59 protein-coding genes, 2 tRNA genes and 1 pseudogene (1 of these 62 running past the window's edge) are annotated in these 55733 nt (G+C 55.1%); 35 read left to right on the forward strand and 27 right to left on the reverse strand.

The genetic code is table 11. The features are described from left to right. The 6 genes and pseudogenes from M0R30_RS11710 to M0R30_RS11735 all read right to left on the reverse strand — a co-directional run. Positions 1 to 475, reverse strand: a pseudogene (locus tag M0R30_RS11710) (hypothetical protein); the annotation flags it as partial. A 23-nt stretch (positions 476 to 498) separates the two neighbouring features. Continuing rightward, positions 499 to 960, reverse strand: a complete 462-nt coding sequence (locus M0R30_RS11715; RefSeq protein ID WP_292547092.1) for a hypothetical protein — start codon at positions 958 to 960, stop codon at positions 499 to 501. Next, positions 938 to 1318 carry a hypothetical protein gene (locus M0R30_RS11720; protein ID WP_292547093.1) on the reverse strand — a complete coding sequence of 127 codons (381 nt, stop codon included), beginning with the start codon at positions 1316 to 1318 and terminating at the stop codon, positions 938 to 940. Before M0R30_RS11720 ends, M0R30_RS11715 begins: the two co-directional genes overlap by 23 nt. Continuing rightward, complete coding sequence (locus M0R30_RS11725) at positions 1306 to 1815, reverse strand: hypothetical protein (RefSeq protein WP_292547095.1); 510 nt, start codon at positions 1813 to 1815, stop codon at positions 1306 to 1308. Before M0R30_RS11725 ends, M0R30_RS11720 begins: the two co-directional genes overlap by 13 nt. Then, the gene (locus M0R30_RS11730) at positions 1809 to 2906 is read right to left on the reverse strand and encodes a hypothetical protein (RefSeq protein WP_292547097.1); all 1098 of its coding nucleotides are present in this window, start codon (positions 2904 to 2906) and stop codon (positions 1809 to 1811) included. The genes M0R30_RS11725 and M0R30_RS11730 overlap by 7 nt, the downstream gene beginning before the upstream one ends. Continuing rightward, entirely contained in the window at positions 2899 to 3633 is a 735-nt protein-coding gene (locus M0R30_RS11735) for a hypothetical protein (RefSeq protein WP_292547099.1), read from the reverse strand. Before M0R30_RS11735 ends, M0R30_RS11730 begins: the two co-directional genes overlap by 8 nt. A gap of 283 nt (positions 3634 to 3916) precedes the next feature. Between M0R30_RS11735 and M0R30_RS11740 the strand changes: the two genes are divergently transcribed. Continuing rightward, a complete protein-coding gene (locus tag M0R30_RS11740) occupies positions 3917 to 7102 on the forward strand; it encodes an invasin domain 3-containing protein (protein ID WP_292547101.1) in 3186 nt (1061 codons plus the stop codon). A gap of 180 nt (positions 7103 to 7282) precedes the next feature. Here M0R30_RS11740 and hisG read toward each other — a convergent pair whose 3' ends face one another. Together hisG and M0R30_RS11750 are read right to left on the reverse strand one after the other, a co-directional pair. Continuing rightward, positions 7283 to 8155, reverse strand: coding sequence for an ATP phosphoribosyltransferase (gene hisG, locus M0R30_RS11745; RefSeq protein WP_292547103.1), 873 nt, complete (start codon positions 8153 to 8155; stop codon positions 7283 to 7285). A gap of 58 nt (positions 8156 to 8213) precedes the next feature. After that, the gene (locus M0R30_RS11750) at positions 8214 to 9479 is read right to left on the reverse strand and encodes a DUF1015 family protein (RefSeq protein ID WP_292547105.1); all 1266 of its coding nucleotides are present in this window, start codon (positions 9477 to 9479) and stop codon (positions 8214 to 8216) included. A 171-nt stretch (positions 9480 to 9650) separates the two neighbouring features. On the opposite strand from M0R30_RS11750, the gene rimI reads away from it, so the two are divergent. After that, complete coding sequence (rimI, locus tag M0R30_RS11755) at positions 9651 to 10136, forward strand: ribosomal protein S18-alanine N-acetyltransferase (RefSeq protein ID WP_292547107.1); 486 nt, start codon at positions 9651 to 9653, stop codon at positions 10134 to 10136. Positions 10137 to 10309: 173 nt separating this feature from the next. On the opposite strand, the gene hmgA is transcribed toward rimI, so the two are convergent. Continuing rightward, positions 10310 to 11593: a hydroxymethylglutaryl-CoA reductase (NADPH) gene (gene hmgA / locus M0R30_RS11760; RefSeq protein ID WP_292547109.1), complete on the reverse strand. Its 1284-nt coding sequence runs from the start codon at positions 11591 to 11593 to the stop codon at positions 10310 to 10312. Positions 11594 to 11619: 26 nt separating this feature from the next. Here hmgA and M0R30_RS11765 point away from each other — a divergent pair, with 26 nt between their 5' ends. Then, positions 11620 to 12549, forward strand: a complete 930-nt coding sequence (locus M0R30_RS11765; protein ID WP_292547111.1) for a class I SAM-dependent methyltransferase family protein — start codon at positions 11620 to 11622, stop codon at positions 12547 to 12549. A gap of 17 nt (positions 12550 to 12566) precedes the next feature. Here M0R30_RS11765 and M0R30_RS11770 read toward each other — a convergent pair whose 3' ends face one another. After that, positions 12567 to 13265, reverse strand: a complete 699-nt coding sequence (locus tag M0R30_RS11770) for a KaiC domain-containing protein (RefSeq protein WP_292547113.1) — start codon at positions 13263 to 13265, stop codon at positions 12567 to 12569. After that, positions 13262 to 14089, reverse strand: coding sequence for an ATPase domain-containing protein (locus tag M0R30_RS11775; RefSeq protein ID WP_292547116.1), 828 nt, complete (start codon positions 14087 to 14089; stop codon positions 13262 to 13264). The genes M0R30_RS11770 and M0R30_RS11775 overlap by 4 nt, the downstream gene beginning before the upstream one ends. Positions 14090 to 14322: 233 nt before the next feature. Between M0R30_RS11775 and M0R30_RS11780 the strand changes: the two genes are divergently transcribed. The 14 genes from M0R30_RS11780 (at position 14323) to M0R30_RS11845 (ending at position 28438) form a co-directional block, all read left to right on the forward strand. Further along, positions 14323 to 16068 carry a type II/IV secretion system ATPase subunit gene (locus tag M0R30_RS11780; RefSeq protein WP_292547118.1) on the forward strand — a complete coding sequence of 582 codons (1746 nt, stop codon included), beginning with the start codon at positions 14323 to 14325 and terminating at the stop codon, positions 16066 to 16068. 2 nt (positions 16069 to 16070) lie between these two features. Continuing rightward, a complete protein-coding gene (locus tag M0R30_RS11785; protein ID WP_292547121.1) occupies positions 16071 to 17999 on the forward strand; it encodes a type II secretion system F family protein in 1929 nt (642 codons plus the stop codon). Between the two features lie 92 nt (positions 18000 to 18091). Continuing rightward, positions 18092 to 18250 carry a hypothetical protein gene (locus tag M0R30_RS11790; protein WP_292547123.1) on the forward strand — a complete coding sequence of 53 codons (159 nt, stop codon included), beginning with the start codon at positions 18092 to 18094 and terminating at the stop codon, positions 18248 to 18250. 4 nt (positions 18251 to 18254) lie between these two features. Next, complete coding sequence (locus M0R30_RS11795; RefSeq protein ID WP_292547125.1) at positions 18255 to 18728, forward strand: alpha/beta hydrolase; 474 nt, start codon at positions 18255 to 18257, stop codon at positions 18726 to 18728. A gap of 126 nt (positions 18729 to 18854) precedes the next feature. Further along, positions 18855 to 19184: an ATPase gene (locus tag M0R30_RS11800; protein ID WP_292547127.1), complete on the forward strand. Its 330-nt coding sequence runs from the start codon at positions 18855 to 18857 to the stop codon at positions 19182 to 19184. Beyond that, positions 19171 to 21198 (forward strand): V-type ATP synthase subunit I, encoded by a 2028-nt coding sequence (locus M0R30_RS11805; protein WP_292547129.1) that lies wholly within the window; start codon positions 19171 to 19173, stop codon positions 21196 to 21198. The genes M0R30_RS11800 and M0R30_RS11805 overlap by 14 nt, the downstream gene beginning before the upstream one ends. 3 nt (positions 21199 to 21201) lie before the next feature. Further along, a complete protein-coding gene (locus tag M0R30_RS11810) occupies positions 21202 to 21465 on the forward strand; it encodes an ATPase (RefSeq protein ID WP_292547131.1) in 264 nt (87 codons plus the stop codon). A gap of 11 nt (positions 21466 to 21476) precedes the next feature. Next, the gene (locus tag M0R30_RS11815) at positions 21477 to 22055 is read left to right on the forward strand and encodes a V-type ATP synthase subunit E family protein (protein ID WP_292547133.1); all 579 of its coding nucleotides are present in this window, start codon (positions 21477 to 21479) and stop codon (positions 22053 to 22055) included. A 12-nt stretch (positions 22056 to 22067) separates the two neighbouring features. Then, positions 22068 to 23120, forward strand: coding sequence for a V-type ATP synthase subunit C (locus M0R30_RS11820; RefSeq protein WP_292547135.1), 1053 nt, complete (start codon positions 22068 to 22070; stop codon positions 23118 to 23120). Next, positions 23121 to 23426, forward strand: a complete 306-nt coding sequence (locus M0R30_RS11825) for a V-type ATP synthase subunit F (RefSeq protein ID WP_292547138.1) — start codon at positions 23121 to 23123, stop codon at positions 23424 to 23426. Next, positions 23417 to 25183, forward strand: a complete 1767-nt coding sequence (locus M0R30_RS11830) for a V-type ATP synthase subunit A (protein ID WP_292547140.1) — start codon at positions 23417 to 23419, stop codon at positions 25181 to 25183. The genes M0R30_RS11825 and M0R30_RS11830 overlap by 10 nt, the downstream gene beginning before the upstream one ends. Continuing rightward, complete coding sequence (locus M0R30_RS11835) at positions 25180 to 26568, forward strand: V-type ATP synthase subunit B (protein WP_292547142.1); 1389 nt, start codon at positions 25180 to 25182, stop codon at positions 26566 to 26568. The genes M0R30_RS11830 and M0R30_RS11835 overlap by 4 nt, the downstream gene beginning before the upstream one ends. A 4-nt stretch (positions 26569 to 26572) precedes the next feature. Beyond that, positions 26573 to 27202, forward strand: a complete 630-nt coding sequence (locus M0R30_RS11840; protein WP_292547144.1) for a V-type ATP synthase subunit D — start codon at positions 26573 to 26575, stop codon at positions 27200 to 27202. Between the two features lie 21 nt (positions 27203 to 27223). Continuing rightward, entirely contained in the window at positions 27224 to 28438 is a 1215-nt protein-coding gene (locus M0R30_RS11845; RefSeq protein WP_292547146.1) for a phosphoglycerate kinase, read from the forward strand. Positions 28439 to 28443: 5 nt separating this feature from the next. On the opposite strand, the gene M0R30_RS11850 is transcribed toward M0R30_RS11845, so the two are convergent. After that, a complete protein-coding gene (locus M0R30_RS11850) occupies positions 28444 to 28938 on the reverse strand; it encodes a hypothetical protein (protein WP_292547148.1) in 495 nt (164 codons plus the stop codon). 148 nt (positions 28939 to 29086) lie between these two features. Here M0R30_RS11850 and M0R30_RS11855 point away from each other — a divergent pair, with 148 nt between their 5' ends. The 5 genes from M0R30_RS11855 (at position 29087) to M0R30_RS11875 (ending at position 30935) form a co-directional block, all read left to right on the forward strand. After that, entirely contained in the window at positions 29087 to 29401 is a 315-nt protein-coding gene (locus M0R30_RS11855) for a hypothetical protein (RefSeq protein WP_292547150.1), read from the forward strand. A gap of 78 nt (positions 29402 to 29479) precedes the next feature. After that, entirely contained in the window at positions 29480 to 29959 is a 480-nt protein-coding gene (gene rlmH, locus M0R30_RS11860) for a 23S rRNA (pseudouridine(1915)-N(3))-methyltransferase RlmH (protein WP_292547152.1), read from the forward strand. Between the two features lie 77 nt (positions 29960 to 30036). Further along, positions 30037 to 30375, forward strand: a complete 339-nt coding sequence (locus M0R30_RS11865) for a hypothetical protein (RefSeq protein ID WP_292547154.1) — start codon at positions 30037 to 30039, stop codon at positions 30373 to 30375. Then, entirely contained in the window at positions 30376 to 30708 is a 333-nt protein-coding gene (locus tag M0R30_RS11870; protein ID WP_292547156.1) for a hypothetical protein, read from the forward strand. Further along, complete coding sequence (locus tag M0R30_RS11875) at positions 30705 to 30935, forward strand: hypothetical protein (protein ID WP_292547158.1); 231 nt, start codon at positions 30705 to 30707, stop codon at positions 30933 to 30935. The genes M0R30_RS11870 and M0R30_RS11875 overlap by 4 nt, the downstream gene beginning before the upstream one ends. A gap of 31 nt (positions 30936 to 30966) precedes the next feature. On the opposite strand, the gene M0R30_RS11880 is transcribed toward M0R30_RS11875, so the two are convergent. Then, on the reverse strand, positions 30967 to 32868 hold the full coding sequence (locus tag M0R30_RS11880; protein WP_292547160.1) for a PAS domain S-box protein: 1902 nt from the start codon (positions 32866 to 32868) through the stop codon (positions 30967 to 30969). Positions 32869 to 33023: 155 nt separating this feature from the next. On the opposite strand from M0R30_RS11880, the gene M0R30_RS11885 reads away from it, so the two are divergent. After that, positions 33024 to 33734, forward strand: coding sequence for a VIT1/CCC1 transporter family protein (locus M0R30_RS11885; protein ID WP_292547162.1), 711 nt, complete (start codon positions 33024 to 33026; stop codon positions 33732 to 33734). 298 nt (positions 33735 to 34032) lie between these two features. Then, positions 34033 to 34476, forward strand: coding sequence for a HEAT repeat domain-containing protein (locus M0R30_RS11890; protein ID WP_292547165.1), 444 nt, complete (start codon positions 34033 to 34035; stop codon positions 34474 to 34476). 21 nt (positions 34477 to 34497) lie between these two features. Here M0R30_RS11890 and M0R30_RS11895 read toward each other — a convergent pair whose 3' ends face one another. Further along, positions 34498 to 35082 carry a class I SAM-dependent methyltransferase gene (locus tag M0R30_RS11895; RefSeq protein WP_292547167.1) on the reverse strand — a complete coding sequence of 195 codons (585 nt, stop codon included), beginning with the start codon at positions 35080 to 35082 and terminating at the stop codon, positions 34498 to 34500. Positions 35083 to 35270: 188 nt separating this feature from the next. Here M0R30_RS11895 and M0R30_RS11900 point away from each other — a divergent pair, with 188 nt between their 5' ends. Further along, a complete protein-coding gene (locus tag M0R30_RS11900; protein WP_292547169.1) occupies positions 35271 to 36767 on the forward strand; it encodes a transglutaminase-like domain-containing protein in 1497 nt (498 codons plus the stop codon). Positions 36768 to 36783: 16 nt separating this feature from the next. Here M0R30_RS11900 and lysS read toward each other — a convergent pair whose 3' ends face one another. The 3 genes from lysS to M0R30_RS11915 form a co-directional block, all read right to left on the reverse strand. Then, on the reverse strand, positions 36784 to 38325 hold the full coding sequence (lysS, locus tag M0R30_RS11905; protein WP_292547171.1) for a lysine--tRNA ligase: 1542 nt from the start codon (positions 38323 to 38325) through the stop codon (positions 36784 to 36786). Positions 38326 to 38433: 108 nt separating this feature from the next. After that, positions 38434 to 39765 carry an NAD(P)/FAD-dependent oxidoreductase gene (locus M0R30_RS11910; protein WP_292547173.1) on the reverse strand — a complete coding sequence of 444 codons (1332 nt, stop codon included), beginning with the start codon at positions 39763 to 39765 and terminating at the stop codon, positions 38434 to 38436. A gap of 89 nt (positions 39766 to 39854) precedes the next feature. Further along, a complete protein-coding gene (locus M0R30_RS11915; RefSeq protein ID WP_292547175.1) occupies positions 39855 to 40808 on the reverse strand; it encodes a hypothetical protein in 954 nt (317 codons plus the stop codon). 60 nt (positions 40809 to 40868) lie between these two features. On the opposite strand from M0R30_RS11915, the gene M0R30_RS11920 reads away from it, so the two are divergent. Together M0R30_RS11920 and M0R30_RS11925 are read left to right on the forward strand one after the other, a co-directional pair. After that, entirely contained in the window at positions 40869 to 41615 is a 747-nt protein-coding gene (locus tag M0R30_RS11920) for a DUF128 domain-containing protein (protein ID WP_292547177.1), read from the forward strand. A gap of 187 nt (positions 41616 to 41802) precedes the next feature. Further along, positions 41803 to 42510 carry a glucose-6-phosphate isomerase family protein gene (locus M0R30_RS11925; protein WP_292547179.1) on the forward strand — a complete coding sequence of 236 codons (708 nt, stop codon included), beginning with the start codon at positions 41803 to 41805 and terminating at the stop codon, positions 42508 to 42510. Here M0R30_RS11925 and M0R30_RS11930 read toward each other — a convergent pair. Then, positions 42482 to 43240 (reverse strand): NAD+ synthase, encoded by a 759-nt coding sequence (locus M0R30_RS11930; protein WP_292547181.1) that lies wholly within the window; start codon positions 43238 to 43240, stop codon positions 42482 to 42484. The two genes, M0R30_RS11925 and M0R30_RS11930, sit on opposite strands and share 29 nt — an antisense overlap. Positions 43241 to 43326: 86 nt before the next feature. Beyond that, complete coding sequence (locus tag M0R30_RS11935) at positions 43327 to 43974, reverse strand: hypothetical protein (RefSeq protein ID WP_292547182.1); 648 nt, start codon at positions 43972 to 43974, stop codon at positions 43327 to 43329. 692 nt (positions 43975 to 44666) lie between these two features. Here M0R30_RS11935 and M0R30_RS11940 point away from each other — a divergent pair. From M0R30_RS11940 to M0R30_RS11955, 4 genes are all read left to right on the forward strand, one after another. After that, a complete protein-coding gene (locus M0R30_RS11940) occupies positions 44667 to 45521 on the forward strand; it encodes an RIO1 family regulatory kinase/ATPase (protein WP_292547184.1) in 855 nt (284 codons plus the stop codon). Beyond that, positions 45506 to 47470, forward strand: a complete 1965-nt coding sequence (locus tag M0R30_RS11945) for a DUF460 domain-containing protein (RefSeq protein ID WP_292547186.1) — start codon at positions 45506 to 45508, stop codon at positions 47468 to 47470. The genes M0R30_RS11940 and M0R30_RS11945 overlap by 16 nt, the downstream gene beginning before the upstream one ends. Continuing rightward, positions 47463 to 48326, forward strand: a complete 864-nt coding sequence (gene thiL, locus M0R30_RS11950) for a thiamine-phosphate kinase (RefSeq protein ID WP_292547188.1) — start codon at positions 47463 to 47465, stop codon at positions 48324 to 48326. Before M0R30_RS11945 ends, thiL begins: the two co-directional genes overlap by 8 nt. Before the next feature lie 86 nt (positions 48327 to 48412). After that, positions 48413 to 48856: a hypothetical protein gene (locus M0R30_RS11955; RefSeq protein WP_292547190.1), complete on the forward strand. Its 444-nt coding sequence runs from the start codon at positions 48413 to 48415 to the stop codon at positions 48854 to 48856. A 22-nt stretch (positions 48857 to 48878) separates the two neighbouring features. Here M0R30_RS11955 and M0R30_RS11960 read toward each other — a convergent pair whose 3' ends face one another. The 3 genes from M0R30_RS11960 to M0R30_RS11970 all read right to left on the reverse strand — a co-directional run bounded on the left by M0R30_RS11960 (position 48879) and on the right by M0R30_RS11970 (position 51402). Next, positions 48879 to 49976 carry a toll/interleukin-1 receptor domain-containing protein gene (locus M0R30_RS11960; RefSeq protein ID WP_292547192.1) on the reverse strand — a complete coding sequence of 366 codons (1098 nt, stop codon included), beginning with the start codon at positions 49974 to 49976 and terminating at the stop codon, positions 48879 to 48881. Between the two features lie 80 nt (positions 49977 to 50056). Continuing rightward, positions 50057 to 51148 (reverse strand): RyR domain-containing protein, encoded by a 1092-nt coding sequence (locus M0R30_RS11965; protein ID WP_292547194.1) that lies wholly within the window; start codon positions 51146 to 51148, stop codon positions 50057 to 50059. Between the two features lie 182 nt (positions 51149 to 51330). Further along, a tRNA-Ala gene (locus M0R30_RS11970) sits at positions 51331 to 51402 on the reverse strand. A gap of 192 nt (positions 51403 to 51594) precedes the next feature. Between M0R30_RS11970 and M0R30_RS11975 the strand changes: the two genes are divergently transcribed. Further along, positions 51595 to 51780: a hypothetical protein gene (locus M0R30_RS11975; RefSeq protein WP_292547196.1), complete on the forward strand. Its 186-nt coding sequence runs from the start codon at positions 51595 to 51597 to the stop codon at positions 51778 to 51780. A gap of 98 nt (positions 51781 to 51878) precedes the next feature. Here the strand turns inward: M0R30_RS11975 and M0R30_RS11980 are convergent. The 5 genes from M0R30_RS11980 to M0R30_RS12000 form a co-directional block, all read right to left on the reverse strand. After that, a tRNA-Ala gene (locus tag M0R30_RS11980) sits at positions 51879 to 51950 on the reverse strand. Between the two features lie 76 nt (positions 51951 to 52026). Next, complete coding sequence (locus M0R30_RS11985) at positions 52027 to 53031, reverse strand: transcription initiation factor IIB (protein WP_292547198.1); 1005 nt, start codon at positions 53029 to 53031, stop codon at positions 52027 to 52029. A gap of 66 nt (positions 53032 to 53097) precedes the next feature. Continuing rightward, entirely contained in the window at positions 53098 to 53322 is a 225-nt protein-coding gene (locus M0R30_RS11990; RefSeq protein WP_292547200.1) for a Gar1/Naf1 family protein, read from the reverse strand. Between the two features lie 100 nt (positions 53323 to 53422). Next, positions 53423 to 54076: a histidinol phosphate phosphatase domain-containing protein gene (locus M0R30_RS11995; RefSeq protein WP_292547202.1), complete on the reverse strand. Its 654-nt coding sequence runs from the start codon at positions 54074 to 54076 to the stop codon at positions 53423 to 53425. Further along, positions 54073 to 54348: a signal recognition particle subunit SRP19/SEC65 family protein gene (locus tag M0R30_RS12000; RefSeq protein ID WP_292547204.1), complete on the reverse strand. Its 276-nt coding sequence runs from the start codon at positions 54346 to 54348 to the stop codon at positions 54073 to 54075. Before M0R30_RS12000 ends, M0R30_RS11995 begins: the two co-directional genes overlap by 4 nt. A 54-nt stretch (positions 54349 to 54402) precedes the next feature. On the opposite strand from M0R30_RS12000, the gene hypB reads away from it, so the two are divergent. From hypB to M0R30_RS12015, 3 genes are all read left to right on the forward strand, one after another. Next, positions 54403 to 55062, forward strand: coding sequence for a hydrogenase nickel incorporation protein HypB (gene hypB, locus M0R30_RS12005; RefSeq protein ID WP_292547206.1), 660 nt, complete (start codon positions 54403 to 54405; stop codon positions 55060 to 55062). 100 nt (positions 55063 to 55162) lie between these two features. Beyond that, on the forward strand, positions 55163 to 55540 hold the full coding sequence (locus tag M0R30_RS12010) for a 30S ribosomal protein S8e (RefSeq protein ID WP_292547209.1): 378 nt from the start codon (positions 55163 to 55165) through the stop codon (positions 55538 to 55540). 106 nt (positions 55541 to 55646) lie between these two features. Then, on the forward strand, positions 55647 to 55733 hold the beginning of the coding sequence (locus M0R30_RS12015; protein ID WP_292547211.1) for a hypothetical protein. Its footprint extends 336 nt past the window's final position; the window shows 87 of its 423 coding nt (coding positions 1-87); it begins with the start codon at positions 55647 to 55649; its stop codon lies beyond the right edge, outside the window.

Genomic DNA, 55733 nt, shown 5'->3' on the forward strand with positions numbered 1-55733 from the left:
TCACCAGATTAATGACCATGGTTTTCGTCTGCCCGTCATAGAACCACCGGGGCTCCGCGAGCATCACGGAGCCCATATCCTGACGTTTCACAACAGCGCCGTTTTGGAGTGACAGCTCAGTATCGGTAGATGCGGAATGGTACGTCAGGTCCCCGGATTTAAAGTCCTCGACAATAGCGCTTAGTCCGTCGCGGATAGTAATCGTTGAAGACGGCGGAGTATGGAGTGAATTATAGACTGTCAGAGCTCCTCCCCCGATCTTCAGCGAGGTCTCCTTGTAGGGGACGGTCTTGTAGGCTAGGCTTTTGACGTCATTCTGGAGCACGATCATGTTCTTTTCCATGATCTGCTCGTCCGCGCTCGTCTGCTGCAGCATCAGCATCGGGTACCCGTACAGGGTAACAAGCCCGATACCCGCGATCATCAGGGTAAAGATGAGGAGAAATCCGATTGATTCGGACACCCCCTCATTCATAGATGCCCGGAATTTTTTCCTCGTCATATAAATCCTCCCGAATTGTAGCTGATTCTGTTCATACCGCTGCCTGTGGTGTTCCCACCGGCCCTTTGGGATGAACCAATACCAGCGATTGCCACGTTGGACACGACAGAACCTCCTTTGACGCTCACCGTCTGGGCCGAGAGATCGTTATTAATTTCAACAATGTAACTTCTCCCTGCGATTTCATCGGGAATATCGAACCGTGAGGTAATATTCCCGGTAACGGGTGCAATGGCATAGGTGTCAACAATGCGGGTGGAGATACCATTGCTGATATCGGTAAATGCTGAATTCAAGATAATGTTTGCCGGTCGGTCTATGAAATTTGTATTCGTAAGAAGGAGTACTACGACGAATAGGCTGATGAGAACACCGGTTATTATGATATACTCGATTATGGTTGCCACGCCGGCATCGTTTTCCCTTCGGGAAGATTTATTCTGATCGCCAGGTTTCATTGTATGCCACCACCCCGTTGTTGTAATGAATTTCAACATAGGTATAGGGATCATTTCCCGTCGGGGATAGTGATGAGAAGTCTACAACCGCATCATGCCTGATCAGGGAAAGATTGCGTATATCATTCTGCACCCAGGTCTGATTCCTGAAAGAGCCCTCATCCACGAGGTATGCGGATTGGATGATCACGCCCCTTACCCCGCGAATATCGTCTTTAGGGAATTCAGATACCGCCTCTGCGGTGGTTTGTCCCACTACCGTTGACTGGTTGAGCAGTATCGCGATAAAGAACAGGCTGAAGCTCACGACAAATCCCATAAGCACAATCCACTGTGCCTCATCATTTAATCCCGCCATAGTAAAGCCTCCACGAGCACGGCATGTTTTCCCAAACAGTACGTATCCGAACAACCGGGAAGTTTTTCAACAATGACCCATTCAGAAACACGTACGGCATGTTCCCCACCCACACGCGGATGGGAGGATTCGCCCAGAACGATATTGCCGACAGAACCATCCGCCTGTTGGTAGATCACATTTGCCTGGAACTGAATGCGATCCGGATCCACGCCGGTCTTGGCATTCACGAGGTTGTTGAACGTGGTCTGGAACGCTGCAGCATCATCCGTTTCGATCATGGTCTGGAGGGGGGTCTTGTCAACTGAACTGTTGGGGGCCGTGTTCATCATGTTCAGGGCGTCGCTCCCTGTCACTTCGAGCTGCATATCGCTGATATGGGTGTCCCCCATAGTATATACTGACGTCGAGTTGACTACGATGAAGGCGGAGAGGAGGAGGATCAGCGCCGCAGCGATCCCCTCGATGGTATACAGTTGCCCGTCCGCATTTACCATACCGCCACCTCCAATACCGCATCCGCAAGTTCGGGCTGGGTGACATTTGCCGGATGGTAATTATACTCGAATGGTTGGGTATGGGTGTTATTCAGGAATTGCTGTTCCGGGATCACTTCAAATGTCAGGTTGATAAAGATCGTATCGTCCGTATCTGATGTTATGAAAAATCCCGGCTCGAACACCATCGAGAAATCGTTCGTGAAGCCTGCCGGGAAGGAGGTAACCGGCGTGGCACCCCCATCTACATATAGGAAATTATCGTAGGATTCTGCAGTAATGTATAGGCTTTCAAGATTGGTCTCTCCATAGGATCTCTTGTAGAACTTGACATCGGACACAGACTTGGTGGGAATTTCGGTGTGCTTGATAGAATCCCGCGTCTCCTCGAAGTCGGTGATATTGATGATGATCTTATCCCTGAGCGGGTTGATGCGGTACGCTGCATCCCCGGTAGGTCTCCGTATCGTTCCTACATCATCGAATAAAAGAGAGGAGGTATTGATCATGATGGAGAACCGGTGATTCCCCACGTCTTCGGTATTGTTATAGTGGTATGTCTTGATTATTGTCTCACCGATTGTCGTATTGCTCCCACTCCTGATTTTTACATCCCTGCGTATATAACCATACGAGTAATAGTCAGGAATGCTGTCACCAATTGACCGGAAGGTGTCTTTTCCTACCTCTTTTAAAGAAATATTGAACCGGTAGGGAAAATCCCCGAATATCGCCCGTGTCTGGTAGTCTGCGGGATATTTGAAATCCGTGGTGCTAAAAAACCGGGTTATCTTGGTCTCATCGAGAATTCCTGGGGTGTCTTTTGAGATGGCAAGTCCGAACCGGGCAATATTGAGCTGGTTCTTTTGCAGCTCCCAAGGAATGCTTGTATCTGCCAATGGATTGACATCCCCGGGGTCCTCGACAAGGATAACACCTGTCCGGTAAGCAACGGCATCGAAATCGATCGTATGGGACTGAATCCCGATGAACAGCCCCGGGATCATGGTCGCCACCCAGATGAATGCAAGGATGAAAATGGTAAAACCAACCAGAAAGTCTACGGACATTGCACCGGTATTGTCAGTCATTGGCGGAAATCAGTGCTCCTGTTGTTGCATCGAATCTGAGTTCCCGTTGAATTTCTGGGCCGGTGATGGTAAGGTAGTAGGTATTTCCCGCAAGAGTCAGGTCCCGCGACTCGTTTGTGATCGAATCCGGTTTCAGGAAGATCCGCTCCCGGTTTTTCAGGAACAGATCCCGCGGCGTGATTATCGGGGCAAGGTGAATCTCTTGCTCCGGGCATCCGCCTGACCAGTTGTATATCCGTTCTCCAGAACGGCTGTAGGTGATAAGAGATGAATGCTCCTGCTGGCACACAATAATGTCCCAGCTGCTGGCATTTCCTGATGTATCAAGATTGTACCCTTGGATCATCCTTATGCTGGTTGTTGCGGTAGTGTTTTCCTCCCTGTTGGAGAGGCTGAACGGTATGCGGGATGCTGCATCTGGAAAACTTATTCCCGTGAATTGATCGGACTGGTTTAGAATGATAAAACCGGTATTGGCTTTTGTTTCTTTTGTATCAGGGGAAAAACTCAATGAATGGAGGGAAATGATACCTGATATCCCGAGTATAACTCCCGCTATTACGATAAAAAAAAGGAGATATGCCAGTTTTTTCATGGGATTACTCAATGGTTTATAGGACGGAACTGAAATATAAATTTTCGTTAATTGTGATACGTTTGTATTTCCTTTAGTTATCCCGATTACGAATAATTGGGTGGTTTTGTGTTCACGATTCTGTCCACCCATCGAGCCTGAGGAAACGCGAGGGGCACTTTTATCCCTGCATCCCGGTTCCCTATCAGAGGATTGAGCGGGAAAAATTCCCGTCTTATAAATTTAACCAGTCCCGCAGGAGAGTTTGGCCGGCAATCTGATTCCGGTAGCGAAAAATGGAAGGAATTGTTGGGTGTGGGAGGAATAAACATCAAAAAAATTGTTTTTTCACGAATCCGACAATAATTTGAGCAAAATTTAAAATACAAAATTATATATACTTTTGAGAGAGAAAAACCTCTCTCAGGAAGGAGGTATGATAGTGAAACGAACGATTCTGGGATTGATTGGACTTCTCCTCCTTGTCAGTTCGGCAGCAGCACTGGATCTTTCTTCATCGACGATTAGTACTCCGGGATGGATCATTGCAAACGGTGCAGACAATTCCGTCATCACCGTTACCGTAATGGATACAGGAACCGGCCCTATCGCGGATGCGGATATTACCTTCTCCCTTGATGCTGCCTCGCAGACACTGGGGACGATCTCTCCTGCAATCCCTGCCAAAACCGATGCGAATGGAAAAGCAACAGCGGTTATTACTGCTAAAACGATCAGCGGCAATGCTACCATCTATGCAACTATTTCCGTCAACGATGGCGTGACACTCCCCGTTACGCTCACAACATTCCAGCAGATCGATCACAACACCCCGGAAAAAGCGAGTTTTGACACCTATCCTACCGATTTGATGGTTGGTTCTGAGACGCGGGTGAATCTTACCGTATACGATTACTGGAACAACCGCGTTGACAACAGGAATATTCCGGAAGCGGTTCGGATCACCGTAACCGGTGATAACGGGGTCGGATTAAAGGATGGCGCAGAGTACGTAACTGAAAAAACGTATTATACCGATGCCGAGGGCAATGTATCCATCGATCTCCGTCTCTCCACGGTAGCGGGGGAGAACACACTCTGGATGGACCCGATTGGTAACATGGTAAAGATCCCATCCAAAACGGTTGTCGGGATTGCTGAGGAAATCCCCTGGTATATCGAGCAGACCAGTGCCATTAACACAGAAGGTACGAAATCACCCCTCCCGGCAGACGGGCTCCCGGTAAATGACGTGACCATTACGTACATGCTCACTGACAAATTCGGCAACCCGATTGAGAATGCACCTGTGCTCTGCACATCATCCGACGGGCAGAGTGCAACACGGTACACCAATCTCAATGGGAAGGTCACGGTCATCTTCCCGGCACAGGATGAGGCAAAGGTATTCACGCTCAATGCGTCCACTTCCGCAAATCCGTCCGCAACCTGCAGGGACCCGAACAATGTAGGGTATTGCAGCCAGCAGATTGAATACTATAATACCGATCCGGTGGACCTGCTGTTCACTGTTAATCCGCAGTCCATGGCAAGCCTTGATGTGGACAGCATGACCCGGGCCATTCTCCAGGCACGGGTAGTCGATGCAAAGGGCAACCCGGTGAAAAATGAGAAGGTATACTTCTCGCTCGGTACCACAACCTATGATGCGACATATATCGGGGCTACGGATCCGGTACTTGCAGTCGGACCGACTGATGCAGTCCTGGTTGGTGACGACGGGTATGCAACCACAGAGTTCAGCCCCGGGGCATTTGCAGCCGAGGGGCAGACTGGATTCGATCCGACTGCCACCGGCCAGGTGGTTGTGACAGCGAGCTGGACGAACACGGCAGGTACCATCACCAAATCGCGGGATATCCTTCTTGTCTGGAAGAATTATCCCTATCTCAGTACCTATTCATCGATGAAATGTGACAATGCTCACGTAGGGGACCAGCTGAACCTTACCATCCAGCTCAAAGGTGACGGTGCAGCGCTCAAGCCGAATCCCATTGATGTTGTCCTTACCACCGATCGTTCCGGCAGCATGATGGAGGATAACCCGGACCGCATGGTCAACGTTATGGCAGCATCCGCGGCATTTGTTGACGAGATGGGACCGAACGATAAAATTGGTGTTGTATCGTTTGGAAACAAAGGGGATACTTCAGCCTCAACGTATACGCACTGGGCGGGCTGGTATGGGTACTGGTATGAGGTAGCTGATGGCCCGGGCCCTGGAATTGATAAGGACCTGAGTGATGATTCCTCGTATAAACTTGCGCATTATACGGCCTCTCCGACATCCTATCTTGATTATGCTACAGTAGACCAGGAACTGACCTCAGATCCGGGGAGTGCTAAGAGTGCGATCAATTCCATGGTTCCCAGCTCGGGCACTCCTTTGAGGGATGGTCTCAGGAAAGCTGTCCAGGAACTCAAATCAGCGAGGACACGATCGGGGGCTATCAAGGCGATTATTCTGCTTTCCGATGGGGATTACAATTATTATGGCGATCCGCTTGCACGGGGAACCGGGTATTCTTCTTCACAGAAAAGTCCAACAGGATTTGGAGATTTAACGACATCATATATGACCTATTCCGATACAGATGGATATCAGAGTATGGCTGCATATGCAAGTCACAACGGGATAAAAATCTACTCCATTGCCTTCGGAGAGAGTATTTCCAGTGGCGGGAAAACAACGCTTGAAACGCTTGCCACAACTACTGGCGGAAGATATTTTGAAGCCTCCTCGGCAAATATTGAAGATGTGTATATTGCGATTGCCGGCGACCTGCAGGAAACCGCTGGTGGCGACACGGAGGTACTCTTGGATTTTGGCACCGTGACAATTGACGACAATACGGGGAGTGATATCACCCAGTATATGGACTATGTGTATGAGGTGAAAACTCCTGTTCAGGATAGTTCAACCTACATCAACAAGTCCAATGTTACCAAGTACGGTGTCTTTAACCAGCTCGTAAGCAATGTCCAGGATGATACTGCCAGCTGGAGTGCCCGCCAGATGCATTATGATGTAGGTACGATCAAGCTCAACGAGACATGGAGTGCAACTTTACGTTTGAAACTGACGAAAGCAGGATCATTCGATCTCTTCGGCCCCGCAAGTGCCTCTGCCATCACGTTCACCGATATGAGTGATACGACGAATCCGGTGACACAAACTGCATTCATCCCGGAAATGCAATGCAAGGTGTACCCTGTAGGGGAAAACCCCGGGTATGGCACCAAAACCCTCCAGGTAAGCGATCTCTCGGTTACAACCTCGGATCCAACGGTATGGAAACTGGCATGGAAGACCTCGTACGATGGTGATAAAACCGTTACGGAAACGTTACAATCACGGATGGCGGATGGTGCTGCAGCATGGCAGACCCTCCCCGGCGGCATCACGACAATTGACACTCAGGTGATCAATTCCCCCTCATACTACACACTTTCATTATCAGATACATCACTCTGGGTAAAAGGGAAATGTTACGAGTTCCGGGTCATTGCCCAGGCCGAGGATACCGATGATTCGGTGACGCAATCCAGTTCTACCTGCATAAGTTCGTCCGGTGGGACTATATATATTAAACTAGAATAATTTTTTCGCGGAAATGCTTAATAAAGCCATGAATTCTTTTTTTAAAAATTATTATTCTGGATCGAATACCCGGCATGCAACGTAGTTCCGGCAGAATTCGGTTGATGCACCCACAGCAGTTGCCTGTTGTTGAACGTGTTAAAAGAAAAATTGGATGGGTTATTTATCCGGGTGCCGGTGTTACGGCACGATCTTCGAGATTGGTATCTCAAGGATATCTTCGGCCCCGCACTTCTTCAGTTTCGGGATGAGTTCATTGACCGCATTCTTCTGCACCACAGTCTGGATGCTGTAATAATCGATCCCGTGAAGCCTGCTCACTGTAGGTGTCTTCATGGCCGGCAGGGCAGATACAAGGCGCTCCATGGAGGCAGTCGGGACGTTCATGGTCAGGAGCACCTTGTGACGAGCCTCGATGACGCCGAACAGCAGGGTCTTGATCTCCTCGATCTCCCGGCGCTTCTCCGGGTCCGCCCAGCTTGCCTTGTTGGCGATGATGACGGTGTGAGACTCCATGATCTGGCCGATGATCTTGAGCCCGTTCTTCCGGAGCGTAGTCCCGGTCTCGGTCAGGTCTACAACAACATCCATGAGGTCCGGCACCTTCGCCTCCGAGGCGCCGTACGAGTGGAAGAGCTGGACCGGGATCTTCTGTTGCTCGAAGAACCGTTTTGTCAGCTCCGGGTATTCGGTCGTGACCCTGCTGCCGGGGCGGATCTGGCTGACGTTCTCTATGGGTTCGTCGCGGTGTACCGCGATGACAATCTTCACGTTGCCTTCTCCTGTCTTGCTGTACGAGAGGTCGGCCACCTCAACGACATCCGAGCTGGTTTCGTGTACCCAGTCGAGGCCGGAGATTCCCAAGTCAAAGTATCCCTTGTCGACATAGGTCGGGATCTCCTGCGGCCGGAGGATCTTGATCTTGCCGATGCGGCTGTCGTTGATACGGGGATTGTAATCGCGGTCCGTGCGCCGGACCTCGAGGTCGGCCTCCTTGAACAGCTGGAGCGTCTGCGCCTCGAGGCTGCCCTTCGGGAGTGCGATGGTGATCATACCATACAAAATCGCTGTAAAAACACAATAAAGGATTGGGTGGTAAGGAGAATTGTACTTAATCAAAAGAGTGGATGACAAGCCCGCTCAGTAATTTAGGTTCGAACCACGTGGACTTCGGCGGCATGATGCCTCCCGCATCTGCGATGGAGAGGACGGTCTCCACCCGTACCGGCTGCATGGCAAATGCAAGCTGGTATGTCCCGTCGTCCACGAGTCTTTCGAGGTCCGCAACCGGACGGGCCCCACCAAGGTACTGGAGCCGGGCATCGCCCCGGGGGTCGGTGATCCCGAGCATGTCTTCCAGCACATACTTCTGGAGCACGGCAACGTCAAGAGCTTCAAGCGGAGTTGCACCGGGAGCCCGCGGCCGGGTGCATTCGTACCACGTGCCGGCAAGATACAGGTGGACAACGTGATACTGACCGGGATCCGCAATCGTTGGCGGGATATTGTACCCGCGGCCATCAACATTCCCGTACGGTTTCACCGTGAAACAGTCTTCCAGTTTTTTAAGGAACGACTCCGGAGTATGCATGCCGAGATCGGAAAGAAGGCGGCTGTACCCGTGGATCTTCACCCGGTCATGGGCAAAGATCACGCCCATGAACCGGCAGACTTCGTCGCCGGGTTTCCTGCCCGATGTAATGATGCGGTCTGCCAGGTTCACCGAGGCCTTTGCCCGGTGGTGCCCGTCTGCAATGTAGAGGGAGGGAACCGAGGCAAACCTCTGTTCGAGCACGGTAAGTACCTCCGGGTTCGCGATCCTAAATATCTGGTGGATGGCATCCTGTTCCGTATGGACCTCGGCAACCGGTGGATTATTGTGGGCAACCTGGGACTCGATAAAGGAGAATAATCCTTCCTCGTCCCGGTAGAGGAGCACAACCGGGCCGTTGTGGGCCCTGACGGCTTCGATGTGCCGGGTCCGGTCCTCCTCCTTGTCATAGCGGGTCAGTTCATGGCGGCGGATATGGTTGTTCCGGTAATCGTCCACATCAAGACAGCAGCAGAGGCCAAGGAACGTATCCCCGTCCTGCTGTACCCGGTACAGGTACATGCCGGGTGTGGTATCTTTTTTCAGGAGGCCCATATCTTCGAGTGAAACGAACATCTCACGTGCCCGCTGGTACACGTGGTCATCATGCGGGGGGGTGTCCGGGAGTTCAGCATCGGGACGGCTCACCCGCAGGAAACTCTTCGGGTTTTTCCCGATAATAGCACGCGCCTCTTCAGCAGTCACCACATCGTACGGTACTGCCGCGATCTTCGGGGCGGCTTCCGGTACAGGCCGCACTCCTGAAAAACGATAAATTTTTACCATACCTGACACCGTCCCGAAGACATACTATTAGTGCTCTCATAATTGTGCCTGATCCCATATATACCGAAGACTTCCCCCGGCAGGTCGGGCCTTTGCATCTCGCAGGGTAAATTCTATGAATTACGGACGCTCATGACTACTGTTGTCTGAAAGAATCTACGGAGATTATCAATGATCCGCCCGCACGATCTTGCCGTCTACCCGCTGCCGCTGATACGGAGAGCGATGCCCTCGGATATCGCGGCGATCGTTACCATTGAGAAGGATTCGTTCATCGACCCGTGGGGGCAGGCTGTTTTTCTTGAAGCCCTGGCCTATTACCCGACCACGTATTTTGTTGCAGTCTGTGACGGGGCGGTCGTGGGTTTTGTTGTGGGTGGCCTTGAGGACACCGGGGAGAATATCTACGGGCATATTTGTAACCTCGGCGTCAGCCCCCGCTACCGGCGCCGGGGGATTGCACGGCTGCTCGTCAACCGCCTTGAGCACCAGTGTGCACTGGAACTAGCCACCGGGGTCCAGCTGGAAGTCCGGGTCTCCAATACCGGGGCACAACGGTTCTACCAGCGCATGGGATACCGCCCGGTGTTTGGCATCGACCAGTATTACGCCAATGGCGAGGATGCCCTTGTCATGATGAAGTGGTTCCGGTTCTAAGCCGGTCCCCCTCTTGTTTTTACCACGTGTAACAACCAAAAAAGTGTTACTGGTCTGCCGGGTATGCGGCGATCCGTTTCCCGGACGTCGCGTCCGTGATACCCTGTGCGTTCCAAAGGATCAGAGAGATGTTCTCCAGCGAGACGGATTTGTTCCCGTGTACCCGGTAGGACCTACGGAGTTCCCCTGCCCAGCTGCTGGTGGGCACGCGCAAGGTGTTGTGCACCCAGGGCCCCGATGAGTGAGAGTTCCCCGGCAAGGACTCCGGCCCCGATGATCTCCCCGAGTTTCTTTGCATTCGTTCCCGGGGGTGTCCCGCTGCCGGCGACCCCGAGCAGTTTCAGGCACTCCTGCTGGGTCTCGACCCCGGTCCCGCCGCCAACGGTCCCGATCGGGAGCGAAGGAAGCGTGACGGCGACATAGGCCCCCGTTTCCGTGAGGTCGACCGTCGTGATGCAGGTGCTGCCGTCGATTGCATGCGCTGCATCCTGCCCGCAGGCAATGAACATGGCTGCAACAACATTGGCCGCATGGGCATTGAACCCCATCGCGCCGGCCCGGGCGGAGCCGACGAGGTTCTTCCGGTAGTTTACTTCAAAGAGAGTCTTTGCATCGGTCTTCAGGATCGAACTGATCTGTTCGTGGGTGAGGGCGACCCCGGCGACAACGCTCCGGCCCCGGCCCATGATGCCGTTGATCGCAGCGGGTTTCTTGTCGGTGCACATGTTGCCGGAAAGGGCGATGAGCCGCACGCCCGTTCCCTGTGCGATCAAATCGGCGACTTTCGCGCTTGCGATCGTCACCATGTTCATGCCCATCGCATCCTTGGTATCGAATTCGAGCCGGACATAGACGCTCGTCCCGGCAACGAACGTAACGATGTCTGTCAGTTTCCCGTGCGAGGTGGTGCTCTCCGCCGCAGCCTTCAGTTCGTCGCGGTGCACCTTCACCCAGTCGCAGACCTGTGCCGCGTGGCCCACGCTGTCCGCAGCAAAGACCGGTGCCCGTGTCATCCCGTCATGGAGAATGCGCACCTCTGCCCCCCCCGCTTTGGTGATTGCGCTGCATCCGCGGTTGACCGAGGCGATAAGTGCTCCTTCGGTGGTCGCGAGCGGCAGCCAGTAATTCCCGGCAGCATACCCCCCGTTGATGAGGACCGGCCCCGCGACGCCGACCGGCACCTGCACGGTGCCGATCATGTTCTCGCAGTTACGTTTTACCACGCGTTCAACATCGATCGAGAAGATGCCGATGTTTTCGAGCGTGGTGTTCGTTTCCTGTTCAATGAAACTGCGCCGTACCCGGATCGCATCTATCGGGGAAAGTTCCTTTTCCAGTTCGTAAATTTTCAGTGTCTTGTTCCTCAGCTTATTGATGAGAATGGTATCCCCGTCCCTGTCCTGATCTGACTTTGCGCCATTGCCCTGCCCGGTGCGGCGCCCCGCATCATCAGCCATGATTAATGGTTAGCACCTATACTGTTATGATACACGTGGTCAGGAAGACGGTCGGACAGTGGGGTATCCGGGTGCCGTCCCGGCAGGGGGAAGAGATGCGGCAGGCACTCATACGGGAGGGCGCGCTCGATGCCTCCCTCAGGGTGCTGCGCGAGGGGAGTGATCTTATCCTACCGTTAACCGAAGAGCGCGAGGGCGCGGAGTGGTTTGAATTCGAGGTCCACCCGGGCCGCGAGCCCCTGCCCCGGCACGAACTGGTCGGTGGGATCGCCATCATGCAGGAGGATGACCCGGCAGGGGCGGAGCGACTGCTGGCATCCCGGCCCTCGCTCCATACGATCGTTTTTGCCGAGGGAGAGGTGCATGGCGAATACCGTACCCGCGAGTTTAAAATTCTCGCAGGTGAACCAACGACACGGACGCAGGTGACCGAGCACGGGCATACGTTTACTGTTGACCTGGCCGCCGCTTACTTCTCTGCCCGGCTCTCCACGGAGCGCCAGCGTATCCTCTCGCAGGTTCATGAAGGGGAAATTGTACTCGACATGTTTGCCGGGGTCGGGCCGTTTGCGATCACGCTGGCGAAGAGGGCGTCCTTTGTTGTTGCCGCGGACATCAACCCGAAAGCGATCGGCCTGATGCTGGAGAACCTTGAGAAGAACCGGATAAGAAACGTGCTGCCCCTGCTTGCGGATGCCCGGCACCTTGACCGTATCCTGTCGTGGCAATTCGACCGTGTCGTGATGAACCTGCCCCTATCCGGCACCGAATTTTTACAGGAAGCCTTCCGGCTCTGCCGGCCAAATGGGACAATCCATTTCTATTCCCTTGTGTCCGTGGAAGCGGAGCATACCGACCGGATCCGGGAACTCGGAGGGACGGTACTTTCCGAGAGAGTCGTACGGTCGTACTCGCCGGGGCAGTGGCACGTGGTGTATGACCTCGTTTTGAAATAATTATTTGAAAAAAAAATTTAAAACACGTTCGCTTCGGAATAGACCAGCACCTGGTCCTGTTGCAGTTCGTAGGGTTTGATCTCACGGGAATGTGACGACATCCTCATCTTCACCACTTCGAGGGCAAGGTGAACCGCAGAAAGATCTGAAGGACGCACGTACCGGAGGAGGATCACCGTGTCCGACAGGTACTCGATGAGACCGTGACGGCTGGAGAAGACATTGTTCTGGTCTGTCTCCGAGGTCATCATGATGGTGCACTTCTTGTCGCGGAGTCCCTCAATGAACCGGAACATCTCCTGGCGCCGTTCAGAGTCCGTGGCAAACAGGTCTTCGAAGAGGGAGATGGGGTCGATGACGACCCGGCTCGCTTTTACTTCATCGATCAACCGGGGCAGTTCGTTCTTGATCCGGTTATTGGCCAGGTTGAAATCAGTCGGGTCGAGCTTGATCACATAGAGCGATTTGTTCAGGAAGGGCTTGACATCCCATCCTTTCTGCTGCATGTACGTAAGGATCCGGTCTTCACGCTCCTCGAGGCTGATGTAAATGACGTTCTCCTTTTTTTTCAGCCCGTCCCAGACAAATTCGAGGGAAAAGGTGGTCTTCCCCGTCCCATACGTACCGATGATGGCACAGATGCTCCCCGGGATAAGCCCCCCTCCGAGCATGTCATCGAGGCCGAGGATCCCCACCTTGATCCGTTCGCCGCTCATATGACCACCCGGATATTACTGACCTCGAACCCGCCGGTTGTCGAGATCCTGACGGCAAATTTCACTAGGTCCCGTTCCTCAAGGTGGGGCATAACACCGCGGAATTTCTCAAAATACATCACCCGCTGCCTCCGTGCGCCGGTTGTCTCCTCCCACTTGAAGAGCAGCACCGCATCCACGATATCCGCGAGCTCGTGCTCGTGAGCGGATTCAAGGATCCCCCGACTGAGCAGCAGGTACGTGGTGATACCCCGTTGCTTGGAGATCCTCTGCAATCCGCGTAAAAACCCGGTAAGATTATTCCAGAAATTCGGTATGCTGGACTGGGTTGCGATATCCGTAATGGAATCGAGGATGAGCATGCTGCCAGGACTGATACCGTTGATGACATTTGCCAGCTGGAGGAGAATATTTTCACGGCTTGACCGTTTCTGGAGCCGGGTAATCACATCACTGTGGCTGTACCACTCGTCAGGCACGATGCTGCTGTCAAAATACAGCTCGGAGAGGTCATCGAACCGGATGGCCTCCACCAATGTCTCCAGTCCTTCTTTATGCAGGGAGGTCACGATCTCGTGCAGTACTTCCTCCTTCAGGCGCGTGAATGTGATGTACCGTATCTCGCTAGGGACCATCACATTCTCCGGCGCTCCCCCTTTCATGAGGCCGAGTGTATTAACGATCGAACTGTAGGCGAATTCGTAGTTACCTGCCCCGAGGTCCCCGAAGAGGAGAATGACCGATCCCGGGGGGACACCCCCCTCAAGAATAGGATCAAGTGACGGGATCCCGGTGGGCATTTTCTGCTTATGAAAATCCTGCATTCTGACCTCAATGACGATTGAATAGAAAATTTAGCAAGAAAAACTGTCATGGACTGGCTGATAAAGATATCTGCCGGATGCCCATATTCGTCCGGGAAATGAATATGGGTAATCGGCAAACGACCGGGAAAACGCCCGGAAATGTACCGGACTGACACATACTTATATAGATTGGTCTCCCGAACTATAAATCGGGAACCCCAGTCATCTTCGGGGAGAGGAGCTCGCAAACCATGGGGATAGCAGATCTCATCAAATCCATTAAAAAAAATGATGCCGGAGAGAGTCCGGTACCGGGTCCGGATGGTTCTGTTGTGACAACGACACTGCAGGAAAAAACAGACCTCGGAAATGGCACGGGAGTACCGGGACCTGGTATACCGGAGCCGAAAAAGAACGCTGCAACCCACCACCATTTCTTCAACCTCCTGAAAGGGAAGGAAAAGAGCGCAATCGAAGAGTATGATTTTGAGCGCCATGGGAATCTCGTTGACGTCCGGATTCCCGACGGCTATGAACAGGTGGACCAGTACTGGGTCGAACAGGGATGTTCGCTCGTCGTCATCGGCCTGAACAAAAAGACCAACCAGAACGAGTATCTCCTCTTTGAACCATCCCTTTCGGATTTTGAATATGAGTTACTGGAACGCCTGTACGAGGACCTGCGGGACGTACTGATCCTCTCTTCTGAAGAGATCCGGAAGGACCGTAAACGCATCATCCTCGAAAAGATACATACCCTGATCGATGATTACGGGTTGCGCCTCGAACCCTCCTCGCTCTTCAAGATCCAGTATTTCCTGCTCCGGAACTATATCGGGTGGTCGCGTATCGACCCCCTCATGAAGGACCCCCAGCTGGAAGATATTTCCTGCGATGGGAACAGGATCCCCCTGTTCCTTTACCACCGGAGATACCGGAATATCAAGACAAATATTGCGTTCGAGTCCGAGGTCCTCAACTCCCTTGCGATCACGCTTGCCCAGCGGTCCGGTAAACATATCTCCACGGGTTCGCCGATGATCGATGCAACCCTCCCGGACGGGTCCCGCCTCCAGCTGACACTCGGCACGGAAGTGACGACCCGCGGGACCTCGTTCACCATCCGTAAATTCCGAGAAGAGCCATTCTCCCCGATCGAACTGATGGAGATCGGGACATTCAATGCCGATGCGCTGGTCTATTTCTGGCTGGCCATCGAGAACAATAAGAGCCTCCTCTTCATCGGGGGAACCGCATCGGGCAAGACCACCTCCCTCAACGCGGTCTCTCTCTTTATCCCCCCTGTCGCAAAGGTAGTCAGCATCGAAGATACGCGTGAGATCACGCTCTACCACGACAACTGGATTGCAAGTGTCACCCGCGAAGCACTGACCGAAGGCGGGAACGCGATCAACATGTTCGACCTGTTGAAAGCGGCCATGCGCCAGCGGCCCGAGTTCATCCTCGTGGGGGAAGTCCGCGGGCCGGAAGCCCAGACGCTCTTCCAGGCAATGAACACCGGCCACACCACGTTCTCCACGATGCACGGTGGCAGTGTCGATGCCGCAATTCACCGGCTGGAGAGCGAGCCATTGAATGTGCCCCGAAACATGATGCAGGCATTGAACATCATCAGTGTCCAGGGCCTGATCTATCACGGGACCGAACGTGTCCGTCGTGTTCAGGAGATCGTTGAGATCGCCGGTATCGATCCCTCAACCAGCAATCTTCGGGTGAACAACGTCTTCGTGTACGATCCAGTCCACGATGTGATTGGCTTTACCGGCAGGTCCCAGGTCTATATGGATATCACCGAGAAACGGGGCTGGTCGCGGGAGCAGTTCGAGACGGAAGTCAGCCTTCGCAAATCCATCCTCGATGCTATGAAGAAACAGGGTATTAAGGACTACATCTCCGTCGCATCCCTGTTCCACGCGTACCATATCGATGCGAAAAACGTTCTCTCCCATATCGAAGACCTCCGCAAGGTAATCTGATAATGGTCAGAAAATATGTTTACCAGTGGATTAAGCGGGACCCGGTCCGGTTCAGCAACCTGCATGCCGACATGATCTCTGCCCGGATCGGGATGACCCTCGAACAGTACATCTGGAGGTCCTTAAAAATTGCCCTCACGATTGCCCTCCTCTTTGCCGCTGTCGGGATTATTGCAAGTGCCTTTTTAACCCTGCCCGCCCTGAACGAAAAAGTGGGGATCACTAACGTCTTCAACCTGCAGATGCCGGTGCTCCTCAACACCCTCTACCCAGCGGAATACATCGGTGTGCTTATCATCGTGCTCTCGTTTTTGATTGGCATGTATCTCGGGTATACCCTGGTGCTGAAACTGCCCGGCATCGAGAAGAACAACCGCTCCATAAAGATCAACCTGACCCTCCACAATGCGGTGGCATACATGTATGCGATGCGGAAAGGGGGAGCCGAGCTGATGACAATCTTCCACTCCCTCTCGGACCGGGCGAATATCTACGGTGAAGTGGCCCTGGAATTCCGCCAGATCGTGAGGGATGCCGATTTCTTCGGGTATGATGTTGTCACGTCGATTCGTCACCTTTCCGAGACAACCCCCTCAGAAAAACTCAAGATCTTTTTGGAAGACCTCCTCTCGGTGATTGAAAGCGGCGGCGACATGGAGGAATTCCTCTCGACACGGGTCCGGCTGTACCAGGAGGAGGCCCGGTTCGAGCAGAAGCAGTTTTTGAATATCCTCTCCCTTGTGGCAGAATCATATGTCACCCTCTTTGTTGCCGGTCCGCTCTTCCTCATCATCATCATGGTGGTGATGGGGATGACGGGAGGGACGGCGGTCCTCCAGCTCTCTCTTATTACTTATGCGGTCATGCCAATCGGCTCGTTTATTTTCATCCTGTTCATCGATCTCCTCTCGATCAAGGCGGAAACAACCGAGCGCTATACGACGATTAAATGGCTCCATACCTATGCTGATGTCACGATCGTCCCAAAGAAGAACGAAGAACCCCTCTTCGAGCAGCTGAAAAAATATGACCGGATCCGGTCGCTGATTGAACATATACGTCACCCCCTTGACAGTTTCATCAGCGATGTCAATCGCACGTTATACATCACCGTCCCTGTTGCGGTCCTGTACATCGTATCCGTTTTCCTGAGGGTACCTCAGTACCGGGATTTCAATGTCTATCTCGGTGTCGTGGACGATCACATCATCATCGCCCTCCTCGTCATCCTCATACCCTATGCCATTTTTTACGAGATCTGGTCCCGGAAGGTCCTCGGAATTCAGGCCTTAGTCCCGGATTTCCTGGAGCGGATGTCGGGTATCAACCAGGTCGGGCTCACGATCGCACAGGCCATCGCGATTATGGTGAACACCAATCTCGGGCTGCTCAGCTACGAGATCCGGCGCATCAAGCGCGACATGGACTGGGGTGCAAACTTCACCGAGGCACTCATGCGGTTCGAGGAGCGGGTCAGCACGCCCACCATCGCCCGCACGGTGACGCTGATCACCAAGGCGAGCGAGATGAGCGGGCAGATCCACGAGGTGCTCTCGATTGCCTCCAGCGATGCCAAGATGAGCGAAGCCCTCAAGAGAGAGCGGATGTCGGAGATGTTCATCTATACCGCGATCGTGTACCTCTCGTTCTTCGTCTTCCTCTTCGTCGTCGCGGTACTGACTACGCAGTTCCTGCCGATCCTCGCGGACATCTCTGTTGAAGGCATGCCGGTTTCGGGGGCGCTCTCGGGAATCGGCTCCATCCCCATCACAACGTTCGGGCGGATCCTCTACCATGCATGCCTCATGCAGGCGCTCTTCTCGGGGCTCATTGCCGGGCAGATGGGAGAGTCATCCATTGCAGCCGGAGTAAAACATTCCTGTGTACTCCTGTTGATAGCTCTCGTGACGTTCAATTTCATCATCGTGTAGGAATCAGGACTGTGGTGGGCCGAGAGTAACAAAACCGGTTCAGATACCATTAAGTCTTCACGTGAAGATGTCGATAATGAGGTGACAGATAGATGTGTACTGTTGGTGGGGGTCCTACCGGGGACCTGGATTTCGATGAGCGGGTGAAGGGTAAGAAGTACCGCTGCAATGACTGCGGAGAGAAGTTCGAGAGTGTCAGCAAGAAACCCATCTGTGCCAGCTGCCAGTCCGATAACGTGACGGCACTCTGATATCATGATCGTGCCTTTACGGGATGAGTTCCTGCTCATCTCGGGCACCCGATCTTTTTTACTGGCAGTAAAGGCAAATGCCCTGTTTGCCCTCAGGATCGTAACCGCAGACAAGGAATACAGCCAGACCATCGAGCCAACGGATCTCATCGTAGTCTCGGCGCCCGAAGGCGGGGCTCTTGAGCCGGCGATCATGCTCGCCGAATTCGTCAGGATCTATCGCATGCCCCTGATCGTCCTCCCAAAAGAGCACCCCGGGTCGAAACGGTTCTCCTACCTGGTATCGGTCGGCCCGCGTATCACGACCAGCTGTACGATCCGGCGGGGGACCCACCCGGAGCAGCACCTGGTCTGCTCCAGCGACGAGCTGGCAGGGACGACCATAAAAGTCCATCCGGAGGGTGTGGAGGTCACCGGCCTGCCGGCAACTGCAACACACCGTTATGTAAAGTACCAGATGTTAACAGATCTTTCATAATCAGTTAACATTTTCGTCGTATAATCTTCGTATAGTATACTTCAATACGTGCCGGAAGAACCAAAATAACAATACATATATGGCATTTTTCACCTATTATTGTACTTGCCGTGAGAGGAGGGTTGGATGAAGACTGAGGTCCTAAAAGACATCAAAAAAGCTGAAGAAGAATACCAGTCTGCTATCAGCAAGGCCCAGGAAGAGAAAAAGCACAAACATTCCCAGGCCGAGCTCGAAGCAGACAATCTGGTTACCAAAGCGCAGAGCAATGCAGAACAGTATAAAAAGCTGAAACTGGAAGAAGCACGGCACCAGGCGGCACTTAAGCACGCTGAAATCATAAAAAGTGGCAATCAGCGAGCAGCAGCACTGAAATCGAAGGGGGAGCAGAACCTTTCGAAGGCAGTGCAGCTGCTGGTTTTGCGGTTTAAGGAGCAGCTGCATGTTAAAGCCTAAGCAGATGAGCCGGCTCCTCATCGCCGCTTCACGGGACCAGATGGGTCCGGTTGTAGCGGAGCTCTATCGCCACCACCTGTTCCATATCGAGGAATATGTTGAAGGCGGGGCAGAGGGCTATGAGGGTTTCAAGATTGGCTCACCCCTTTCAGGAGCAAGCGAAGCGTCTGTGGATCTGCTGAAGATCCGGGCGATCGAGAATGCCGTCTCCATCCATGGGGACGATATCAATTCTGCAAAAACCTGTTCGGGCTCCGAACTCAAGTCAAGGATTGAGCGCGAACTCCCTGTTCTTGAACAGGAAGTTGAGGAACTCACCCAGAAACGCTCGAAACTTGATAACAGGGTCAAGGAATTCGAACAAAAGATTACCGAGATCACACCGTTCGTCAGTATTCCGGCGGATCTCGAGATATACCGGGGATATGCGGGGTTCACCGTATTTGCCGGCTACGTGGCACAGGAAGTAACGCTTTCCGTTCCGAACGAAATGCACTTCTCCAAGAGTAAGGAGAAGAATTTCATTGTTGTCATTGCCCCGACCGGGCAGCGGAACGAGGTTGAGCGGGCCCTGCAGGAAGCTGCATACCAGTCCGTCCCAATCCCTGACGAATCCGGTGCCCCGCAGGCCCGTATCGACTATTATGCCGGGCAGATCACTGCCCTTACAAAAGAGATTGCAGAGACCAACGCGAAGCTGGATGCGGTTAAAGTACAGCACGCCGGGTTCCTGGTCGCCTGCGAAGAGTTCTTAAGAACTGAAGTGGAACAGACCGAGGCACCGCTCCGGTTTGCAACCACGAAGCAGACTTTTGTCGCCGAGGGCTGGGTACCTTCCGACAAGGTGGAAGCGGTCAGCGAATCGCTCGTGAAGGTGACCGGCGGCAAGGTGTTTGTCACGGTTCTGCCCACAGATATCGAGCACGACGCAGTGCCCGTTGAATATAACAACCCAAAATTTGCTCAGCCGGCACAGATGCTGATGGACATTTATTCAAGGCCCAAGTATACCGAGGTAGACCCAACACTGATGCTCGCCATCGTGTTCCCGATCTTCTTCGGTCTCATTGTCGGGGATGTCGGGTACGGCCTCGTCTTCCTTGCAATGTACTTCGGCCTGAGAACGATGCTGAAGGGTGAGGACGGGCAGCAGTTGCTGACCGTGTTCCGGAACGCCAGCATCTCCAGTATCATCTTCGGTTTGCTCTTTAACGAGTTCCTCGGGTTCAAGTTCTCCCAGATCACCGGGTGGATCCTTGGAGCCGGCGGGCTTGTGAACCCTATCGAACACTACGAGTCCCTCATGTTCAGCAGGCACCTGCTCATTGGTGCAACCGAAGCCGGCGGTCACGGGCCGGCGATTCCCGCACTGATGATCATGGCCATCTGGATTGGTGTCCTGCATATCTCGCTCGGGCGGGTACTCGGTATGTATAACCATGCAAAACAGGACCACGGTATCCACCGCACCAAGACCGTCGTAGCCAACTTCGGCTGGCTCGCCGTCATGTGGGGGATACTCATCGCTATCTGGTCCAATGTTGTAATGCCGTATATGCCCGATCTTACCGGGCTGCCGGTGGTTGCAGCAGGGTTTAACATTGGCACGTTCATCGGAGGGGCGCTCATCCTTGCCGGTGTCATCTGCATCGCATGGGATTCCGTCCTTGAAGTGATCGAGTTGCCCACGATCATCTCCCATGTCCTGTCCTATGCACGTCTCGTTGCCGTGGGGCTCTCGTCAGTCGCCATTGCAATGGTTGTGAATTATATGTCTATCGGGATGTTTATCGGCCCCGGTATGGCAGATCTCTCCCTTGTCGGTATTGTGATGATTGTCGTCGGACTGGTGATATTCCTGTTCGGCCATACCCTCAATATCGCACTGGGTCTTCTGGGTGGCGGGCTCCACTCGATTCGTTTGCACTATGTCGAATTCTTCACCAAGTTCTACAAGGGTGGAGGCATCAGGTACGTTCCATTCGGAATGAAACGCAGATTTACGGAGGAATAAATTATGGCAGCAGAAGTAGTAGCAATTGCAGCAACAGATCTCGCATCGATCCAGGCATCGCAGATGGGAATGAAGGCAATCGGCGCTGGCCTTGCCGTCGGTCTTACCGGCGTCGGAACCGGCGTCGCTGAGATGGGCATTGGTGCCGCAGCAGTTGGCGCCATCGCAGAGAACAAGGACTTCTTCGGTCTTGGTCTCCTCTTCACGGTTATCCCCGAAACAATCGTTATCTTCGGTCTCGTCGTTGGTCTCCTGCTCTTGTTCTAAAGGAGAGAACAATGGGACTGGAAGCAGTAGTCGAAGAGATCAGGGAAAAGGGCAGATCCGAAGCGGAAAAGATACATGCAGAGTCTAAGCAGAACGTGGACCAGATCATCGCGGCAGCCACCAGGCGTGCCGAGGAGATCAAGCTTGCGGCAGAAGAGGAGTTGACAAAACAGTCCGCTCACCTCGTGAGCCAGGACGTTTCCGCTGCTAATCTTCTGGTCAAGCGCGAGCTCTTAAACACGCAAAAGGCGCTCCTGGATCAAGTCTACGAGACAACCCGTAAGGATATCGCAGCCCTCCCTGAGAGCTTCCATCGTGAAGCGATCAAGAAACTCCTCGCTGAGGCAAAGAGGGAGATCCCGAAAGGTACGATCTTCTGCAATGCCCGGGACCAGGCAGCCGCCAAGGCGGTCATTGCCGAGAACCCGGAGTTTGCAGGGTTCAGGCTCGGGGAGCCTGTCAATATCGATGGCGGCCTCCTGATTGAAGGTGAAGGGGCAGAGTTGCAGATTGATTACAGCTACCGCACATTCTTAGCGAAGGTGTGGGAATCCGGGTTAAAGGATGCGTCGGATATCCTGTTCGGGTAAGGGGGCACGCGTATGGGTGTGAATATTTCAGCACCGTACATCTATGTGTGCACCAGGATGCGGGTGCGGAAGGCAAAACTCCTCCCCAAGGAGGAGTACATGCGGATGCTCAACATGAGCGTTTCAGAAATCACCCGTATCATCGGAGAAACCGAATATAAACAGGAGATCGACGAACTCGGGACGGCATTCGAAGGCATGGACTTACTGGAAGTCGCCCTGAGCTGGAACCTCGCGAAGGAATACCAGAAGATTCAGGAGATAGCGCCGGGGACGCTCAAAGCGTTTACCCAGGACTATCTGCGACGCTGGGACATCCAGAATATCCTGACCATCCTCCGGGGGAAGGTCCAGGGTGAGAAGACCGGCAAGATCAAGGAGATCCTGATCCCCGCCGGGAGCCTGGACAAGATTATGCTGGACCGGCTGCTTGCCGAGGACAGTAATGACCGGATTATCGAACTCTTAAAAGGCCACCGGATGTATGCCGTCCTTGCACGGGAATTCCCGGCAGCTAAAGAGTCCGGGTCCTTCTCCCATATGGAGAACGAGCTGTACAAGCAGTTCTATGCCGAGATCCTGGGCGATACAAAGGCCGGGATCAAGGGAGGGGCATCGTTCCTGTCCTACATCCAGCTGGAGATCGATATCAAGAACGTGAAGACCCTCTTCCGGCTCCGTGCAGATGCACAGGCTCCTGAGGGTGTACGGGAAATGTATATCTCCGGAGGGACGCTTTCGCCGACAGACTTCACAAGCCTGAATGCTATCCGCGATTCAAACGAGTTCATTGACCAGCTCAGGGCGAGCGTGAGAAATGAGTCCCTCCACACACTGCTCGACGAAATGAAAGGCCGGAAGGCCATGCATGATATCGAGATCCGGCTGACCCGCGTGCAGCTCGAGCAGATGGAGAAGATGAGCAAGCGAAACCCGTTCTCGATTCACCCGATCCTCGTCTACCTGGAGAAGAAAAAGTACGAGGTCTTCAACCTGCGGGCGCTTGCCCGCGGCAAGGAATCGAAACTGCCGTCTGATAAGATCGCGGAATACCTGGTGATGTGAATGGAGATCGCAGTAATCGGCAACAGTGAGTTCATTCTCGGGTTCCGTCTCGCAGGCATCCGCAAGACCTATGCGGCGGAGAACGATGAGAAACTGAACGAGCACATCACCACGGTGCTGCAGGACGGCGAGGTCGGTATCCTCGTCCTCAACAGCAGTGATATGGATAAGATCCCAAGGAGGCTCCGCGCCACGCTGGAGAATTCCGTAAAGCCGACCGTGATCGCGATCGGCGGCGAAGAAGAGGGCGGGCTCTCCATGCGGGAGAGAATCAAGAGATCGGTGGGTGTTGATCTGTGGAAGTAAAAGGAAAACAATCACAAGAAAAGAAACAAGGGGTCCTGAAAAGGATCGCCGGCCCTGTCGTTACGGCAGTCAACCTTGACGCCCACATGTACGATGTGGTGAAGGTCGGCAAAGAAGAGCTGATGGGAGAAGTCATCAAGATCGAGGGCGCAAACGTTATTATCCAGGTGTACGAGGATACTTCGGGTATCCGGCCGGGCGAACCGGTCTCCAACACCGGCCTCTCGCTTGCCGTTGAACTGGGTCCGGGCCTCCTGACCAGTATCTACGACGGTATCCAGCGCCCGCTCTCGGTGCTCGTCGACAAGATGGGCAACTTCATCGAGCGCGGTGTCTCGGCACCGGGGCTCTCCCATGAAAAGAAGTGGACGTTCAAGCCTGTCGTCAAGACCGGTCAGAAGATCGAGCCGGGCGCTATCCTTGGTGAGGTTCAGGAAACCAACATCGTCCATAAGGTCATGCTTCCCCCCAATGCAAAGCCGGGGACGGTCAAGACCATCAAGAGCGGGGACTTCACCGTTGACGAGATCATCTGCGTTCTCGAAGACGGCCGCGAGTACCCGATGATCCAGCGCTGGCCGGTCCGTGTGCCCCGTCCCGTAAAAGAGAAGCTGAACCCGACGATCCCCCTGATCACCGGTCAGCGGATCCTTGACGGGCTCTTCCCGATTGCAAAGGGCGGCACTGCCGCAATTCCCGGCCCGTTCGGGAGCGGCAAGACCGTTACCCAACAGCAGCTGGCCAAGTGGTCGGATGCCGAGATCGTGGTCTACATCGGCTGCGGAGAACGCGGCAACGAGATGACGGAAGTTCTTACCGAATTCCCGCACCTTGAAGACCCGAAAAGCGGAAAGCCCCTCATGGAGCGGACGGTGCTCATTGCAAACACCTCCAACATGCCGGTGGCTGCCCGTGAAGCATCCGTGTACACCGGTATTACCATCGCGGAGTACTTCCGTGACATGGGCTATGATGTCTCCCTGATGGCTGACTCGACCTCCCGATGGGCAGAAGCCATGCGTGAGATCTCCAGTCGTCTTGAAGAGATGCCCGGTGAAGAAGGGTATCCCGCATACCTTGCAGCCCGGCTCTCGGAGTTCTACGAGCGTGCAGGTCTTGTCACCGCCCTCAACGGCGCCGGTGGTTCCGTCTCGGTTATCGGGGCAGTTTCCCCGCCTGGCGGAGACTTCTCGGAGCCGGTCACCCAGAACACCCTGCGTATCGTCAAGGTCTTCTGGGCACTGGATGCAAAACTCTCCCAGCGCCGGCATTTCCCGGCCATCAACTGGCTCAACTCCTACTCGCTGTATCTCGAGACCCTCCAGGACTACTATGACAAAGAAGTCTCACCCGAGTGGAACAAGATCCGGTCGTGGGCCATGGAAGTCCTCCAGAAGGAAGCAGAACTGCAGGAGATCGTGCAGCTCGTCGGTTCCGACGCCCTGCCCGAGTCAGAACAGGTGACCATCGAAGTCGCCCGTATGATCCGTGAGATCTTTCTCCAGCAGAACGCGTACGATGCGGTCGACACATTCTGTGACATGACCAAGCAGTACGATATGATGAAATCGATCAAGCTCTTCGCAGACCTTGCCTACGCGGCCCAGCTCGCTGGTGTCAGCCCGGCCCAGATCAACACGGTCCAGTCAAAGAACGAGCTGCCCCAGATCAAGTTCATCAAGGACTACAAGCCCGAACTGGCGAAGATCGAGAAGCAGATGGACACTGAGTTCAACACCCTGAGGTCGGCAGCATGAAGGAATACAGGACGATTAGTAAGATTGCCGGTCCTCTCGTTTTCGTCGAGAAGACCGAACCCGTTGCCTACGGGGAACTCGTGAACATAGTCCTTTACGATGGAACGATCAAGCGCGGTCAGGTCCTCGACACGAGCGATGAACTCGTCGTTGTCCAGATCTTTGAGACTACGACCGGTATCGGCAGGGACAGTGGCGTCCGGTTCACCGGCGAGACCATCAAGATGCCGGTCGGCAAGGACATGCTCGGCCGTATCCTGTCCGGTGGCGGTAAGCCAATCGACGGTGGTCCTGAGATTATTCCGGAGAAGCGCCTCGACATCACTGGTGCGGCTATCAACCCGTACGCCCGTGGCATGCCGGCGGATTTCATCCAGACCGGTATCTCGACCATCGACGGTACAAACACTCTTGTCCGTGGCCAGAAGCTCCCGATCTTCTCGGGTGCAGGACTTCCGCATAACAATGTTGCGCTCCAGATTGCCCGTCAGGCAAAGGTTCCCGGCTCGACCGAGAGTTTCGCCGTGGTCTTTGCTGCCATGGGTATCACCAAGGAAGAAGCGAACTACTTCATGGCCGACTTCGAGCGCACGGGGGCCCTCGAACACGCTGTCGTTTTCCTCAACCTTGCGGATGACCCGGCAGTTGAGCGTATCATCACCCCGCGTCTCGCCCTGACCACCGCTGAATACCTTGCCTTCGAGCTCGGTATGCACGTGCTGGTTATCTTAACGGATATGACCAACTATTGTGAAGCACTCCGTCAGATCGGTGCGGCCCGTGAAGAAGTGCCCGGCCGCCGTGGCTACCCGGGTTACATGTACACGGATCTCGCCTGTATCTACGAGCGTGCCGGCATGATCAAGGGTCAGAAGGGTTCTGTTACCCAAATCCCGATCCTGACCATGCCCGGTGACGATATCACCCACCCGATCCCTGACCTGACCGGTTATATTACCGAAGGCCAGATCGTGGTCAACCGTGACCTTCACCGCAAGGGTATCTACCCGCCCATCAACGTGCTGCCCTCGCTGTCACGGTTGATGAACCTCGGTATCGGACCGGGGAAGACCCGTGAGGACCACAAGAAGGTCTCCGACCAGATGTACGCAGGGTACGCAGAAGGCAACGACCTCCGCGGCCTCGTGGCCATTGTCGGGAAGGACGCCCTCTCCGAACGCGACCGCCTGCTCTTAGAGTTCGCCGATCTCTTCGAGAACCGCTTCGTGCGGCAGGGCTACGATGAGGACCGCACCATCGAGGATACCTTAACCATCGGCTGGGAACTCCTCTCGACGCTGCCGGTTGAGCAGCTGACCCGTATCGACCGCGACCTCATCAACAAGTACCACCCGAAGCTCAAGTCCGGTGCAAAGAAGGAGTAAATCCATGGCGCTGCGCGATATCAAGCCAACCCGTTCGGAACTGATCAACCTGAAGAGGAAGATCCAGCTCTCCGAGCGCGGCTACAAGATCCTCAAGATGAAGCGCGATGGACTGATCCTTGAATTTTTCAAGGTACTCGCAGATGCAAAGGACTGTAAGGGAGACCTTCTCCAGAAGCATGCCCGCGCTGTCGAGATGATGGCACTCGCGAACACCGTTGAAGGAGCGATCGGGGTGAAATCCGCGGCGTTTTCCGTCAAGGAAGTGCCGCAGATCGCCTTAAAGAGCAAGAACATCATGGGCGTTGTCGTGCCCCAGATCGAGTCCTCGAAAGTCCGCAAGACTCTCGCTGACCGCGGCTACGGTGTCCTTGGGACGTCGACCGTCATTGACGAGACCGCATCGGCATTCGAGGAGCTCGTGGAAGCGATCATCACAAGTGCCGAGATTGAGACCACGATGAAGCGCCTGCTCGACGAGATCGAGAAGACCAAGCGCCGTGTCAATGCGCTGGAATTCAAGGTGATCCCCGAGCTTACCGCAGCACGGGACTTCATCAAGATGCGCCTTGACGAGATGGAACGCGAAGAGCTCTTCCGGATGAAGAAGATCAAATCCCGGAATACCGCATAATTTTTTTAAAGGGGCGTACCGATGCCGATTGGAACGATAAAGGACCTGGGAGCTGAGGGAAAAACCGTTCTCCTCCGGCTCGACCTCAACTCCCCTATCGATCCCACATCCAGCCTTATTCTCGATGACAAGCGGTTCCGGGAACACCTCCCGACCATCCGTGCCCTTGAAAAAAGCCGGGTCGCGATCATTACCCACCAGAGCAGGCCCGGGAAGAAAGACTTCACCACCCTTGAGTCCCATGCAGACAAACTCGAACAGCTGCTGGGCAGACCTGTTACCTACGTAGACAGCATCTTCGGGCGCCATGCCCGGGAAGCGGTGAACGGGATGAAGGTTGGCGATGTGGTGATGCTCGAGAACGTCCGGTTCAATGCAGAGGAGAACCTCACCCTCAAACCGGAAGAAGCGAAAAAGACCCATCTTATCCGGAAGCTCTCGTCCCTGGGGGACGTGTTCGTCAACGATGCCTTTGGTACTGCCCACCGTTCGCAGCCCACGATCGTCGGCCTGCCCCTTGCCATGCGATCGGCAGGGGGGCTCCTCATGGAGAAGGAAGTCTCCACCCTGTCACGCGTCTTCTCCGGCGCTCCCCGCCCTGTCTGCATGGTGCTCGGCGGCACGAAGGTGGACGACTCCATCAACGTTGCCCGGCACGTGCTGGACACCGGTATCGCGGACCAGGTGATCGTGATCGGCGTGGTCGCAAATGTCTTCCTGATCGCGGCTGGCTATAATATCGGTAAACCCTCCACGCAGCTGATTGCCCAGCTCAAGTACCAGCCGGAGATCGAGAAGGCAAAGGAGATCCTCTCCCGCCACCGTGACCGTGTCGTGATGCCGGAGTCCGTGGCCGTCCGGCAGGACAACCGCCGCGTTGAATACGATATCGGGAAGATCCCCGATGACGCCCCGGTACTCGACCTCGGGATGGATGCCATCGCCTCGCTTGTCCAGGACATCAAGAAAGCCGGGACCGTGGTCTTCAACGGCCCGGCCGGTGTCTTCGAGGATGCCGATTTTGCCACCGGCACCTTCGAACTCCTCCGGGCTGCAGCGAATGTCGAGTTCTCTGTTATTGGTGGTGGACATACTGCTGCCGTGATCGAGAAACTGGGGATCGAACAGGACTTCACCCACATCTCGACCGGCGGCGGGGCCTGCATCGAGTTTTTGACCGGCAAGAAACTGCCAGCGGTTGATGCTCTCGAGCAGTCAAAAAAGATTTTTGGATAATATTATTAGTCTTTTTTCGATATCGTGTCCAGCATGATACCGGTGAGGAAGTTACTCTGTCGTTTTCGTGATACGATGGCCGGTTGTTCGTATCCCTGCTGGGAAATGGTGACAATCTCGTCCTGTGTGCCGATCTGAAGTACCGGTTTCTCGATCCGGTTCTGTCTGCTCCGCATGGTGGAAAGGACTGCAAATGAGAATCCGAGCGCTGTGAACATGAACAGGCAGCCTGCAAAGAGCGTGGTGATGCCGAGGATGAGGCCGAACCGGGTCTCCTGGATAACCGCCCAGATACCGATGATAAACAGCACCCAGAAGATGAGGACTGCAATCTTTGTGGACTCGATGGGGCTGGCGAGGCTGCGTTCGCGTTTTGATTCATCGCCTATGGGGAACCGGTCGATCATCTTTCCGAGGGCAAGGAGTGCGATACTGCAGCCAATGGCAAAGACACCGACAATCGGCAGGAGTAATAGAAGTATTTCGTTTATGATGCTCACCTCACGATAATCTCCCTTTAACTGCCGCGCTATAAAAAGGATTCTATAAGGATGCTTTAAGGAATATACTTGGGAAAAAAGTATTCCTTACGGATTATTGCGGGCGATTAACAGCCTATTTATAGTATTTTACCCTACTTTTTAGGGAATGGCTGAAAAAGCACCGGCGAGCCGCGGGGAGCGTGTTGCGATCTCTTACAAAATGCCCCCCAATATCTACGAGAAGGTCAATAAGCTCGTGTACGAGGAAAAGAAGTTCTCCACGGTCTCGGACTGTATCACGCAAGCTTTATTATCCTTCGTCGATAATCACCACGATATGGGACAGTTCAAGGAGCTGTTCAAGGACTACATGTCATCTGATGAGGGCCGGGAACTCATGAAAAATATGATGAAAGAAGTCCTGCTGGATGTGTTATCCCACCAGAAAATCGATACAAAAGATGCCAAGGGTAATTCATAGGTAACATTTCTCCCACTTCTTCCCGCCCCCCCCTGTAGCCTGCGTTATTGAAAAGCAACTGACTTTTACTGGTACACTATGCAGATCCGTATTATTGCGGTTGGCAGGATCAAGGAGAAGTTCCTGCAGGAGGGCATTGCCGAGTACGAAAAGCGTCTCCGTCCCTATGCGAAGGTCCAGGTAATCGAAGTGCCCGAGGAGAAACGGCCGGCATCGGCATCCCCTTCCGTGGAACGGGTCGCGATGCAGAAGGAAGGGGAACGGATCCTTGCCGTGATCCCCGAAGGCTCGTTCGTTGTCGCACTTGCTATCCAGGGGGAAGACTGGTCGAGCACGGCCCTTGCCGAAGCAATCTCCCACTGGGAGATGGCGGGCCGGAACCAGGTTGCATTTATTATCGGAGGGGATCTCGGCCTCTCTCCTGCGGTCCTTGCCCGGAGCAGCCTGCGGCTCTCCTTATCCCGCATGACCTTCACGCACCCGATGGCCCGGCTCCTGCTCATCGAGCAGATCTACCGGGCGTTCCGTATCCTCCGGGGCGAACCTTACCATAAATGACCTGCCACCCGGGTACTTAGGGAAAATACCGATATGTTTTTCTTATACAAGTGCTGAATTCGTCACAGGGAGGTCATATGGTCATCGAGATACTCTCATACAAAACCAGCATCCTCAACCCGCTGTTGAAGCTCCTCATCTTCATCCTGTTCGCTATCGGTACCTGGTACTATTACCGGGCCTGGACGAAATTCGGGGGGAATCTGAAGACAATAGCCGGGGCTCTCATGTGCGGGGGCATTGCAGGATGCATCGGTGCCGGCGCCCGTTTTGCCGGAGATTTCCTTGTACAGTTCAAATGGCTCGAGAGCACCGGTGCCATCATCTTTGCCCTGGTCAGTGTCTATATTGCCTGGTCAGTCTATACGAACCTGTCAGAGATTGCAGAAGCCTTCGGGCTGGAAGGGGGGAAATAAATGGTCGATCTCCTTGATTACAACACCAGCCCCCTCGTGCTTATCCTGAAAATTATCGTCCCGCTCATCTTCTTCGTAGTGCTGGGTTTTTATGTTTTTACCCGCAGGTATTATTCGGAGAAGATGCGGATCGTCATCGATTCCCTGATCCTGTTCGCCGCCTTTGCCCTCATCGCCGGTGGTCTCCGGATTTTTGCCGACGGGACGGAGTTCGGATTCACGAAAGAGTACTCCCTCCGGTGGCTCCAGTCCCTCGGATACGTTGCAGCTTCCGGCTGCTTTATCCTTGCCGGTTACCGGCTCCTGCACCTGTTCGAGGTGGAGAAACCATGACGGAATACTCAGACCGGATCATGGGTGTCCTCGAACCGAAGATCGGGCGGGCCCTGGCACAGTCCGTGCTCAGGATAAAATGCAAGAAGCTCGGGATCACACCCGAAAATATCACTGCAGATACGGTCCCCGTCCTTGCTGATGACCTGTATGAGCCCCTCAGGATCTTTGCCGGGGAGGATTTTGCAAAATCCTTAACACTGCAGATCAAGGCGATCACTGCCTGACAATACGAATGGTCGGGATTAAAGGAATGTATCAGGTCCGCGGCAGTCCACCGGCTATCCGGTCTTCCCGGAACCGATAACTGCCCTTTGGGATGCTCAGTTCGAAACGTGCACCCTTTCCCGGAGTACCCGTCTCTCTGATACTGATACCGGTAATTGCCAGGATCTCCTGAGCAAGGAAGAGACCAAGGCCGGTGTTCTTGCCGTACCCCCGTTCGAAGATCCTCTCTTTCTCATCGGCTGGTATCCCCACCCCGTCATCGTCCCAGATGCAGGTGAGTCCGGCCTCCGACTCGCGGTATGAGACCCGGATCTCATGCACCGTCCCGCCATGCCGGATTGAGTTATCGAGAAGGTTGAAAAATACCCTCTCCAGCATGGGGTCTGCATATACCTCAATACCATTGAGATCGGTATGGAACCGGATGGTATCCGGCACCGCCATGCCGCCGGAGAGGATCCGGGATATACTCTGCCAGCGGGATTCGTGGCTCCCGAGGTCCTGGTAGATCCGGCTGAACTCGATCTGGGTCTGGATGGCTTTGCTTGCGGTCCCGATCTTATCGAGAAACCCTGTGATCTCCCGGGGTACATCCCTGCGACGGATTATGGCAAGGTTGCTTTCGATAACCGAGATCTTGTTCAGGATATCATGGCGGGTGATGCTCGAGAGGAGGTTGAGTTTCTTGTTGGCCGTACGTAACGCCTCGTCTGCCATCACGCGGGAGGTAATATCGAGTGCGGTAAGGGTTGCCCCTGCCACAGGATCATCCGGATTGAGCAGCGTCGAACTCTGGACAACGGTAATGACCGTCCCGTCCTTTTTTCGCCAGCGGGTCTCTGCCATCCCCGCTTCCCTGTCACGGGCACTTTCACGGTTTCCTCCCTCTTCCGGGACATGCTCATCAGCGTTTGCCCGGATGGTACGGACGTTCATGCCGGTCAGTTCGTCCCGGGAGTACCCGGTCATTTCGCAGAACCGGTCGTTCACTTCGGAGAGAATCTGGTCTTTGATCACCCCGATCGCGGTGGGCGTGCTGCGGAGAATGCTGTTCAGCCGCTCCTGGTTGTCCCGGAGTGTCCGCTCCTGGCCTCCCAGTTGCTCGTACTGCTGGCGGAGTTCCTCCTCTGTTGCAGCCAGTTCCTCGTATGCGGTTTTCAGGCGGATCTCCGCTTTTTTACGCTCCGTGATGTCGGTCCCCATCGCGATGGTCGCTACCGGGGTGATCCCGTCCGCTGCGTAAATGTTTGCCGAATTCCAGATCACCGTCCGGATGCCCCCGTGGACCGTCCGTATGGGGATCTCAACCGCCTCCCATTTCTCTCCGAACAGTGCGCGGCAGATCAGGTCATTGGAGTCTGCCCGGGTATCCTCGGGAAAGAGGATGTCGAAGTCGTGACCAACAATATTTGTCTCGGAAAAGCCGGTCAGCTTCTCAAATGCCTGGTTGAACCGGGTGATCTTCGAGTTGACATCCCAGGTAACGATCGGGTTGGCGGCAAACGTGATGAGGTTCGTTAAGTAGGTGTTCGTTTCACGGAGCTGCTCATCGGCCTTCCGTTTCCCGACCACCGAGTTGATCACGTGTGCCAGCTCGATGAAGAGCGTTTCGGGTTCGCCGCCTTTCTGGAGGTAGAAATCGGCACCGTTGTTGATGGCCTGGATCACGACTTCCTCTCTCCCGCGCCCGGTAAACAGGATGAAGGGGATGGTGTTGCCTTCTGACCGGAGTGTCTTTAAGATGCTGATGCCGTCAATCCCCGGCATCTGGTAGTCGCAGACAACCGCATCGTACCTGGTCCTCTCCAGCATCTCCTGCCCGAGGCGGGGTGACGGGGCCACATCCACCGTGAACTCCCCGGTCTCCTCAAGGAATGCTTTACCGATCTCGAGAAGATCGGGCTCATCATCGATATAGAGGACGTGGAGCATTACACTGAGTACATGCGCGAAGTGTTAATACAGTTACGTTTGCTGAAGAATCCTGTATCTCCGGCATCCCGCGCGGAACCGGAAGACCATAGGACTAAACCCCATCTTGTCACACCTGTCTGGATGCATGGAAATGCCATGAGGCTGATGCGAAAATGACAGAACAAACACAAAAATGTTCATTCCTCCACCGGATGAAGAGATCGATCCATGACTGTTCCGGCGAGATCGTGTTTGGCATGTCGGATGGCGTCGTCTCCATCTTCGGGCTTGTGGCCGGGATGGTGGCGGGTGCCCAGTCCGGGAATGTGATCCTCCTCGCCGGTGCAACGGCGGCAATCGCGGCCACGGTATCGATGATGGCCGGTGTCTTCCTCGACATCGAGTCCGAGCGGGACGAGGCACGGGTGGAGGCAAAGGAACGGGCAGCCGAGATCCACCAGGATCCCGATAGTGCCATCAATAAGCTGATCGGAGACCTCCAGGGGACCGGCCTCAGCACGAAAAGTCTTGATGCGATCCGCGAGGACATGAAGGCGAATCCTCTCGCGATCCAGAAGTTCGAGGACGCTGTGGCTGGCGAAGAGGAGACCTCGGCTCAGAAGACCTCCCCGGTTACACACGCCTGCTGGATGGGGGTTGCGGATTTCATCGCAGCAATGACTCCGGTCATCCCGTTCATATTTCTCCCGCTGGAACAGGCAAAAATTGTCTTTATCTTCGGGACCGCCCTGCTCCTGATCCTGCTCGGTATCGGGCGTGCAAAGCTGGGAGAACGGCCGATGTTCCGGACCGTGCTTGAGACGTGTGCGATCGCAGCTGCCGCGGCCATCGCGGGTGCGCTTGTTGGTTTACTGCTCAGCTGAAAAACCTGATCAGTCCCCCATCTTTTTTTGGGAATCCGGGACATTTTCAGCACGATTATTCCCGTCGTGAAGAGGATCGGGGATCAGGCTGGCTTTATCGACAAATTATTTATTGCCGGGTTACATATATTAAAAAACAATGTACCTGTCCGTTCCATCCAGGAAGATGAATGTGACTAGGTTGCAGGCCGCTTATGATAAGCGGCTGCTTTTCTTTATCTGTTAGGTTCTGTGCTTTCAGAACAGAGCAGGGAATTTGTAATGGTTTGTGAATATTCGGATTATATCGGTGAAATGTATGAGTTTAATTCTTGAGGAACAGGAAAGTGAATGGTATCCTGCCCAGCCCCGTGGGGGTGTTTACGACCTTGTGTCTGCTGCCACATCCGGCACGGACACCGCTGCCCGACTGCGTGCTGTTGCCGCGCTTGGGACGAGCGACGATCCACGGGCAGTCCGCCCCCTAATGGACCTGCTGGGCGATGCGGACCCGGAGATCCGGCTCTCTGCGACAATTGCGCTCGGCCAGCTGAAGAGCGGTCGGCCAGTGGAGGATCTGATCGGTCGGCTGCGGGACCGGGATGAGCGGATGGTCACCCGGGAGCAGGCCGCCGATGCACTCTCCGTGATCCGGAGTACCGGGGCGCTGCTGGGACTCCGGGAGTTTACTGCGGACGAGTATGAGGACCCTGCGCTCCGGTCATATACAGAAAACCTGTTAAAGGGCATTTCCCCGCTGTGAGGAGGACCGGACCCGCGCCGGTCACTCTTTCTTCAGCACGGCTGCCCGGTTCACAAAGTACCAGAACCGGTCAACCTGCTGGAACCCGGCCTCCTCCGCCAGCGCAAGGTTCTCCTGGAACTCTCTGCCCGAAACAATGAATGGCGGCTCGGTGTAGAAGTATGTCCCGCCCGGCTTCATGAGGGTGAATATTTCCCGGAACAGATGTTCCGGGTCCGGGACCTCATGGACAACAAAGATGGAGAACGCGGTATCGAATGTCCCGTGCAGGTCTGCCGGCAGGCCGATTGTGTCCGGTTTACACCGGTGCGTCCTGATACGCGACATCAGCTCTTCGGGGTCCAGCTTTTTCCGGAGGATGGCAAGCATCTCCTCCTGGAGGTCGACCGACCAGACCTGCCCGATCTCCCCGACTTTTTTTGCAAACTCGCGGGTGAAGAACCCCGGCCCGCACCCGAAGTCGAGCACGCGGTCGCCATATTTTACATACCGCTCTGCGAGCCGGTCAGGGCGGTAGAGGAACCGGCGGAAAGGCGTATCGAGGCTCGCAGCGTTCTTTGCGGAGAAGACCTCGTGGTGGTGGCCGGAACGGTCACTGGCACACATAATAGTCCGGTTGGAGCACGAACGACATAACTTTTCTGGAATTGTCTCCGTTGGTTGTCAGGCCCCGATCACCCCTGTCAGGGGCAGGGTTGCGAGGCAGATGAGGTACGTGCCGTTTCCCGTCACGCAGCCATTCCGAAGATTAATACCCGATGATTGCCGTCAGTTATTCAATACAAAGGTGTGCCATGAAACGACTTGTATTCCTCCTCGTGCTTGTCGCGGTCCTTGCGGCAGGCTGTACCTCCCAGCAACAGCCTCCTGCGCCTGTATCGCAGGCAGACGCCCTCTCTGCGCAGGCAGAGAAGGCGTTTGCATCCGACAACTTCCACGCTGCGGCAGATCTCTACTTCCAGGCGTACGAGCAGTACAAGGCCGAAGGCAACACGGACCGGGCACGGGATGCCATGAACAAAGGATCGGTGTCCGTCCGGATGTATGCCGAGTCCCCGTACAACCGGTCGGTCATGACCTCCATGATTGACGAGGCGTTCCCCACGGTTCCGGCAGAACGCAAGGCGGGCTGGCTCCCCTGCAACGCGAGCCAGTGCATCGAGAGCGATGGCGAGACGTGGTTCTTCGCCAATACCATCAACAATATCCGGTCCCATAACATGGACCTGATGCGGGAGACTCTCGCAAAGAAAGGCGAAACGCCGTTTTACGATCAGGTAAAGTCCATCGCACTGGCCCCGTATAACGGGAGTGCCGGCACCTGTGTCAACCCTGTCCGGTGGGAAGGCACGGAGACCCTGACCATTCCGGTCGCCATGCTCCCGAAGACCGGCACCCTCCGTCTCTGGATCCCCCTGCCGGTCGAGACCCCCTCACAGCGGAATGTCACCATCGCAGCAGTTGAACCGGCGCAGTACGTGAAGTCACAGACCGGAACGGGCGCGGACATGGGCCTCGCCTATCTTGAGATCCCGCTCGCGTCCGTTACGGGGGATTCCCTGTCGGTCACTGCCCGGTTCCGGTATATCCAGTGCGAGGTCCGGTACACCATCGACCCGGCTAAGGTCGGGATATATGACACGGCGGATCCTGAATACCGGAAGTATACCGCGTCCGGGAAAAACATTGTGATCACCCCCGCGATGAAGGAAAAGGCACTGGAGATCGTGGGCAACGAGACCAACCCGTACCTGCAGGCGGAGAAGCTCTACTGGCACGTGGTATCGCACCCCTACAGCAACGTCCCCCATACAAGGCTCAGTGCAAGTGGCACGCCGGAATCGGTCTATATGCTGGAGACCGGCTTTGGCGACTGCGGCACCCAGAGCATGTACTTTGCCGCCCTCTGCCGGTCGCTCGGCATCCCGGCCCGTGCCGTCGGGGGCTATCAGCTCGTCCCGGGCCACGAGGGCACACACTTCTGGTCCGAGTATTACCTGCCGGGTTACGGCTGGATCCCGAACGACGTGACGATTGCAGAGGGTGCGGAATGGTCGTATGAAGCATCGGACGAGGACCGTTACCAGTACAAGGACTTCTATGCCCGCAACCTCGACCCGTACCGTTATATTATCCAGAACGATGTGGATGTCCCGCTCACCCCGCCGGCGGGTAATGTCGTTATGTTCGATATTGTCGTGCAGTCGCCAAAAGCCGTCTGCGACACCTGCGATACCGACCCGGAGTTCGAGATGCTCGATGACTGGAAGGTAGTCGTGAAAAAAGCGTGAAGTGCAGGAATAGGACTTAACTCGTCCCTTCTTTTTCCTGTGAAGGCTCTTCTGCCTCTTCCTCTCCCTCGCCAACCTTCACGGTCTTCATGGAAGGGAAGAGGATGACCTCCTTGATAGAATCGTTGTTGGTGAGGAGCATCACGAGCCGGTCGATACCGATGCCGACGCCGCCGGTCGGGGGCATGCCGTACCCGATGGCGTTGATGAAGTCGTAATCGATCATCTGTGCCTCGATATCACCGAGACGGCGTTTCTCGTCCTGCGCCTCGAACCGCTCCTTCTGGTCCACCGGGTCGTTCAGTTCCGAGAACCCGTTACCCACTTCCATACCGGCAATGAAGAGTTCGAACCGCTCGGTGAAGCCCTCCTTCTCGCGGTGGCGCTTGGCGAGCGGGGAGTTCTCGACCGGGTAATCGTAGATGAAGGTCGGCTGGATGAGTTTCTCTTCGATGAGGCCTTCGAAGAAGGCGATGAGATACTCGCGCTGGGACCGGGGCTTGTCCGGGTCATCAATCTTGTGCTCGTGGGCAAGTTTCCGGAGTTCCTCAACGGAATGGGCGAAGATGTCGATACCGCCGATCTCCTTCACGGAATCTGCCATCGAGAGCTTCCTCCACGGCGCCGTGAAGTTGATCGTGGTCTCGCCGAACGGGAGCTCGAATTTCCCGTGCACCTGCTGGATGATGTACGTCACGATGTTCTCGGTGAGCTCCATCATGTCCCGGAAGTCGCGATATACCCAGTAGATCTCGACCATCGTGAACTCGGGGTTGTGATCGCTGTCGATGCTCTCGTTCCGGAAGTTCCGCGAGATCTCAAAGACCTGCTCGAACCCTCCGACAATAAGCCGTTTCAGGTACAGCTCGGGAGCAATGCGGAGGAAAAGTTTCTGGTCGAGGGAATTGTGGTAGGTGGTGAATGGTTGCGCATTTGCCCCGCCGTAGACCGGCTGGAGGATGGGGGTCTCGAACTCCAAGAAACCGTGGTCGTCCAGATACCGGCGGAGGAGCGAGATGATCCGGCTCCGGCTCCTGAATGTCTGCCGGTTCTCATCGTTGACGATCAGGTCCACGTACCGCTGCCGGTAGCGCTTCTCAACATCCTTCAGCCCGTGGAATTTTTCCGGAAGTGAGCAGACTGCCTTGCAGAGGAGGGTGAATCTGTCCACCCAGATGGTGATCTCCCCCAGTTTTGTCCGGAAGACATGCCCCTCGACCCCGATAATGTCTCCCCGTTCGACATACTGGTTGAAGAGCTCGAACTGTTCCTCACCCAGATCGTTCTTGCGGATGTAGAGCTGGATCCTGCCGCTCTCGTCACCAAGGTCGGCAAAGATCGTCTTGCCATGGTTCCGCACGATATGGATTCGCCCGGCGGTAGAGACGCTCTCTGCGCTCTTGTCATGGGTGATATCCGCGTAGCGGGTCTTGATCTCAAGGACAGTGTCCCTGCGGTCGAATGTCGGGGGGAACATGCAGTGCCCTTTCTCGCGGAGGGCCACGATCTTGTCGAGCCGCGTCTGTTCGAATGCAGTATTCTCGGTGGGGTCGGTCATGGGAAAACACCCGGGGATGGGGAGAGTATGTATCGTAATAATGCGATGCCGGAAGTAATAATACCTTCAGCATCTGCGACGGAAAAAAGCGAGAGGGAATATTCCGGATTACTGGGTTTTTCGTTTCTTCAGGACCCCGGACGCATATTTCGCCAGCCCGTAAACCCCGTCCGTTGAGGGGTGGACCTCGACAAAGTCCTCAAAGTCGTGCACGGAGAAGTGGCGTTTCATCAGGAACGCCATGTAGCCGGCGATCAGTCCCGCTCCGGGCGATGCGGTACTGATCCCACTCAGTGAGCCGTCCGGTGCAACCATGATCTTCGCAAACCCGGTATCAGAAGCAGGAACCGACCAGAACGTGCCCGGCCCGGCGAGCCCCGGGATAACAAGTGGTTTTGCGTTTGGGTTGCCATCCGAACAGAACGCGAGTTCATAGCCCAGGTTGAGTGCCTGGGGGACATGCGAATAGTCCATCTTCCGGTGTTTCCCAAGGATATTGTCCGCAGCTACGACCCCCTGCTGGCGGGCAACGGGAGTGAGGAATGGCGGGCCGGTCACGTCCCCTCCGGCATAGACACCGGGGAGGTTCGTCTGCATGTACTCATCAACGATCACCTCACCATTCGGCCGTTTGGCAACCCCGTCAAGCATCTCCGAGTTGGGGGTGAGACCGGCAGCAACCAGCACGGCATCACACTCAAGAGTTCCGGTGCCCTTGTCGTCCCTGAAGCTGAGACGGAGACCTCCACGCGTTCCTTCAGCAGAGAGAATGTGACAATTCTCCCGGATACCCACACCGGACAATTCACGAACCGCCCGTTTTCGGATCTGTTCATCGGGATTTTTCAGAAAACCGCTTCGGGACAGGACCGTGACGGCACTCCCATACTGGGAGAAGATGTAGGCAAACTCCGCGGCCATGATCCCGCCTCCGATGATGGTGAGGCGGCCCGGCAGACGTTCCATGTTGTGGAGGGAATGGGGGGTATAGATACCGGTACCGGTGATCCCGGGAATTGCCGGAATCGCAGGACGGGAGCCGGTTGAGAGGATGACCGCGTCGGCACCCAGTTTTTCATCACCAAGGATCACCTGCTTTCCGTCAAACCTGCCCGTTTTCCCGTACACGATCTCCACACCGGCATCCCTGGTCTCCTTGTCAAGCACGGAGGCGATCGTTGCCTGTACCTTCTTCATCTCGCTGAGCAGCGCCGGGAAGTTCACCTTCGGGACGGAACTGGTAATCCCGAGACCGTTGAACAGAGCAGCAGCCTGGACATGGCGGGCGACATCGTTCATGGCGCAGACCGGCATGCAACCAAAATGAAGACACTGCCCCCCGATCCCACCTTTCTCGATAAGGGTGACTTTCCTGCCGGCAGATGCCAGACGGACCGCGGCGAGCCTCCCCGCCGGTCCGCCTCCAAGGATTACAATCATGAAAAACCCTCATCCGTGAAATAAATAATAGTAGTATTAGCGGGAGATGGAACGCTTTTGAAAAAAGAGGTTTGGAAACTCATTCGCTTTCAGAAGACTTCCACGCCTTCGTCCATCGGTTCTGAAAGCAGTTCGCCGGTGAATGCGTTCACTTCAACGATCTTCTTGCCCCTGATCTGCCATACGGGAATATAGACCTGCTTTGTTTCGACGGTGATATTTTTCTTATCGGGTTTGAGGACCTTCTCCTCGTAAAAGATTGCGTCACCTTTTTCCTGCTTGATGCGGACCTTCTGGGTGAGCCGGTCGATCAGCTCGTTGGTAATCCGTTCGGTTGCCTCATCCTTCCGGATATGGGGATCACAGACCTCTGCCCCCCCGGGGATCTCCTTCTCTTCCACGAGTTTTCCGTCAAGGTCGATCCTGATCCCGTTGATTGCATTGATTGCCCCCCACCCGTCTGCATCGAAGGGGATGCGGCGGTCCTTGTATACCTGTTCTCCTGTGCTTGTGTAGTGGAAGAGGAAATATGGTATGAAACGGAGTTTTGCGGTTCCCTGGACGCCTCCGGCCCGGATCGCAGCCTGTTCGGTAAGTTTTATCGGTAAATGCGGGATGGTGATCCCTGATGGTTCTTCCTTTTCGGCGGCTGCGGCAGCAACAGCGACCCTCTTTGCCGTGGCCGGGGTGAGATCGAGTGCCAGCTCACGGCCCACGATGTCGGCAAGCACGGCCTCACCGGTATATCGCACGAACTCGTCAACACCCCACTGGATACAGTTCTCCGTCCCGAGGTCTTTTTCCAGAGAAAAGAGGAGTTTCTTGCAGGTCATCTCTTTGTCGTCGATCATGAGGCTGTAATTGGTCTTGTCGAACTGGGTGATCATGGCACGGTCGTTCGAGCAGAGCACAAGGAGGCATGTGCTGTCCCGGACCGCCGAAAGGTCGAGAGGATTATCAACCTCTTCCACCTCAAAACGAGCCGCTTCAAGAATGAGTCTCATTGCATTCTTGGCTTTTTCCCGCATGTCTTGTTCCATCATAGATACATTTTCATGGTCTTATAGAACAATTTTTCTATTGAAATGTCCGAGAATAGGATAATGATGCCCTCCCTGAAATTTTCGAATCATAAAATCGAGGATTTTGCCATCCAGGTAACTTTTGATCCCAAGGCAGGGGAGGGCAATGTCGTGTACAACCGTTCCCTGATCAGGAACGAAGACCTCGAATTTGCAATATCTGTTCTCAAGGATGCGAACAAGACCGGTGTCAGTGTCAGCGGACTGGTCAAATTCCTTGCATCGGGAGAGAAGATCGCGGATTTTGTTATTCCAAAAGGGTGCACGGGGATCTGTACCATGTGCAGCATCACCTTTGACGGTCTCCTGATCCGGCGTGGTGTCCCGGTCAATCCGATTGGCGGGGGCGTGGTTGAGATCGAGAACCGGACACCGATCAGGTTCACGGACATGATCCTCTATGAGCACACCACGATCGATCCGCTCCAGGTACTGATGTCCCATAAGACCACCTCGGTAACAAACGTGATGCGCATGGGCAGCGGGAGGCTCCTTGCCAATATCCGCGAGTTTCACATGGAGGCGGAACCTCTCGTCGGGGAAGTGCTCGACGAACTTTCGAGCAGCAGTTATTCAGGAATCCTTGACGTGGGTATGCCCAATATTCCCCTCCTCGGTGTCCCGGTGAACCCTGAGTATATCGGAATTGCTGCAGTCGGGGGGACGAACCCCATGGCAGCAATCAGGGAGGGGGGCCGGTGGGTACAGACCAGTTCTTTGAAAGGCCTGATAGATATTTTAGAACTGGAAGAGATCCGGGATTTCTAAAACGGGAAAAACAGGAAAAGACCCGCAGTCGGTTGTTATTGTGCTGATCGATACCGGAAAGATCCGAATGCGCTGCATGGAGATCGTTATAAATCCTGGATATCATTTCTGACGGTTACCTTGAGATAATTACCCGGATCGTGCTGGGCGCCGGGTATTATTTACTTGTAATGAAAAAGAATTGGTGATGCTTGGATGGGACGGGGAGCTACCACCCCCTGCGGTCCGGACAATCGAGGAGATGCGCCCTGTCCTTGCCGACTCGTCGTGTACCTGCAGCGACCCGCTGTATTTCATGTACCGCGATCTGGCAAAGTCGGATGCTGACTGGCGGTGGCTGCATGCCCACCACCTGAGGTATGACCTTACGGTAATCCCTCCCCGCGACCTCTGCGGCGAATGGGTGAAGACCAAGGGCCATTACCACCCGAAGAACCCGGCCGGTGTTGGCTACCCGGAGATGTATGAAGTACTTGAGGGTCAGGCACACTATCTCCTCCAGTCCCGTGACCTTCGCGATATCGTCATGATCAGTGCGACTGCCGGTGATATCGTTGTCATTCCCCCGGAATACGGGCACATCTCGATCAATCCTTCGGGAGATGAGACGCTTGCCATGGCAAACATCGTCTCTACCGCGTTCGAGAGTGAATACGGGGAGTATGAATCACACCATGGGGCGGCATATTTTGAGTTATGCTCCGGGGAACTGAAAAAGAACCCCCGCTATCCCGCGATCCCCCCGGTCAGATCCGCACGGCCAAAATCCGGAAACGGTGATCACCGGATCTTCAGGGGGCCCCTGTACGGCCTGATCGGCAACGCGGAAGCTCTGGCCTTCCTGAATACACCGGAAGACTATACCGCTATTCTGGACATACTGCTAAAAGATTAGGAGCAGCAATTCTCTTGTGCTCGCTCTTTTTTACGAGGGCCAGCACCCTCTCTTCCGCCGGGGTCCGCGCCTGCCATTGCTGCCGGAGAAGGGCCTTGAGCGAGGCATCGATCTCAGCGTACGTGAGGCCGATCTCTTTCTCATCGCTCTGCCCTTCCCATAGGCCGGCGGAGGGGACCTTCTGCATGATGGGTTCCGGGATTCCCAGCTCCCGTGCCACGACATAGACATCGGTCTTGTAAAGGTGGAGAAGGGGCTGGATGTCTGCGGCGTTGTCCCCGTGTTTGGTGCAGTAGCCCAGCATGTACTCGCTCCGGTTGGAGGTACCGCAGACAATCCGGTTGTCCCGGTTCGCATGGTAATACAGGGTGACCATGCGGATGCGGGCCATCAGGTTCCCGAGAAGATACGGTGTTTCCACAAATCCCGGGAGGGACCGGTATGCCTCGAGCATGGGATCGATGCTGATCACCTGATGGGGCATCTTCAGTTGGTCACATAATTCTTTTGCATCCCGGAGGTCGTCGGGGTTGCTGACCGAGGTTGGCAGGGAGATGCCCAGGACATTGGCCGGCCCGACTGCCCGGCAGCAGAACGCCGCTGCTACGGCAGAGTCGATCCCGCCGCTCAACCCCACAACAATGCCCTTGCACCCGGTATTCCAGTAGGCATACCGGATCATCTGCTCCACCCGGCCCATGCTGCACCCGAGCCCGTTGTCCACGTCCATGGTTGTACTCCTGTAAATGTTATGGGATGATCCTTTTCAACTGTTCGGTATGCGGGAGAGTGTCACTTCCCGACTCCTGTTTCCGGTTACGTGACCCGGTCATGATCCACGGTGTTCCTGAGTGTATCGCACAGGTTCACGATTGCGTGAGGTGCAGCAGGGTGGCGTTGTGAATATGCTGTAAGCAGTGTGTGCACATCTGCGAGGAGTGGATCGTCATCTTTCTCTGGGGCAGGGGGGTCTCCACCTGCTCTTTGGATCCGGGCGTATAGTGCAATCTCTTCAGCTGGTATGTGACAGAACGGGAATATCAGCACCGGGGTATCGGTATGTGCCGGGCCGGAACCTGTGCATCTCTCCACTTCTCCCCGGAGGATATCCGCCAGCAGTGATGCCGCTGACATTTCAAGGGTGGTTGAAAGGGCGATCCGGGTGATGCCCTGTTCGCGTGCAGAAGCGAAATAATCGGCGATCTTCCCAGATACTTGGATTCCTGACACCTGTATGTCCCTGCGTTTGCCGGTAAGGTTCCGGAAAAACAGGAGGAGGGCGTTATCCGCTGCCGTGCCTGTCAGGGCTACAGCGATATGGTCGCCCGGCCGCATCCACTGCTGCTGCCGTATCAACCGTTTGACTTTTGCCTCGATGTCGAGCGTTACGTGGTCCTCACAGAGATACTGCCCGGAATAGTGCTGGAAGATCACTGCCGTACCCTTACACTTGCTGCACTGCATCCTCTGATCCAATCAATTCTGGATGATAAGAGATGTTTAAGGTTATGCCGGGTGAAGGAGATGGCACGGAAGAACTGGCATTCTTCCTAACCCCCTCCAGTCTGATGACATTCCGGCGGAACGAAAGATCTCAGGATCTTTCTCTTCAGTTCGAGGACTGATATCCTCTCACTGGCACGAAAGAACTGACGCTCCCGGGCTTACGTTGTACTCGTTGGGGGGGTCGGGCGGTGTACTTCCAATGTTTACAAACTGGTGTGATTTTGGTAATTACCCTCGGAAATCTTCCCCCCGACCTGTTGATCACGGGCGATAAAATATCAAAGTACACCGCCCGACCCCCCCAGGCCCCCTCCCATTTCCGGACCGGATTCGTACAGTTTTACGGGATGAATGAAGGGATTGTCCTGGCAATGGGGTGAGCGGGGGTCGGGCGGTGTACTAATTGGGCGAGTGAGGAATGTCATTTTAACAACGTATTCTCCAGAGCAGATCTTTCTCTTCAGTTCGAGGATTGATATCCTCTCACTGGCACGGAAGAACTCGCGTTCTTCCTATCCCCCCTCGGGTCTGATGACCCTCTGGTGGGACGAAAGATCTTTGGCTCTTTCTCTTCAGTTCGAGGATTGATATCCTCTCACTGGATCGAAAGATGCGATTTTATACTCTCGCACATAACCACTCTAACGAGTATGGTCGTCGCAGCGGAACATATCCGCACCCTGAATAAATATGAGAAGGCCATCCTGCTTGCGCTCGAACGCGGGATGAAGCGGTACTCGTGGGTGCCGCTGGAACACCTGAAGACCTCCACAAAACTGTCCGAATCGGAGATCAATTACCGTCTCTCCCGGCTCATCGCATGGGGGATGGTCCGGTTCAACCCGGTACCGTACGACGGGTATGCCCTTGTCTTTGGGGGATACGATACCCTTGCACTCGCCACTCTCACGGCGAAAGGAACGATCTCGGCACTGGGCACGATGCTTGGAGAGGGAAAAGAGTCCATTGTGTACGAAGCCCTCGGGCTCGGGCCTGTCGCGATCAAGTTCCACCGGGTGGGCGGGCGCTCGTTCTCCTCCGCCCGGCTCAATCGCGAGTACATGGAAGAGGGGCACTGCCCCTGGCTGCTCGCGTCCCGGAAATCCGCAGAGCGGGAATACGAGGCCATCAAGGCCCTCCACCCAAAGGTAAGCGTCCCGCTTCCCATCGCCCAGAACCGGCACACGGTCGTGATGTCGTTGATCAACGGGGCAAATCTCAACCGTTGTACCCTTGAATCACCAACCGAGGTACTTGACGAGATCCTTGACAATGTCCGGATCGCTTACGGGGCCGGCATCATCCACTCCGATCTCTCTGAATACAATATCATGGTCGAGGACGGAAAGTGCATTCTTATCGACTGGCCCCAGTGGGTCGGGACCGACCACCAGAATGCGGATGCGATTGTCAGGAGGGATATCGATAACATCCTGGCATTCTTCAAACGGAAATATAAGCTGAAGCGCGACCGGGAGGTTGCGTTGCAATGCGTGATCGCCTGAAGGTCTTTGGCATTGATATCATCAAAGGCTCTGTCCGGTTGCGATCCCGGCGACCAATGTATGCTCTTGTGCGGATGGAGGGCTCTCAGATCGAGAGCGAGTCTGAAGTCTCGCTGTTCCGCCTCTTCCGCCTCCTCTCCGCAGAGCAACCGGACATCCTCGCGGTCGACAGCCTGCAGGAGATTGCAGCCGACCAGCACGAACTCTTCTCCTTCCTCCAGGGCCTGCCCCCGCAGACCCGGCTCGTACAGGTAACGGGAGGCGAACGCAAAGAGACTCTCCAGAAAGTTGCCGGCCGGTACAATATCAGCTTCAACAAGTTCGATCCATTCGCGGAAGCCCGGACAACGGCGCAGGTCGCAACGCTGGGGGCCGGTGCGGAAGTGATCGCGTTCGAGAACGAGAGTGAGGTTGTGGTCAGCCGGCACCGCTCTCCGGGAAAGGGCGGGTGGAGCCAGAACCGGTACGTCCGGAAGATGCATGGGGCCGTCCAGTTCAAAGGCCGTGAGATTGAGCAGGCGCTCGTTGCTGCAGGTCTGAGGTACGAGAAGAAGGAGACGCGGGCATTCGGCGGTTGCAGCAGGGTGGCGTTCCGGGTCTTTGCCACGCGCGACCAGGTACCGGTCTCCACGTATAGGGGGGCGGATGTCCAGGTCCGGATCAGCGGCAAGCGCCTCGAACGGATCCGGTTCCGCCCGCTCTCCGTAAAACCGCGGTACCTGATCGTGGGTATCGATCCCGGCACTACCACGGGCATCGCGGCGCTCGACCTTGACGGAAACCTGCTCCATCTTGCCAGTTCCCGGCAGATGAATATGTCAGATGTAATCGAGTCGCTCTACAAGACGGGAAAGCCGCTCGTTATCGCATCCGATGTCGAGCCGATGCCTTTCACAGTCGAAAAGATACGGCGGGCCTTTGCGGCGGTTGCGTTCACGCCAAAGCAGGATACGAGCGTTGAGACCAAGATGGAGCTTACCGCCCCGTTTTCCTACGCCAATGACCACGAGCGGGATGCCCTCTCCGCAGCGCTTGACGCATACCGCCAGTACCGCCACCGCTTCCAGAGCCTGATGAAGCGAATCCCCCCGGGCCATGATCTCGAAGAAGTGCGTGCCCGGGTGATCCGGGGGCAGTCCCTCGACCAGGTGATCGGGGAGATGAACGCGGCAGTAAAACCAGAGGTTACACCGGCACCCCCTGTCGCTGTCGATGAGAAACACGATGAACGGGTACGGGTGCTGGACGGGATGGTGAAGCGCCTGAGGACCTACATTGCAGAGCTACAGGAAGAAGTCAAGGGAAAGGATTACGAGATCCACCGGCTCTCCGCACGCCTGCGAAAAGTCCATACGACACGGGACGCAGAGCTGGCGAAGGATACGGAAGTGGTAAAGAAGGATGCCGTGATTCAGAGCCTCAAGAAGCGCCTGCACAAAGAGGAACGGCACAACCGGAATCTTGTAAAACGCCTTGCCCGGATCAGGAAATTCGCCGAGCTCTCGATGGACGGCGACGTGGTACCGGTCAAGGTAATGGAGGCCCTGACAAAGGAGGGGCTTCGCCGGCTTGTGGATGATGTCGGGATTGACGAAGGCGATATCGTGTACGTGAACCGGACGGATGGCTGGGGGAGGAGCGTGATCAAGGACTTATCGGAATTTAATGCCAGGGCGATCGTAGTGGCGGAGAAGATCCTCAACGAGAGCGATCCCCAGCTCCTCCCCTCGTTCCGGGAAGCCGCGATCCCTCTCCTCTCCGACCGTGAGACCAGTACCCAGGTCCGGGGAAAGCAGGGGCTCTGCGGTAAGGATGCGCTCGATGTGGCACTGCACCGCTGGAAGGAAACCCAGGATAAGCACGAACGGGAGAAGAAGACCGAGATGATTGAGCACATATTCAAGGAGTACAAGAGCGAACGGGGTAAGGAGGTGCGTAAAAGTGGATGACCGGGAGCTCCTGAACGTGGTAATGGGGATTGTCGGAAAGGACCGGTGCCTCGATGACTGTGCCGAATTCACCTGCGGCGGACAGGTGATGGTGGTGACAACCGACATGCTCCACCGGTCAACGGACTTTGTCCCGGGGATGACCGACTGGCAGGCCGGCTGGATGAGTGCTGCGGTCACGCTCTCGGATATCGCGAGCATGGGAGCGGCACCGAAATACCTGCTGATCGCGGTCGGGCTCGATGACTGGAAGAGCCTTGCCGGGGTGATGCAGGGGGCAAAGGACTGCTGTACCCGATACGGTGCCGAGATCATTGGCGGAGATATTGACCGTCACGGGGAACTCACCGTAGTCACCACGGGTCTCGGCCTGGTGGACAGGAAGGATATTGCCCGGAGGTCCGGGACATGGCCGGGGGATCTCATCTGCATCACCGGTATTCCGGGACAGGCGCAGGCATGGCTTGACGGCTATCACCAGTTCGAGAAGTTCTTATTCGAACCGCAGCCCCGCGTTGAGGAGGGGCAGGCCCTTGGAAAGGCGGGGGTGAGCGCTATGATGGATGACAGCGACGGGATTGCCCTCTCACTCTATGATCTGATGAGCGTGAATGACTGTGGTTTTTCCATCGATTCTTCAAAACTGCCCCTCCCCGCGGGCATTCCCCCGGCACAGGCCCGCGAACTTGCCCTGTATGGTGGCGGGGATTACGAACTGCTCTTCACGATTGCACCGGACCGGTTCCCGGTTGCCGGTGTGGAGGCCACGGTCATCGGTATCGTGGTACCGGAAAAAACCGTTACCGTTGATGGCCAGCCGTTGGATAAGCGGGGATATCAGCACCGGTGGGAATAACCACTTCACAAATATGACTCCCCGCAGTTCGCTTAAATACAAGGCGATAGAGACATTTTACCCGGAATACTCAACGGGGGAAACGTATGGAATCGCTTGAGAGCAGGATGGAGCGGCTGACACCGGAACAGCGGAGGGAAGTGGAGGACTTTGTGGACTTTCTCCTCCTGAAGAATAACTTCCGTGAAACCCCGCTGACTACGTCCCCGCCACCCCCGGTCATGATGAGCACCCCCCCGGTCCTCGCGGCCGACCCGGTCTCCTCCCTGCAACACTCCCCGGCCCGGGTGCAGGACCTTGTGGTGCAGGAGGAATCGGACCCGCCCATGGCCAATGACGATCCCGCCCCCTCGCCAATCAATGAGATTACCGCTGGCGGCGAGGACTGGATTACCCATGACTATATGGATTACGGCAGGTTTGAACAGGCACCCTCACCAGCAACAGAAGCGGTGAAGAATGTGAAACGGAAGATCATTGCCCGGGAAGCAAAGGACAAGTCCGGGCATATGCTCGACTGGGTTGATTAGTCTCTCACCGGAACGTGATGATTCAGTGATATGTCCGGTATGGCAGCAGGCTGTCGACAATTGTCTTTTCTGAACCGGAATAGAGTGTCACGATTACCTGGATCCGGTCGGTGCCGCGGGTACCTTGCAGGCTGACTTCCGATAACCGCTGGTTGAAGTTGAGTTTATCCTCGGAGACTGTTCCATCCGACCGTGTCAGGATCACCTTGTTCTCTTTCACGAGGTTCATTCCCGGGCCCCCGTTGAACCGGACGGTGACCATTGCATTGCTGTTGTCCTTGTTCACATCCACGTACAGTTCGGTATCCTTGGCCAGCGTCTGGGTTGGTTCTGTTGTAAGTACAACGGTATTCACGACGGCATCCGAGCTCCGGTAATTCACCGTTCCCGAGGTATTGGACTTAACCGAATCCGATGCGTTCAGGCCCATGGGAAACCCAAATAAACCCATCTGCGTCCCGGCAAAAAGAAGGATAATCACAACAAGGACGACCCCCCCGATGACAAGTGCCCTGGTATTCCGGACGGGAGCTGCTGCGGGCTGACTGGCCGGTACACGTGGACGCTCCGTTACTGGTGTAGTTACAGCAGCAGGTTCAGGAACCGGAGGAGGAGCGGGCGGGTCATAAGAGACCGGCGGGTTCGCCGGCTCCGGTTCAGCACTGGCCGGGGGAATACGTGTCATGCCCGGTCTGATGATATGTTCAACGGTCGCGATCAGGCGTTCAATGTGCTTCTCCATGGGAGGTGAGACGGCATCGAGCCAGTGTGGGACCCCGATCAGGTACTCCATGGACTTGGAGGGGGCTACATCCTCGATACGGAACGGGATGATAATCTGCCCCTTGTTCACGGCGTGCGTCAGTTCTCTCGTGACGTGGGGAGACTTGTTTGCATAGGAAGAGAAGATGACAACCAGCACTTTTCCTTCCTCAATGCCCTCAATAATCGCTTCGGGAAAGCTTTTTCCGGGGCGGATATCCCGGGGGGCGATCCAGCAGCGGATGTTCCGGGATTCAAGTTTTGCACAGACCGCATCGGCAATGGGCTTGTCCTGCTGGGCATAGCTGATAAAGACGTCATGATGGTTAGGATTTTTCCGGGACGATTCATCCGTCATATGCCGATCAGGATAATGTGGATCTCCTGCCCCCTCTGTGAATTTTTACTCTGGGTTGTGAGATGATTAGTGTTCCCCTTTTAGAGACGGACCACTTTAAGGTATACCTTTGCAAGGATCGCCGGCAGGGCCCTGATAACATTCCGGTCCTTCTGGCGTTGCTCCTCGGTGAGGTCTGACCACGGGAGAATGCAGTTATGGATCTTCTGCATGTCGTCACGGTTCTTTACATATACCCACCCTTTCTTCACCCGTTCGTCCACCCATCGTTCATGTTCCATTTCGGCAAGGAGTTCAACTTCATTGTCGGTGAACGCAAAGAGCGGTTCACGTGTTTCTGACGAGAGTCCGATCGTGCAATGGATCCGGTGGAGCATCTTCCAGATATTCTCTGCCTGACGGATGTTCGAATCCTTTAACCGGTTGGGAAGCTCGTTCCAGGGACGCATGGATGAGTTGGTTTCCGGGGTCTCACCGGCTTTTCTCTCATTTTCGAGATACTCCTCGTGAATTGCCCGGGCCACCAGTTCCCGGGTGCCGGTTGCACCGATATCATAGTATTTCCTGATGATATTCCGCACTTTCTCCGATTCAATCCATCCCCGGTCAATCCGGGTGATGATGTCATTGATCTCGGCTGCCAGGGTATGGATCTTTGCGGCAGTTGCCTTTTCTTCGAGCAGATCGGACAGGCCGATGATTGCGGTGATGGGATTTCTTATGTGATCGCCAAGGATGGCGAACTGTTCGATATTCTTCTCGATCTGTGCATATGCGTCCTTCTTGAACTGCTCCATCTCTGCCAGTTCGGTGATGTCGAGGCCATATACCAGTGCACCGGTGAGATTGCCGGTGGTATCGCAGCGGGGTATAACGGTGAACCTGACCACACTTCTCTCCCCGTCTTTTCCCTGCACGGGCTGGATCTGTGTGGCGCGGGATTCACCGGACCCGGCAACATCTTTGATTTCTGCCATCAGCTCATTGGCAAATAACGGGAAGAACTGCCTGATATGGCCGCCCCTGGCGGAAAATTCACGGTTGCCCATGAACTCATTGAATGCCCGGTTTGACCATGCGATCGTACCGTCGGGCTCCAGTACCAGCACCCATTCGGACAGTCCCTCAAGCGCTTCGTTGAGGGTTCTGGTCATATCTGTTGATGCATCCATCCCTTATCCCCGTCTTTCTTTGTGAATACTATCCGTCAGCCCTTATTCGTTTCTAAGTATGGGGGCCCTCGTACAGTACGAGATAATATAACGGGAGACCTCTTCAATAAATCAATACGGGGACCTGTCCACAGAATCTGGTTAAACCTGACGGTCCTGAACAATAGACCTGAAAAGGAAAGTGGACTCGACGGGATTTGAACCCGTGGCCTTCACGTTGCAAACGTGACGATCTACCCCTGATCTACGAGCCCGCTGCACATATGCTTGCGGCATACTATTTTTCTGTCAATTCCATATAGTTGTTACTGATCAAACGAAGTTTTGGCGATCCTTGACAGCGTTTCCAGACATTTCATGGATATTGCCAAAATCCAAAACACTTTTTTGAACCGGGTGAGATACAAGAATATTACTCCGGGCGCTCGCTCCGGGATGGAGTATTCATGGCAAAACTGATCATCGAACCGAAGAAGACAAAAGAAGGGCAGATTGAATACATCGTCAACTATCACGACCCCAAGAGCGACAACTCGTTCATGGTAACGACAACGAGCGATCTCAACGAAGCGATTGACCGTCTGAAATCGACGCTTGAAGGTGAAGTACAGGCGATCCTGCAGAAGAAGTAACGATCAGGAATTTCTTTTTTTTAAAATTTCGAGGGTTTACACAAAACCTCTCCAATCCCGAGAAACGAGAAGACCCAAAGGGTCTTCGAAAACAAAGATGGACCCGGCGGGATTTGAACCCGCGGCCTCTACGTTGCGAACGTAGCGATCTACCCCTGATCTACGAGCCCGCTGATGGGGATAATAGGTTTCGTGCCGATGGAATATAGTTCTTGGCGTTCCCGTATCCGGGACAAAAAAATATGATCAGAGAATGATCTCGATGTCAAGCTTCTCTGCCAGTTCCTTGTACCTGTTCCGGATGGTGACTTCCGTTACACCGGCAACTTCTGCGACCTCGCGCTGGGTACGCCTCTCGCCGCCAAGGATGGAGGAGATGTAGATGGCTGCAGCGGCAACACCGGTCGGGCCGCGGCCGCTTGTCAGTTCACGCTCTCCTGCCTGGCGGAGGATCTCCACGGCACGGCTCTGCACCTCGCCCTTGAGGGTGAGGCCCGAGCAGAAGCGCGGCACGTAGTCGATCGGGGACGTCGGGAGGAGCTTGAGTCCGAGTTCGCGGGAGATGAACCGGTAGGTCCTGCCGATCTCTTTCCTGGATACACGGGATACTTCTGCGATCTCGTCGAGTGTCCTGGGGACGCTGCACTGCCGGCAGGCTGCGTAGAGTGCGGCTGCCGCAACACCTTCGATGCTCCGCCCGCGGATCAGGTTCTTGTCGACCGCGTCACGGTACACGACGGCTGCGGTCTCACGGACGTTCCTCGGGAGGCCCAGTGCGGATGCCATGCGGTCCAGTTCCGAGAGGGCGAATGCGAGGTTGCGCTCGGTTGCATTGCTGACACGGATCCGGCGCTGCCACTTGCGGAGACGGTAGAGCTGTGCCCGGTTCTTGGAGGAGATGGCCCTGCCGTACGAGTCCCGGTTGCGCCAGTCGATCATGGTCGAGAGACCCTTGTCGTGGATGGTAAAGGTCATCGGGGCGCCGACACGTGACCTCTTCATCCGCTGGTCATGGTCGAAGGCACGCCACTCGGGGCCGCGGTCGATGAAGTCATCGTCAATGACAAGCCCGCAGCTCTGGCAGACAAGTTCTGCCCGCTCGTAGTCGTGCACGAGCTGCCTGCCGCCACATTCCGGACAGACCGTCTCGGTGTGGTTCTCGGCTTTTTTCTCCTGTTCTTTCTGTTTTGTACGGGACTTGAGCGCTTCACGCTCTGACTGGAGGGTTTTTAATTTCTCGATTTCCTGCATCCACATTCACCTGGTTTGAGATTGGAAATTTTTCCTGCTGATTACGGGCCGGTATATCCGCGGGGGTTATTTCGTGAAGAGTTTTTCATTGGGCTGGACAGTGCATTTCTCCCGGCAGAGAACAGCGGCATAGGGGGCCTTGATGTTCCCGAAGAGATCCAGTATTTTGCCAACCGGTTTCATGCGCCGGTCGGAAACCTCACTATAAAGTGCGGGGAGCTGGGCGGCATCACACTGGATAATGAGCATCCGGCTGCCAATGGTGCTCATCGCTCGACCAACAACTTTCACGAACAACCTCAAGGATACAATAATGCTGAAATATTTTAGTAATCTATATATGTGCGACAGCAGGGTATTTAAACGTTGCGTGAAAGTATAAATAGAAATTTCAGAAACCCAGGAATTGGTCGATATTTAAAGATAGCGCCCGTTTACACTCCGCATCGGTCAGTCCGGCCCCTTTGGCAACGATAAATTTCGCGCGCTCATCAAGGATGTCGTGGGGGGCGTGTGCGTCGGAGTCCACGACCATCCGGCATCCGGCCTCCCGCGCAACGCGTGCCACGTGACCATTGGTCCGGTTGTGTCCACCGCGGGAGGTGATCTCAAGAGCAATACCATTCTTTGCGGCAGCTTTCGCATCCTTGAGAGTAACCATGCCCGGGTGGGCGAGGACATTGACATACCTGCACATGCAGGCTGCATGGTTGGTCCCCTCTGCAACCGGCTCGACCGGTGTTTCGCCATGGACAACGACAATATCGGCACCTGCGGCTTTCGCTGCTTTTGCGAGCGGTGCGATCTGGGTCGGGGGCACGTGGGTTATCTCCACGCCGCAGAGTAGCCTCACCCCAAAGAGGCCGGCAGATTCCCGGACGAGCTCAAGCGTCGAGAGAACGGACTCCGCATTCGAGAGGTCCACGTGATCGGTGATCGCCACGGTTGTATACCCCGTAACTGCCATCCGGCGGACAAGCTCGATGGGGAGCATTTCGCCATCAGAGAGGATCGAATGGGTGTGCAGGTCGTACATGCCGCTCATTTCCGGATCTCCAGTTTCTGTGCGATTTTCCTGATCAGCACTTCCTTGCTCTCCGTCCACTGGGCGACGATGCGGCCCTCGCGCCGGGTCCAGTGTGCCGGGTGGTGATGGTCTTCCACGCGGTACTGGATGCCGTAGCGTTTGAGTGCCCGTTCGATATCCGTCAGTACTGGTCCCTTGACCCCGAGACTGCGCGGGACCCGCCGCCCCTCCGCCCGGGAATAATGGGCATTGAAATAACACGGATAGAGGATACACTCGCCAGCTGCCATTGCCGGATAGTTTGTGGGTCAAGGTATAAACACTGCACGCTCCCACCTTCTATCATGCATCACATCGACGTCAGGCTGGAGAAGGATGTCTACGACGCCAACAACTCTCTTGCCGACCACAATGCACAGCACCTGAAGGCCCACGGCGTCAGGGCGTTCGACCTGCTGGGGGCGATCGGGTCAGGAAAGACTGCCCTGATCGAGCGCCTTGTCCCCCTGCTTGAGAAGAAGGGGCTCCGGGCCGGTGCCATCGCCGGCGACGTATATGGCGACGACGACTTCAAGCGTATCGTTGCAACCGGCATTCCCGCGTACAATGCCAACACGGGCAAGGAATGCCACCTCGATGCCCACCTTGTCGAACACGCGATCGACCACCTCCCGCTCGATGACATCGACGTCCTGTTCATTGAAAATGTGGGCAACATGGTCTGCCCCACGGACTTCCGTCTCGGGGCGGAGAAGCGGATTGTCGTGGTGAGCTCCACGGAAGGGGACGATGTGGTGAACAAGCACCCGATGATGTTCCGCGACTGTACGATCGGTGTGATCAACAAGGTCGACCTGGCCCCGCTTGTAGGGGCGAACCTGAACAGGATGGAGTCGGACATCCGCCGGTATAACCCCGGTATGCCGGTATTCCGGACAAACCTGAAGACCGGTGACGGCGTGGCAGCGCTCCTTGACACCATCCTCGTCACCCCGATCCGGTAACCGGCAATGCGTAAACGTAGAAGTACTATAAATATCTCTGAAGGGAATATATAGAGCACCATCTTTGGGCAGGATACCTGAAGAATTTGAGAGTGACACCATGCAGTGGCAGGCAGAATCCGTACGAAAAGTAACCGGTGGCAGGCGCCGCCCGGCACAGAAGAAGCGCAGAGCAGAGATCGGCCGTGCACCGGCAGACACCCATATCGGTGAGGCCCGGACACGGGTTGTCAGGACGTTTGGTGGCAACTTCATCACCATGGCGCTCCGTGCAAACTTCGCCAACGTGACCAACCCGAAGAACGGTGAGACAAAGAAGGTCAAGATCGAGACCGTGGAGAAGAACACGGCAAACCCGAACTATGTCCGGAGAAACCTGCTCACCAAGGGTGCCGTGATCAAGACCGAGCTCGGGCATGCAAAGATCACCAGCCGCCCCGGCCAGGACGGCATCATCAACGCACTCTTACTCGAATAAATTCCCCCCATATTTTTTCTCATTCTGATTTTATCAGGTCCATATCATCTTCTGCATGATATGTACGCAGCAATCTTTTTTCTTTCAGATGTGCAATGCTCTAGTCATGCGAAGGATCTATTATCGTTTCCCCCAGCGGGTGGATCTCTCGTTTGCGATGGGCATGCCGTTTAACGAGACCCTCCGGTATATC

The sequence above is a fragment of the Methanoregula sp. genome (assembly GCF_023227875.1).
In the GTDB taxonomy this organism is placed as follows: Archaea; Halobacteriota; Methanomicrobia; order Methanomicrobiales; family Methanospirillaceae; genus Methanoregula.

What these genes read in the sequence shown, in the direction of transcription:
- M0R30_RS11740 (WP_292547101.1), top strand. Translation starts at nt 3,917, where the DNA reads ATGATAGTGAAACGAACGATTCTGGGATTGATTGGACTTCTCCTCCTT.
- M0R30_RS11720 (WP_292547093.1), bottom strand. Translation starts at nt 1,318, where the DNA reads ATGGCGGGATTAAATGATGAGGCACAGTGGATTGTGCTTATGGGATTT.
- M0R30_RS11750 (WP_292547105.1), bottom strand. Translation starts at nt 9,479, where the DNA reads ATGGTAAAAATTTATCGTTTTTCAGGAGTGCGGCCTGTACCGGAAGCC.
- M0R30_RS11895 (WP_292547167.1), bottom strand. Translation starts at nt 35,082, where the DNA reads ATGTGTGCCAGTGACCGTTCCGGCCACCACCACGAGGTCTTCTCCGCA.
- M0R30_RS12000 (WP_292547204.1), bottom strand. Translation starts at nt 54,348, where the DNA reads ATGGCAGCTGGCGAGTGTATCCTCTATCCGTGTTATTTCAATGCCCAT.
- M0R30_RS11855 (WP_292547150.1), top strand. Translation starts at nt 29,087, where the DNA reads ATGGCTGAAAAAGCACCGGCGAGCCGCGGGGAGCGTGTTGCGATCTCT.
- lysS (WP_292547171.1), bottom strand. Translation starts at nt 38,325, where the DNA reads ATGACCGACCCCACCGAGAATACTGCATTCGAACAGACGCGGCTCGAC.
- M0R30_RS11935 (WP_292547182.1), bottom strand. Translation starts at nt 43,974, where the DNA reads ATGCAGTGCAGCAAGTGTAAGGGTACGGCAGTGATCTTCCAGCACTAT.
- M0R30_RS11965 (WP_292547194.1), bottom strand. Translation starts at nt 51,148, where the DNA reads ATGGATGCATCAACAGATATGACCAGAACCCTCAACGAAGCGCTTGAG.
- M0R30_RS11870 (WP_292547156.1), top strand. Translation starts at nt 30,376, where the DNA reads ATGGTCGATCTCCTTGATTACAACACCAGCCCCCTCGTGCTTATCCTG.
- M0R30_RS11920 (WP_292547177.1), top strand. Translation starts at nt 40,869, where the DNA reads ATGATGCCCTCCCTGAAATTTTCGAATCATAAAATCGAGGATTTTGCC.
- M0R30_RS11735 (WP_292547099.1), bottom strand. Translation starts at nt 3,633, where the DNA reads ATGGGTGGACAGAATCGTGAACACAAAACCACCCAATTATTCGTAATC.
- M0R30_RS11945 (WP_292547186.1), top strand. Translation starts at nt 45,506, where the DNA reads ATGCGTGATCGCCTGAAGGTCTTTGGCATTGATATCATCAAAGGCTCT.
- M0R30_RS11840 (WP_292547144.1), top strand. Translation starts at nt 26,573, where the DNA reads ATGGCGCTGCGCGATATCAAGCCAACCCGTTCGGAACTGATCAACCTG.
- M0R30_RS11775 (WP_292547116.1), bottom strand. Translation starts at nt 14,089, where the DNA reads ATGCAGGATTTTCATAAGCAGAAAATGCCCACCGGGATCCCGTCACTT.
- M0R30_RS11900 (WP_292547169.1), top strand. Translation starts at nt 35,271, where the DNA reads ATGAAACGACTTGTATTCCTCCTCGTGCTTGTCGCGGTCCTTGCGGCA.
- M0R30_RS11880 (WP_292547160.1), bottom strand. Translation starts at nt 32,868, where the DNA reads ATGCTCCACGTCCTCTATATCGATGATGAGCCCGATCTTCTCGAGATC.
- M0R30_RS11975 (WP_292547196.1), top strand. Translation starts at nt 51,595, where the DNA reads ATGGCAAAACTGATCATCGAACCGAAGAAGACAAAAGAAGGGCAGATT.
- M0R30_RS11765 (WP_292547111.1), top strand. Translation starts at nt 11,620, where the DNA reads ATGATACACGTGGTCAGGAAGACGGTCGGACAGTGGGGTATCCGGGTG.
- M0R30_RS11715 (WP_292547092.1), bottom strand. Translation starts at nt 960, where the DNA reads ATGAAACCTGGCGATCAGAATAAATCTTCCCGAAGGGAAAACGATGCC.
- M0R30_RS11930 (WP_292547181.1), bottom strand. Translation starts at nt 43,240, where the DNA reads ATGGACGTGGACAACGGGCTCGGGTGCAGCATGGGCCGGGTGGAGCAG.
- M0R30_RS12010 (WP_292547209.1), top strand. Translation starts at nt 55,163, where the DNA reads ATGCAGTGGCAGGCAGAATCCGTACGAAAAGTAACCGGTGGCAGGCGC.
- M0R30_RS11790 (WP_292547123.1), top strand. Translation starts at nt 18,092, where the DNA reads ATGTGTACTGTTGGTGGGGGTCCTACCGGGGACCTGGATTTCGATGAG.
- M0R30_RS11955 (WP_292547190.1), top strand. Translation starts at nt 48,413, where the DNA reads ATGGAATCGCTTGAGAGCAGGATGGAGCGGCTGACACCGGAACAGCGG.
- hisG (WP_292547103.1), bottom strand. Translation starts at nt 8,155, where the DNA reads ATGATCACCATCGCACTCCCGAAGGGCAGCCTCGAGGCGCAGACGCTC.
- M0R30_RS11835 (WP_292547142.1), top strand. Translation starts at nt 25,180, where the DNA reads ATGAAGGAATACAGGACGATTAGTAAGATTGCCGGTCCTCTCGTTTTC.
- M0R30_RS11785 (WP_292547121.1), top strand. Translation starts at nt 16,071, where the DNA reads ATGGTCAGAAAATATGTTTACCAGTGGATTAAGCGGGACCCGGTCCGG.
- M0R30_RS11865 (WP_292547154.1), top strand. Translation starts at nt 30,037, where the DNA reads ATGGTCATCGAGATACTCTCATACAAAACCAGCATCCTCAACCCGCTG.
- M0R30_RS11725 (WP_292547095.1), bottom strand. Translation starts at nt 1,815, where the DNA reads ATGGTAAATGCGGACGGGCAACTGTATACCATCGAGGGGATCGCTGCG.
- rimI (WP_292547107.1), top strand. Translation starts at nt 9,651, where the DNA reads ATGATCCGCCCGCACGATCTTGCCGTCTACCCGCTGCCGCTGATACGG.
- M0R30_RS11800 (WP_292547127.1), top strand. Translation starts at nt 18,855, where the DNA reads ATGAAGACTGAGGTCCTAAAAGACATCAAAAAAGCTGAAGAAGAATAC.
- M0R30_RS11770 (WP_292547113.1), bottom strand. Translation starts at nt 13,265, where the DNA reads ATGAGCGGCGAACGGATCAAGGTGGGGATCCTCGGCCTCGATGACATG.
- M0R30_RS11985 (WP_292547198.1), bottom strand. Translation starts at nt 53,031, where the DNA reads ATGCAGGAAATCGAGAAATTAAAAACCCTCCAGTCAGAGCGTGAAGCG.
- hypB (WP_292547206.1), top strand. Translation starts at nt 54,403, where the DNA reads ATGCATCACATCGACGTCAGGCTGGAGAAGGATGTCTACGACGCCAAC.
- M0R30_RS11825 (WP_292547138.1), top strand. Translation starts at nt 23,121, where the DNA reads ATGGAGATCGCAGTAATCGGCAACAGTGAGTTCATTCTCGGGTTCCGT.
- M0R30_RS11925 (WP_292547179.1), top strand. Translation starts at nt 41,803, where the DNA reads ATGCTTGGATGGGACGGGGAGCTACCACCCCCTGCGGTCCGGACAATC.
- M0R30_RS11890 (WP_292547165.1), top strand. Translation starts at nt 34,033, where the DNA reads ATGAGTTTAATTCTTGAGGAACAGGAAAGTGAATGGTATCCTGCCCAG.
- M0R30_RS11795 (WP_292547125.1), top strand. Translation starts at nt 18,255, where the DNA reads ATGATCGTGCCTTTACGGGATGAGTTCCTGCTCATCTCGGGCACCCGA.
- hmgA (WP_292547109.1), bottom strand. Translation starts at nt 11,593, where the DNA reads ATGGCTGATGATGCGGGGCGCCGCACCGGGCAGGGCAATGGCGCAAAG.
- M0R30_RS11995 (WP_292547202.1), bottom strand. Translation starts at nt 54,076, where the DNA reads ATGAGCGGCATGTACGACCTGCACACCCATTCGATCCTCTCTGATGGC.
- M0R30_RS11730 (WP_292547097.1), bottom strand. Translation starts at nt 2,906, where the DNA reads ATGACTGACAATACCGGTGCAATGTCCGTAGACTTTCTGGTTGGTTTT.
- M0R30_RS11910 (WP_292547173.1), bottom strand. Translation starts at nt 39,765, where the DNA reads ATGATTGTAATCCTTGGAGGCGGACCGGCGGGGAGGCTCGCCGCGGTC.
- M0R30_RS11915 (WP_292547175.1), bottom strand. Translation starts at nt 40,808, where the DNA reads ATGATGGAACAAGACATGCGGGAAAAAGCCAAGAATGCAATGAGACTC.
- M0R30_RS11805 (WP_292547129.1), top strand. Translation starts at nt 19,171, where the DNA reads ATGTTAAAGCCTAAGCAGATGAGCCGGCTCCTCATCGCCGCTTCACGG.
- M0R30_RS11940 (WP_292547184.1), top strand. Translation starts at nt 44,667, where the DNA reads ATGGTCGTCGCAGCGGAACATATCCGCACCCTGAATAAATATGAGAAG.
- M0R30_RS11960 (WP_292547192.1), bottom strand. Translation starts at nt 49,976, where the DNA reads ATGACGGATGAATCGTCCCGGAAAAATCCTAACCATCATGACGTCTTT.
- M0R30_RS11845 (WP_292547146.1), top strand. Translation starts at nt 27,224, where the DNA reads ATGCCGATTGGAACGATAAAGGACCTGGGAGCTGAGGGAAAAACCGTT.
- M0R30_RS11885 (WP_292547162.1), top strand. Translation starts at nt 33,024, where the DNA reads ATGACAGAACAAACACAAAAATGTTCATTCCTCCACCGGATGAAGAGA.
- M0R30_RS11875 (WP_292547158.1), top strand. Translation starts at nt 30,705, where the DNA reads ATGACGGAATACTCAGACCGGATCATGGGTGTCCTCGAACCGAAGATC.
- M0R30_RS11780 (WP_292547118.1), top strand. Translation starts at nt 14,323, where the DNA reads ATGGGGATAGCAGATCTCATCAAATCCATTAAAAAAAATGATGCCGGA.
- rlmH (WP_292547152.1), top strand. Translation starts at nt 29,480, where the DNA reads ATGCAGATCCGTATTATTGCGGTTGGCAGGATCAAGGAGAAGTTCCTG.
- M0R30_RS11810 (WP_292547131.1), top strand. Translation starts at nt 21,202, where the DNA reads ATGGCAGCAGAAGTAGTAGCAATTGCAGCAACAGATCTCGCATCGATC.
- M0R30_RS11820 (WP_292547135.1), top strand. Translation starts at nt 22,068, where the DNA reads ATGGGTGTGAATATTTCAGCACCGTACATCTATGTGTGCACCAGGATG.
- M0R30_RS11815 (WP_292547133.1), top strand. Translation starts at nt 21,477, where the DNA reads ATGGGACTGGAAGCAGTAGTCGAAGAGATCAGGGAAAAGGGCAGATCC.